This window comes from Massilia sp. BSC265 (assembly GCF_000740675.1).
GTDB lineage: Bacteria > Pseudomonadota > Gammaproteobacteria > Burkholderiales > Burkholderiaceae_D > Telluria.
Window position 1 is genome coordinate 1 of record NZ_JPXI01000038.1, and the last position, 49,156, is coordinate 49,156.

A 49,156-nucleotide genomic window follows, 5' to 3' on the forward strand; every position below is an offset into this window, starting at 1 on the left:
CGGGCCGATCAGGTCGGTCATGTCCGCCATGCGCTCCCAGGCGTAATCGCTCTGCATCGCCGTATCGCGGATCTTCGCGAGCGCGGCAGGATCGTTGCCGGGGCTGGCTGCCAGGGCTGCGCCGCTGACTAGCGAAGCAGCGAGAACGGTCAGGACAGGGAAACTGCGGATGCTGCGGTTCATGCGTCGAATCCTTCTTCAGTTCAAGGGATCCCAACGATAGCGCATCCGAGAAATTTTTGGTACGAAATGTTGGCGTCTTTACACCGCCGGAACCAGGCGCACCAGGGTGATCTCCGAGGGCGCCCCGAAGCGCTTGGGCGGGCCCCAGTAGCCGGTGCCGCGGCTGATATACACCCACATGTCGCGCACCCGGTGCAGGCCGGCAACGAAGGGCTGCTGTAGCGGCACGAACAGGTTCCATGGAAAGAACTGCCCGCCGTGGGTATGTCCGGACAGCTGCAGGTGAAAGCCGGCTTCGGCCGCTGCCGGCGCGCTGCGCGGCTGGTGTGCCAGCAGGATGCGCACGTCCGCCTGCTCGCCGGCCATGCCCGCGGCAGCGCGCGGGTCGCTCTTGTGTCCCGGATGAAAATGGTGGGCGGTATAGTCGGGCACGCCGGCAATCATGATGGTGGCGTCGTCGCGGTGTCGCAGCACGTGCTGGTTCAGCAGCACGGTCAGGCCCAGCCGGCGCACCTCGGCAATCCACTCGTCCGCTCCAGAATAGTATTCGTGGTTACCGGTGACAAAGAACACCCCGTCGCGGGCCGCCAGGCGCGCAAGCGGCTGGGTATGCAGGCCCAGGCGGTGCACGCTGCCGTCCACCAGGTCGCCGGTGATGGCGATGGCGTCGGCGCCCAGCTTGTTGACCCGGTTGACAATGGCGTTCAGGTAGGGACGCTTGATGGTCGGGCCGACGTGGATGTCCGATACCTGGGCAATGGCATAGCCGTGCAGGCTGGGGGGCAGGTTGGCGATCGGCACCTCGACCTTTTTAACCCGCGCCAGGCGGCGCGCGTTGACGAAGCCGAGTACGGTCACCGCCAGCGCCACCAGCGGCACTGCGGCCGCGCTGCCGCGGACGAATTCCGGACTCATCTGGCCGATCAGGCGCAAGACCAGCAGCACCAGGTCGCGCGCCAGGGTCGTCACCAGCAGCGAGGAAAAGAATCCCATCGACAGCAGGCCCAGCCAGGCCACCAGTTCCGACCAGCGGCGCCGGCGCAGCGAGGCCGACATCAGCCCGACCGGCACCAGCACGGTCAGCGATACCAGCAAGAGCACGCTGACCACGTTGAACGGCACGCCCATTGCCAGGTCAGGCAGCAGGCGCATGCCGATGTATACCTGCAGCAAAACCAGCAGGGACAAGGTAGTGGCGAAAGATCGGTTCACGGGCAAGCTCGGGACGTCAACGGTAACAGTGCTTAGATGGGGCGGGGCCGCCCCTCTGCAAGGGCCGCATTCCATGTGTCGACTGGATGTCCGTTTGTAATAATCTGTATTAACGCGTGGCGGCGGAGGTGCGCAAGCCTATAGTTCGTCCCACGCCCCGCGTTGTTCCGATCATCCTGATCTCCGCTGAGGCACGAGGAAAAACCATGTTGACATCTAAAATTGTTGGTGCGGTGGTCCTGGCCGCGGTTGCCGTCTCCCCAGCGGCAATGGCAGACGACCGTGGTGTGAATACTGCAATCGGCGCCGTCGTCGGCGCGGCCATCGGCCACAGCGCCGGCGGCTCGGGCGGCGCCCTGGTGGGCGGCGTGCTGGGCGCGGCGGTGGGCAACTCGATCTCGACCCGCGACGACCGCCGTCATTACGACAACCGCCATTACGGATATCACGACAATCGCGGTTACGGCTACGGCTATGTCCAGCCGCGCCCCGTGTACGTCCAGCCGCGCCCGGTCTACGTGCAGCCGCGCCCGGTGTATGTCCAGCCGCGCCCGGTGTATGTCCAGCCGCGCCCGGTCTACGTCGAGCGCCGCGACTGGGACCGCCATGACCGCCGTGACTGGGACCGCCACGATCGCCATGAGCGTCGTGACTGGGACCGCGGTGACCGCCGCGATTGGGACCGCGGCGACCGCTGGGATCGTCGCTAAACGAAACAACCGCGCATTGCGCGGTTTTTTTTCGCCCATCGGTTCTTTCATCCTTTCTCCCTCCCCCCGCTTGCGCTCCGCGAGGGCGCACGGCGCCAGTCTCGGAGGCGGGCATGGTCCAGCAAGGCACAATCGTTCATCTGGCACACGGCCAGTACCGGCTGCTCGAGCCGCTCGGCGGCTCGGCCTACGGCGTCGTGTGGCGCGCCGATGCGCCGGGCGGCAGCGTGGCCCTCAAGCTGGTCAACACGGCGCAAATGGCGCGCGCTCCCGGCGAGCTGCGCCGCCACTGGATCGAGGCCGCCCGCGCCGAAGAAGATTTCCTGTCGCGCCTGGCACCCTGGGATGGCCGCCACATCGTGCGCCTGCTCGACAGCGGCAGCATCGATGGCCTGCCGGCGATGGCGCTCGAGTTGCTCGACGGCGACCTGGCCACGCAGGTCAAGGTGCTGCGTGCCACCGCCCGCCCCCCCGGCGCCCTGCAGGCGCTCGACTGGATCGCCCAAGTCAACCAGGCGCTGGCCAAGGTGCACGCGGCGGGCTTCCGCTACCTCGACCTGAAGCCCGGCAACTTGCTCATCGACCGCCGCACCTCGACCCTGAAGCTGGCCGACTTCGGCACCTGCCGTGCGCTGGCCGGCGCGCCCGCGCATACCTACGCCGGCACCGCCAGTTGGCAGGCGCCGGAGCAGTTCTTCCCGCAGGCGCCCAACCAGTACCTCACCGACCCGCGCAGCGACTATTTTGCGCTGGGCGCCCTGCTCTACTGGCTGGTGTGCGGACGGATGCTGCGCTACGGCAGCGCCTGCGGGCAGGTCTACGCGGCGCACGGGCGCGAGGGCGCCGCAGTCCTGCGCCACGCGCACCGCGGCATTCCCCCGACGCTCTACCCCGACGAAGCAGCCGGTTTCGCACACGCCTTCGGCCCGGCCGGGCCGCGGGCGGGCGCCCTGCTGAACAGCCTGCTCGCCGTCACGCCCGCGGAGCGCCCCGCGCACGCCCTGGAGATCAGCCGCATGCTGGACAGCATCCGCGCCGGCATGGCGCAGCCGGCCATGGCGGGGGCCGCGTGAGGCCGCATTTGTCCTGCGCGGCACTCGCCCTGGCCTGCGTATGCGTCCTGCAATTCCTCGCCGTGTTGCTGGCGCCGCCGCGCCACCTGCCGGAGACGGTAACGCTGCGCCTCGCCCCCGGCGAATCGCTCACGCTCGGCTACGCGGAACTCGCCGCGCCGCGCGCCACCGCCCGCCAGTTTTCGGTACGGCGCGATGCCGACGGCCGCTGGTGGATGCGAAATAGCAACCCGGCCCAGGCCGCCGTCCTCGTGCGCGGCGAGGAACGCCTGCACACGGGCAGCCTGGCGCTCGCCGCCGGCCAGCGGCTGCAGGCCGGCGTCGCAGTCTTCGAGGTCGTCGCGGCGAGCGGGAGCCGCACGGTCCTGCGCGAGGGCCGCCATACCTGGGAATTCGACGGCGCACTCCTGCGGCGCGACGGCAAGCCCCAGGCCGTCTGTCCGGATGCGGGGATGGCGGCACGCCTCTCGGGATTCTGGAACCGGATCGCCCCGACTGCCCTCGCCTTCCGGCGTCCGCTCGCTTTCGGCGGCCACCTCTACTGTGGGAACCGGCTGGCCGTCCCCGGCCTGGACACCGGCAAGCTCTTGCTGGCCCAGGACGCCGCCGGACAACCCGTGCTGCAGGTGCGCGGAACCCAGCCGGTCCTGCTGCGGGACGGCGGCCGCTGGACGGACGTCGCCCGGCGCGAGCACGCGCTCGACGCCGTCGAGGAGATCGCGGTCGGCCGTACCCGCTTTGCCGTCGCTGTCGGCAGCGATGCCCTGCGCCTGCAGCCCGCACGCGAAGTTGCCTTGTTTGCCGAGCCGAAGGCCGAGCTTCCGGCCGGCGTGCAATGGGAGTGGGGCGAGCGCTCGCTGTGGCGCTTCCCGGCGCCATCCACGCTGGCCTGGTGGGCCGGTTTCGGCGTGTTCCTGCTGGCCGCCATCGCTGGGGTTCGCCTGGCCGGTCCCGCAAGGAGCGTGACGGATTGGACGAAGCTCCTCCTGTCCTGCGCCATCCCTGCCGTCGCCGTGCTGCTGCTCTCGATGCAGCGTCTCGGGACGCCCCCCGGCACCGGCTGGACCCTGATCCTGGCCTGGGCCGCGCTGTGGCATGCGCTGCTCTGGCCGCGGCGCCTGCCCCTGCTCGGGGCGGTCGCCGTGCTCCTGCTCGGCGCCGGCCTGCTGGTACAGCTGGAACTGGGAATCGGGGCGCGCGACAGTTCCTGGTTGCGCCATGTGGAAACCAGCAGCGTGCTGCTTGCGGCCGGCCTGCCGCTCGCGCTGCTGCTCCTGGGCGGGGTAGCCCGCGGCACGCTCTCGCGTCCGGCGACCGAATGGCTGCTGATCGCGCTCGCAATCAGCGCACTGGCCGGCCTGGTCCTGCAGGTCGCCTTCGGCGACGAGACCGGCGTGTTCGAGGTGCAGCCGGTCGAATTCGCCAAGCTGGCCCTGGCCGCGCTGAGCGCGCACTGCCTGGCGCTGGCGACCGGGAGCGCCGGCGGCCGGCGCAGCTGGCGCGACCGGCTGCGCATGCTGGCCCCCATCCTGCTGTTCGTGCTGCTCCTGGGCGTCGCGCTGGTGCAGGTGGACGACTACTCGCCGCTGATCCTGCTGCTGGTGTGGGGGGCCGCCACGTTCCTGGCCTGGTGCCTTGCCACCGGCCGGCGGCTGCAGGCGGCGCTCGCGGCCGGCCTGTGCTGCGCATTGCTGGGCGGCGCGCTGGCCCTGCAGTCGCTCGGGGCGGGCCTGTCCGGCAGCTTCTACGCCGATCGCTTCCAGGTCTGGGCCGACCCGACCGCCCATCCGCACACGGGCCAGCAGTTGCTGCTCGGCGCACGCGCCGTCGCGGGCGGCGGCTGGCTGGGCGCGGACGGCATGCTCGGACTTGCTTCACTCGGTGCCACGGCAGGCGACGCATTGAGAATCCCGGCCGTGCAGGACGACTTCGCCCCTTCCTTCCTGCTCAACCGCCACGGCCTGCTCGGCGCCCTGGCACTGTGGGCGCTGCAGGCGGTCCTGCTGGCCAGCCTGCTGCATGCCGCCGCCACGGCATGGCGAGGTGCGGCCAGTGCCGGCGACTTCCGGCGCGCCTGGCTCGGACGCTTCCAGTACTTCCTGCTGGCCGGCGGCGCGGCCTTCCTGGGCGGCCACTTCCTGCTGTCCTGGGGTACCAACCTGGCGCTGTTTCCCATTATGGGCCAGCCGATGAGTTTCCTGTCGAGCGGCGGCTCGCACCTGCTGTTTTTCATCTGCCCCCTGCTAGCGTTCGGCGTGGCGAGCATTCAATCTTTCGAGGAGAATCCATCATGCCGGTCTACGTCCAACACGAAATCCTGGCCAAAGTAGGGGATGTGTTCAATGCCGAGGCGCTGTGGCAGGCCCCTGGCCTGGCCCTGTTCTCGCGCCGCCCCTTGCTGCGCGACCTGCTGGAGCGCTCGCCGCGCGAACAGCGCGGGCGCGCCGCCACCCGCTGCTTTTCCCACGTCACCCTGATGCTGCCCCAGGACGAGGTCGACGACGACCGCCACCTGACGCGCGGCGCGCGCGTGCGCGACCTGGCCCAGTCGCTGGCGGCCCTGCACCAGAAGGATTTCGGCGACCTGCTCGGCGGCGACGAGGTGCGCTACCACGTGGTCGGGAACGACGCGGTGGCAAGCGGCGAGGTCAAGGTGAAGTTCGGCCACGCAGTCTACCTGCCCGCCCCCGGCGAACAGCTGCTGTACACGGTCGCGGCCTCGCGCGACAGCGCCATCTGGCAGCCGGTGTGCGCGGTCTATCCGAACCAGCGCCTCACCCTGGTCGGCCAGGACGAAGCCGCCGCCACGTTCGCGGTGCCGGGCTGGCCTTTCGGCGCGGACGGCGGCATCCTCCTGATCAACGACGGGGCGGACAGCGAGATGGAAGTGCAGGTGCGTCCCAAGGACAGCCTCGACTGCCGGTTCGACGCGGCCAACGGCTACTACGTCATCCGCAGCAACAGGAAGGGGAACAGCGCGAGCGGCGACAGCGCCGGCCAGCGCCTGCTCCTGAAAATCAGCCGGGCCGGCGCGCCCGCACGCGCAGTGACGGCGACAATGGCGACAATGGCGGCGAAGGCGCCGAGCGCCGTGCCGCCGCGTACCCCCTCGGTATGGAAAGCGCGCGCCGCCACCGCTGCGGAGAACGAGCTGACCGCGATGCCGCTCGCCGCCGGCCCGATGCCTGCCGCCCTGCCGCTGCCGCCGGAAAACGACGCCACCTACGCCCCGGTCGCACGCCACCGCATCACCCTGGCCGCGCTCGCGCTGCCGCGCCTGAGCCGCTACCGCGACACCGGCGCCGCCACGCTCGAGATCGGCCTGGACAGCGGCCTGGCGCCCGCCGCGCCGGGCAAGGACAGCGTGATCCGCTTTGCGGTGGACGACGCCGACGAAGTGCATGCGATCACCGCCGCCGGCCGCCAGAAGGTAGCGGTGCCGTCGCAGTTCGCCCCGCTCGACGGCGCCAGCGTGCATCTGCACGCGGTGCCGCCCCAGATGGCGGACCGCTACGCGGCGCTGCTCGCGCTGCCGCAAGGCTTGGCGCAGCCGGCGGCGGCCGGGACCCGCCTGGTGTTCGGGCGCGGCATGCCGGCACTGGCCGGCTTGCGGGTGCTCGATGCCCCCGCTTTCCTGCGCCACCTCGACGGCAGCGCGGCGGCCAGCGCCGACCGCCTCGGCCTGTCGCGCAATGCTTTCGGCTGGGAAGCCACAGGCGAAGGCCTGCGCATCGTGCGCCTGTCCGAGACCCAGGCCCTGTTCCACCTCGATGGCGCGCTGCGGCTGGTGGCGCACATCACGGATGCCACGGAGGAGCAGCCCTACCTGGTCCCGTCCGGGCACCACCTGGTCGCCGGCCACTACGTACTGCGCTTCGACGCCTGAACCCGCCATGTCGTCCGCCACCACCTTTGCCGCCCTTGCCGCCCTTGCCGCATATTGCGCCGGCCTGCTGCTGACCCTGTGCCTGGCGGCCCGGCTGACGCCGCGCACCTGGTGGCGCCAAGCGAATGCGCGCGCCCTGGCGGTGCTGGTGTGCGGGACCGCGCTGCTGGGAGGATTGCTGCACGCCGTGTTCGGGCCGGATGCGGCGCCGGGTACGGCCATGCCGGCGATGACATTGCCCGAGGAGGCGCCGGTCGCGGGCGCGCAGTACCGCGTACGCGAGCACCTGAACCTGCGCGCGCATACCGGCATCAACGCCCGCCGCCTGGCCGTGGTGCCGGCCGGGGCGCAGGTGACGGCCACCGGCCGGCGCCGCGGCGACTGGTGGCAGGTCAGTGCCGTGGTGGACGACCGCCGGATCGATGGCTGGGCCAGCAGCCTGTGGCTGCGGCGCGCCGACGAAGGCGCGCCGCCCCCAGGCTCAGCTGTCCTCTGAGCCGGCGAGGCGCATCGGATTGAAGTACAGGCCCTTGGCGCACTGGGTCGGGCCGACGCGCACGAAACCGAAGGCCTCGTACACCGGCACCGCGAAGTTCGAAGAGTTCACCGTGAAGCTGCCGTCGCCGCCCGCCCGGACCGCCGCTTCGCGCGCGGCGTCCCACAGCGCGCGCGCCACGCCGCGCCGGTGCCAGCGCTTGCCGACGAACAGGTGGAACAGGTGGCTGCGGTCGCGCACCGCGACGAAGCCGGCCACCTGGCCGTCGATGAGCGCTACGTGATAGACATGCCCGCGCGCGAGGAAGCCGCGCACGCCCATCTCGTCGTTTTCGGCGAGGAAGGTCGATGCGCCCTCGGGCGGCGATTCGTGCACGATGTACTCGCGCGCCAGTTCGCGCAGCAGGGCAGCTACGGCTGGGATGTCCGCGGCCACGAGCGGTCGGATCAACATGTCTATCGCGGCAAATGTGTTTTGGGAACGCCACAATATCACAGAACACACTTTCCATACGGCAATTTTATTGACCGTGAGCAGTGCAGCCACCTACACTGTCCGGACCATGCCAGACTCCAGCACGAGCGCCCCTTCCAGTATCGACGCCAGCATCGGCAGCAGCGCTCCGTCCGGCCCCGCGGCCCGGCGCCGCAAGGTGCCGCTGGCCCGACCGCTGCGCCATGCCCGCTTTCGCAACATCTGGCTGGCCAACATGGTGTCGAACATGGGCACCTGGATCCAGACCTTTGCCTCGGCCTGGCTGGTGGCTTCGCTCTCCGGCTCGGCCGCCATCACCTCGCTGGTCCAGACGGCGACTTATGTCCCGGTTTTCCTGTTCGCCCTGCTGGCAGGCGTGGTGGCGGACGCCGTGCACCGGCCCAAGTTCCTGTTCTACTGCAACCTGTACATGGCCTTGTGCGCCACCACCATGGCCCTGCTGGTGGGCACGGGACGGGTGGCCGCCACCCCGGTGCTGGTCCTGACCTTCTGCCTCGGCATCGGCACCGCCTTCATCTGGCCAGCCTGGCAGGCCGCCATGTCGGGACTGGTGGAAGCGGAAGAAGTGGAAGCCGCGGCCACCCTCAACAACCTCTCCTACAACCTGTCGGCCATCATCGGCCCGGCCCTGGGCGGCGTGCTGTTCGGCTGGATCGGACCTGGCGCACTGTTCCTGGCCAATGCCTTGTCCTTCGCCGGCCTGCTCGCCGTGTACTGGACGTGGTGGCGCGAACGCACGCCGCAGCCCGCCCCGCGCGAAGGCTTCCGCGAGCGCTTCGTGCTCGGCTTCAAGACAGCCTTCGGCTGCGCGCGCTACCGCCGCATCCTGCGCAACGTCTGCTCGGTGTTCTTCGCGACCATCGCCTTCGCCAGCCTGTTGCCGGTGTTCGTGCGCGACGTGCTGCGCATGCAGTCCGGCACCTACGGCACCCTGATGGGCTGCCTGGGCGGCGGCGCCGTACTGGCCGCGTTCTTCCTGCCGCAACTGCGCGCCCGGGTCGACAAGACCGGCGTGCTGGCCGGTGCCCTGGCGATCTATGGCAGCATGCTGGTGGCGATGTGCATCAGCCGTTCGCTGCTCGTGCTGGCGCCCCTGATCCTGTGCGGCGGCATGGCCTGGTCGGCCACGGTGTCGACCCTGAACGCCGCGGCCCAGCTGTCCTTCCCGGCCGAGATCCGCGCCCGCACGCTGTCGATCTACCTGTTCGTCATGTCCGGCGGCTACGCGGCGGGCAGCCTGTTCTGGGGCCAGGTGGCCGACCGCTTCGGGGTACGCTTCGCCCTGGGCGCCGCCGGAGCCTGCGTATTGGCCAATGCGCTCATGCTGGTGACGGGAAGCCGCAGGAACCTCCTCTGAGACTACCCTGATTTCCCTTGTAATTTCCCTTCTCTTCGCGCCTTCGGCGGACCTTGTTCAGGTGTAAAGTATCAGGATTGCCATGCCAATCCGTCTATGCTGCCCGAATCCGACATCCTGTGCACCTTCCATTTCGCCCCGCGCTACGAGGTGGCCGTTGCCAGCCGCCGCGGCAGCGGCCCCGTGCAGCGCCCCGAGAACCAGGACAATTTCGTCGTCATCGACTTCGCCGGCCAGGCCAGCCACCTGCTCGACCAGGAACTGCGGCGCACGCCAGTTCGCGGCTGGCCCGCGGGCCACGGCCGGGTGGCGGTGCTGGACGGGATGGGCGGACATGGCCACGGGCGCGAGGCGGCCGAGGCGGTCGCCGCCGGCCTGCTCGCGCTTCCCCCCTGCCGCACGCCGGCCGAGCTGGGGCGCCACCTCGACGTGCTGCACGCCGGGCTGCAGCGCCGTTTCGCCTCCGGGTCCGGCGCACGGCCCGGCACTACCCTGACCATGCTGGAGCTGCCGGAAGGCGGCGAGCCCCTGCTCTACCACGTGGGCGACTCGCGCCTGTACGAGATCGACCCGGCGCACGCAATGCCGCTCACCGTCGACCACGTGCCGGCCACCGTCGCGGCCCTGGCCGGCCGGATCGACGAAGCTGGATGGTGGCGCCAGGTGCACGGCGCGCATGCGCCGCAGATCGCGCAGGCATTCATCCTCGGCAATGCCTTCAGCAACCCCTTCCAGCTCTCGGCCCCGCTGTTCGAACTGACGCCGCTGAACCTGCCGTCATGGCTGTGCCCCCTGCCGGACCGCCGCGTGCTGCGCCTGCGTGAAGACGCCTGCTACCTGCTGGCGACCGATGGCTTCTGGTCCTGCGCCGCGCCCGACCGCTTCGTCGGCCAATGGCCGGGGCTGCTGGCCGGCGCCCCCGATGCCGCGGCCATGGTCGGGCGCCTGTTCGAGGCCCTCGACGCCTCGCCGCCGGATGGCCTGCATCCCGACAACCTGACCGCGCTGATGTTGCGCCCCATGTTGCGTCACATGCCGGCAGCGGCCGGCGGCCACCTGGACGAAACCGCGCTGCCGGCGGACACCCAGGATTGAAACATTCCCGACAGAAAATAATGTTGCTAATCAAGGAATGCGGCGCGCCGCTGGGCAGGAAAAGGGCGTAAGCTAGCAATGTTGTCGAACATGATCGCCGCCATCATCCCATGAACCGCTGCCGCCATCCCGAACATCCGCATTGCACCGTCTGGGTCATGCCAGGCGAGCTGGTGTGCGCGCACGGCCACGTCCAGCCGCCTTCCGCTTCGGGTATGCCGGCCGCCGTTTCCAGCGCCGGCCTGCCCTCGAGCTTCGAGGCGATCAGTGCCCTGCGCGCCCAGCGTCCCCAAGGGCTTGCGCCGGCGCCCACCCAGGCCGCCCAGGTAGCGGCGGCCGCCCAGGCCGCCAGTGGCGGCTTGGGCCGCCCGCAACTGCATATCAGCGGCTTCGATCCGCGCGCAGCCGGCGGCCGCCAGGCCATCAAGCTGGAGCTGCGCGGCATGCCGATGGATTGCGCGGCCGAGCTACGCGTGCTGGTGCGCTCCTGCCTGCGCCTGCGTGACGGTGAAAGCTATGCGTTCCAGCGCACCTCGCGCGGCGACTGGCGCCCGGTGTTCCTGGAATTCTCGTCGCGCGGCCTCGAGCACGGCCAGTACCGCATCGACATCGAACTGCACAGCCGCCATCCGCAGCAGCTGGGCGCCGCCCGCACCTGGACCTGCTCGCCGGTGATCCTGGTCCCGCGCCTCGACGCCAGCCTGGGCGAGATCCACCAAACCTTCCTTGCCACCCACAAGAATGTGCGCGTGACGGCCGACGATGCCGGCATCGCACGGGTACAGGCGCCCGGCGGCGGCAGCCTCGACATCGACGTCACTGCGCGCGACGGCTCGATCGCCCAGCTCGACATCCGCGATCCGCGCGACGGCGGCGGCAAGGTCGACCTGGGCTTTTCGACCATCGCCTGGGACGAAGACCTGATCGAGATCGACGTGCCCTTGGCGCCCGCCGGCCATCCCTGCCCGGCCAGCACGGCCTGCCTGGTCCATGCCGAGCCGGACTCGAGCCTCCAGCGCCACCTGCGCCTGTTCGCGCTCGACGAATGCGTGCTCGGGCGCTTCGAATGGAGCGATCCGGAAGCCGACCTGCTCCTGGCGCACCACGGCGAGCATGGCGAAGAGCGCGGCGGGCTGACGCGCCGCCTGTCGGGCCGCCATGCGATCATCCGCCCGGGGCGCCATGGCTTCGAGATCGAGGACGTGTCGCGCTACGGTGTCCTGCTCGACGGGGTCTGGCCGGGCAAGCACGCGCCGGTTCCGCTGCGCCTCGGCATGCGGATTTCGCTGACCGCCAGCATCCGTGGCGTGGTCGAACTGGAAGTGACGGCCCTGCTGCCGCACGGCGTGATCCTGCACCGCACCGATGCAGGCGCACAGGCGGAAGCCTTCTGCATCCTTGCCCCCGAAACCCATCCGGGGCGGTGCGAGCTCCAGGCCCGCCCGCGCGCCGCCGGCATGCCGCTGCTGTTCCACCGCGGCGGCGGTTTCTGGCACCTCGATCCGCTCACAGGCAGCGAGACGCCCCTGGCGCCGGGCCTCGCCCTGGACCGCTTGCCGGGCATGGGACTGCAGCAACGCTTCGCCGCCCGTCCTTATCCGGAGATAAGCGCTGAAGCGCACGCAACAGCGCGCGTACAAGCCGCCCGCAGCGGCGAGCGCCGGCCTGCACAGCCCGCTGCCTGGCTCGGCAACTGAGCAGCTGCGGCCGAGGCCTCAACCGCCCGGCGGGCGCAAGAGCAGGAAGACCAGCGAAGTACCGGCCAGCAGCGCGGCCTGCAGCGCGAAGACGATGACCGGGATCTTCAAGTGTTCTGGAATTTTCATGGCGCGTCCTTTCCTTGGCGTTTCAGGAAAACCCGTTCGGGAAATCCGAGTTTACGCCTGCGGCCCGAGACGCTGCGCCCTGTAGCCTGCAATCAATCCCCTCCAGCCTGCAAGCATGCGCCGCCGCTCGCGCCATCAGGCTACGCTAGAGGAAACCATTGATTCGAGAGCATACCCATGACAAGCACAAGCCTGATCCAGCTCCACGGCACGGCCATCGCCCTGCTGCTGGCCGTTACATCCCCCGGCGCCGCCGCCCAGACGGCCTCGCAGACGGACAACCCGCAAGGCGGGCGCCAGACCACCACGAAGGTCGTCCCGCAGGAACGCACCGGACCGACCACGGTACAGGAGCGCACCAACCCGACCAGCGGCCAGCCGGGCATTGCCGAGGAAGGGAGCCATGCGTCGGATGCCACCACCCACCTCAACCGCGCGATCGCCGTGCTCCACCAGATGGAGCGCAACCGCGAAGTCGCAGCGCGGCTCCATCGATCGAAAGGCGTGTTCATCGTGCCGGATTCGGTGCGCGTCGCGGTCGGCGTCGGCGCCCGCGGCGGCGCCGGCGTGCTGTTGGTCCGGCGCGCGGACGGCTGGGGGACGCCGGCCTTCTACAACATGGCCGGGGTCACCCTCGGCGCGCAACTGGGCGCCGAAGGGGGCGGGATGGCCTTCATCCTCAACGACCAGAAGGCCCTGAACGGCTTCATGCAAGATAACAAGTTTTCGCTGAATACCGAGGCCGGACTCACCGTCGTGGACTGGTCCAAGCGCGGCGAAGGGTCGCTCGGCTGGGGCGACATCACCGCCTGGTCCGATACCGAAGGCCTGTTCGGCGGCGCGAACATCGCCATCACCGACGTCCGCTTCGACGCCGCCGAGACCGCCGCCTACTACCGCAAGCCGGTGACGCCGCGCGACGTCGTGGCGGGCCGGGTCAGCAATCCGCGCGCGGTCGAACTGCGCACGGCGCTGGCCGACACCGGCACCGCCGCCGGCGCCGCCGGCCACGGCGGCAGCAGCGACAGCAAGACCCGCAGCGGCGACAGCGACATGCGTCCTACCCGGCGCTGAGAAGTAGACCGGCGCGGGCATTGTTCTGCATGTCGGCTCAGCTGTGAAGTTGCAAGAGGTTGTTGCGGCTGGTTGAGAGCCTGGACATCGGTGCTCTGCCGCCGATGGCCTGGTGTGGGCGATGCCAGTTGTAATGATGATTCCACTGGCGGAGCATATCGGTGCGCTCGTCGGAGCGCTTGTACACGAAGCCGTAAGCCCATTCTCGCAGCGCAGACTGGATAAAGCGCTCGGCTTTGCCGTTGGTCTGCGGTCGATAGGGTCGCTGGCCCGGCGCGCCGCTTCGCTGGCCCTGATGCGCGAAGCGGAAGGCTACATGGCCGAAACCGAGGTCGCCGCGGACGGCAGCGTGCTGCTGATCGAGCACCAGCTGGCAGGTGCGCGCCGCTGCGCCTACCGCCTTGAACCCTTGGGCGAATCTTCACCTGGCGCCTGCACCCGGGATCTCTCCGGGACCTAGCCGGGCGTGTCTGCCGACATGCCCGGCTGGCCGCCGGCACCCTGGGGGCGCTCCTCACGCGCTTCGCCATGCTTCCAGGCGGCCGGCCAGGCCGGCAGCGGGATGCGCTCGGCGTCGCCCGGCACGGGCACGAAGGCATCCGCTTCCCAGTCGCGCGCAGCCTGCTCGATGCGCTCGCGGCTCGAGGACACGAAATTCCAGAAGATGTAGCGGCGCCCGTCCAGCGGCTCGCCGCCGATCAGCACGAAACGTGCACCCGCGCTGGACGAGACCCGCACCGGCATGCCCGGCTCGACCATCGCCATAGTATTCGGCGGGATCGCTTCGCCGTCGACCTCGATGGCGCCGATCGGCGCGTACACGGCGCTTTCCTCCGGCAGGTCGCCGAGCTCGATGGACTCACCCGGCGCCAGCTGCACGTCCAGGTAGAGCGTGGTGCTGAAGGTGGGCACCGGCGAGATATGGCCGAAGGCGCTGCCGACCAGCACGCGTACGGTCGCGCCTTCGAACCCGACTTCGGGAATCTGGTCCGCCGGGGTGTGCGAGAAGGCGGCCGGAGCCTCCTCGTGTTCGCGCGGCAGCGCCGCCCACAACTGCAGGCCGTGGGTGCGGCGCACCCGGTCGAGCAGGTCTTCCGGGGTGCGCTCGGAATGGACGATGCCGCTGCCGGCCGTCATCCAGTTGACCGCACCCGGCTCGATGCGCTGCTCGGTGCCGAGGCTGTCGCGGTGCATGATGGCGCCCTCGAACAGGTAAGTCACCGTCGCCAGCCCGATGTGCGGGTGCGGACGGACGTCGTGGCACGCGCCGCGCTGCGCTTCCACCGGCCCCATGTGGTCGAAGAACAGGAAGGGACCGACCGACTGGCGTGCCGCCGCCGGCAGGATGCGCCGGACCGTGAAGCCGCCGCCGAGGTCCTTGTCATGCGATTTGAACAGGTGGGCAATGGGCATGACGACTCCTCCGTGGTTGACCGATGCGCTTACTGTACACCATTCGCCCTTCGATGCGGCCCGGCCGGAAGACCGGTTCACATCAGCTCGCGCACCACGCGGAAGCCCACGATGTCGTTCGACAAGACGCTGGAAAAGCCGTTGCGCAGGGCCGATCGCAGATAGCGCGGGTTGTACAGCCAGGAACCGCCGCGCAGGATGCGGCGATGCTGGTCGCCGCCCGTTTCCCAGGCGCTGCCGTCGAGCGGCGCACCTTCGTAGTTGTCGTGGACGACGTCCTGCACCCACTCCCACACGTTGCCATGCATGTCGTACAGTCCCCATGGATTGGCCGGGAACATGCCGCACGGGGTGGTGCCGTGGCGGCAGGCGCCGCGCGCACCGCCGTTGTAGGTGAAGCTGCCGTCGTAGTTGGCCTGGTCGGGGCGGATGGTGTCGCCGAAACTGAAGGCGGTGCGGGTGCCGGCACGGCAGGCATACTCCCACTCCGCCTCGCTCGGCAGGCGGTAGCGCTGGCCGGTGGCTTCCGACAGCCACTCCAGGTAGCGCTGCGCGTCGTGCCAGGTGACGCCCACCACCGGATGCGCATCGGTCTGCGGAAAGCCCGGTTCTTGCCAGTTCACCTCGCCCTGCGGCTCCCAGCCGCTGGCCTGCACGAACACGCGCCACTCGCCCACCGTGACCGGGTAGCGGCCCATCGCGAAGGGCCGCTCGATGCCGACCCAGCGCTGCGGCGTCTCGCGCTCCAGCCACCGCTTCTGCGCGCCCGCCGCCATCGCGATCTTGCGCTCGTGTTCGTGTGAGCCCATCTGGAAACGCCCGGTCGGGATCAGGACCAGCGAAGGTCCGCTGCCCGCGCCATCCGGGAACGGATCGCACAGCACGCCGTCGCCATCGGCGACCGGGCCGGCGGACGTCGGGGTCAAGCGCCGCAGCTCGCTTGCCGTGCGCGCCGCCTGCAGTTCGCGCGCGCGCTTCTGCTCCGCCAGGTAGGCCGCCGCGGCCCTGGCCTGCGCCGCCTTGCGCTGGGCTTCCTCCTGCGCCAGGCGCGCCTTGGCGACTTCTTCTTCGCGCCTGGCCAGCAGCTGCCGGCGCAGGGCCTCCTTGCGCGCCGCCCGCGCCTCTTCCTGGGCCGCGCGCTCGCGGCGCTGCTGCTCGCGGCGCTGGCCCTCTGCCAGGGCGCGGGCCGCTGCCCTGGCCTGCTCTTCGGCTTGACGCCGTAGCGCCAGCTCGCGTTCGCGGCGCTCCTGCTCGGCACGCGCGGACGCTTCCCGCGCGGCGAGTTCTTCCGGCGACGGGCCCGCCGCATTGCGCAGCTTCTCCAGCAGGGCGCGTACGGTCGCCGGCCGTTCTGAGGGCTCGGGTGCGAAGCCAGCGCGCAGCGCTTCCCACTGATGCGGCTTCAAGCCTTGCGGCGGCGGCGCCGGGTCGGGCGGCAGCGCGCCGTCCAGCATCTGGTAGATCATCATCGACACGGCGTAGACGTCCAGCGTCGGCGCAGGCTGGCCCTGCCGGCTGCCGGCTTCGGGCGCGCGGTAGCCGGGGGTGCCGGAGGTGTTCGGGACATCGAGCGCGACATTACCGCCACCGGTGCCGCTGCCGGCGCTGCCGGTGCCCCGGGCGCGCGCCGCGATGCCGAAGTCAAGCAGTTTCACCTCGCCGCGCCTGGTCACGAACACGTTCCCGGGCTTGATATCGCGGTGCACCAGGCCATGCCTGTCCCAGGCGTAGTCGAGGGCGCCTGCTACCGGCTCGAGCAGCGCCAGCACGCGTTCGAAAGGCAGCCGGCCCTCGCGCGCCAGCAGGCTGTCGAGGTCTTCGCCCTCCAGGCACTCCATGATGAGAAAGAAGCTGCCGGTGGCCGGGTCCTGCGCCCACTCGTAGACGCGCACGATGTGCTCGTGCGCCAGGCGGCGTGCGCGCGTCGCTTCCTGGATCAGGAGCCTGGACTGCAGGGTGGATTGCGTCAGCTGCGGCGGCAGGATCTTCAGCGCCACCTGGGCGCTGTGGCCCAGCTCCGCGTGGGTGGCCAGGTCGATCGCCTGCCACACCTGGCCCATGCCGCCGTGCGCGATCAGGCGCTCGAGCCGGTAACGGCGGTTCTGCGGGCCGACTTCCTGGCCGGCCATCAGGCCGATCTCGGTGCCGGGACGTGACCGTTCCGCAGGAGGTTCTTCCAGCACCGCCTGCGCGGGCAGGTAGGCCGCGTCCAGGATCGCATTCTTGCGCAGGTCGAATTCGGCATGGCTCAGCAGGCCATCCTCGTGCAGGGCACGCAATTCGCGGATCTTGTCGATGGCGGTCTGCATCGCTTCGGTCACGCCGCCCTCAACGCGGGATCGCCGCGCCGCAAGCGGCACAAAAGTGGTCGTCGTCGCGCGCCGGATGACCGTGGGCGCAGCGGCGGTTTGCCGCTGCCTGCGTCGCCAGCAATGCGACCTGGTGGCGGCGGTCGCGGTCCACCTCCAGCTCGCGCCGCGCCTGCTCGTCGCGCACCAGCTGCAGCGCTTCGCGCGAGGTCAGCTTGCCTTCGCCCGCCAGCCCCGACAATGCAGCCAGCTGGCCGGCGTCCATGCTCGCGTGGACCCGGGTCTTCATGAAGTCGCCCAACACCGCCGCGTTCGGCGCCGCGGCCAGGGCCAGCTTGGCCGTGTCGTCCATCGCGCCGAATACCTCGAGGCGGCGCAGTTCGAGCGCATGGCGGCGTTCCTCCGCGTCGAGCTGCACGTCCTGCATGGCGCGTGCCTGGCGGGCGTCGAGTTCGATGGTGCGGGCAAGCTTGTCCTGCTGCTGCCCGGTGCGGGTGGACTCGATGCGCTGGCGCGCCTGCTCGTCTTCCCATTCCTGCAGGCGCTCGGCCTCGCGCCGGCGCGCCGCGTTCGCAAGCAGCAGGCTCTGGTGGCGGGCAAGGTGCTCCTGCTCGTCGATCTCGCCGGCACGCCGTGCCGCGTCTTCCTCGCTCGCGCGCAGGCGCCTCAGTTCCGCCTGCCTGCGGGCGGCATCCTCGATCAGTGCGGCCTGTTCGATCTTGTGGCGGATCTGCTGCTGCAGCAGCTGTTGCGAAAAGCGCTGGCGCGCAATCGCCTGCGCCTGCCGGGCGTCCTGCTGGGCCACCTCGAGCTCGCTGCGCATCCGCACCTGGGCCAGGGCGCGCAGGTGCTTCCATTCCTGGGCCTCATCAAGACGGCGCGCGCCCTTCTTGGCCAGCTCGTGCTCCAGCTCTGCCAGCACGTCGCCGGCGCCGCGCTCCAGCGCCTGCTTGCGCGAGCCGGCGTCGAGGATGCGCGCATACAGTTCGATCTGGCGCGCACGCACCGCATGGGCCCGGTCGGCGCCCTGCAGCGACAGCTCGGCGCGCGCGATGGCGTCGTCCTGGCGCAGCTCACGCTCGCGCTGGCGCACGCGCGCGGCCTGTTCGGCGCGGCGCAGGCGCTGCCATTCCTCGGCGTCGTAGAGGTCGTCGAGGTGCTTCGCATGCTCGATCTGCACGTGGCGTTCGTCGGCGGCCAGCCACAGGCTGCCGACCCTGGCGCGGTGGGCGTCGTACTTGTCGTGGCGCAGCTCGACCGTGTCGACCTTGACCACCGCCAGCCCGTACTCGGCCAGCAGCAGCTTGAGCCCGGACTGCAGGCGCTCGTCGAGCTGCTCGCGCAAGTCGCGGTTGCCGGCCATCTCGCGGATCGAACGCGCACCGACGAATTCCCCGGCCAGCTGGCGCACCGGCGCCGCCAACAGCTCGCGCAGCTCGTCGCTGCCGATCGTGCCGGGCATCGTCATGAAGTGGCGCGCGAAGGCCGGCACGTTTTCGATGCGCAGGCTGACCGTCAAGCGTGCGCTGACCGCCAGTTGCTCGGAGGTGGCGACGTCGTCGAACCGGAACTCGACCGGCAGCGCGCCGGTGCGGGTGACCAGGATCTCGGCGTGCTGGTCGCGCAGCAGGTGGTTCAGGCGGGTGAAGAAACCTTCGATCTCGTACTCGCCCTGCGGCACCTCGGTGGCATGCATGCCCTGCAGGATGTAGGCACGCGCGGTGGCCGGCACGCGCAGCGTCTTGACGAACACGCCCGAGAGCTCGCGCACGCCGAAGAACACGGCCAGCTCGTCGGGGCCCGCGACCCAGCGGTTCTCGCGCAGGACCGGCACGTTGCGCGGCGCGCCCAGGATCAGGCCGCAGCCGCCGCAATACCGCGCATCGCCGCCATGCTTGCGCTCGCAGCGCGGGCAACTGGCGCCTCCCGATCCGAACATCTGGAACATATCCGACTCCGTTTCTTCCAATGCAACATCACCCGGCGATTCTAGCGCAGCCGGGCGCGATTCAAATGATCCCGATCCTGTCCACGCATGCCAGGCTCGCGCCGCGCGTCCGGAGCTGCTCGCGCCACCCCGGGGGGAGCCGCGTTTCCCAGGCGCGCGGCACCAGGATGCGGTCGCCCGGCGCCGCTTCGCGGGCCAGCAGCGCGCATTTCGGTTCGACGCCCGCGACCGTATCGACGCGCCCCGCATGCCAGGCCGAGGACTGGCCGGTGGCCAGCACCCGGCCGCGCGCCAGGAATTCGCGCCCACGCGCCATGCGGTCGGCCATCACCAGGGCCAGCTCGAACGAGCCGCCCTGGAAGCGCTCCTCGGCGAAGCGCACCGTGGTGCGCCACTGGCCCATCCCGCGGCCGTCGAAGTGGCGGGCGCCGGCCAGTACGGCACGCACCCTTGCCTGCAGGGCGGCATCGACGCCGGGCGCGGTGATGCTCGCTTCCTCCTCGCCTTCGTGGGGCGACGGCCGCACGCTGACCTCTACCCAGCACAGGCGGTCGCCGGCGCCGCCGCTATACAGCGGGAACCAGGCGCGCGCCGCCGAGACGCCCGCGGCCGGGTCGGGATGCCCGGTCAGGGCACCGAGGTGGGGCAGGCCGCCCTCCCCGCCGGCGAGCACGCCGACCGGCACCTGGCGCAGGCCGTGGCCGTCGATGCGTCCCAGCTGCCAGGCATCGGACCAGCCGTTCGCCACCACCCGGTTGTGCAACTGCAACTGCGGCTGCCATAGGCCGCGCACCATGCGGTCCGCCAGCACGCAGGCCAGCTCCCAGTCGCGACTGCCCGGCGCCGGAACCCTGTCGAGGCTCAGCACCACCTGCTCGCGGCTGTCGAAGCGCGGCTCGGTATGGCGCGCCAGGCGCACCACTTCCTGCATCCGCCCTGCGAGTTCGGGCGCGTCCGGAACGCTGCACTTGACATCGGCGCGCCCGCCGCGCGGGCGTACGCTGGCGGTCACGGTCAACAGCGAGCCATCGGGTGCGATGCTGCAGACAGTCACCGGCGCTTTCATGCTGCGTCTCCCATCGCGCTTTCCCTCCCGGGCTCGCGGCGCGCCGCGCAGTCGCATGCGAGGTTGGCCGCGATGCGGTCGGCCTCCTCCAGCAGCACCGGCAGCATCGGCGCAGCGGCGAGCTTCATCCGGGCCAGCAGCGCCCACGCCTCGTCCAGCGCAGCCACGGCGCGCATGCTGTGGCGTGCGCGGCGCCGCTGTTCGGCGGCCGCCAGCGGCTGGCCGGGCGCGGCCAGCGCCAATGCCGGCATGGTGCCCACCGACAGGCTGACCAGGTCGAGCCGGCGCAGCAGCTCCTGGTGGCGGCGGAATATGGCGCAATCGGCCGGCAGCACGGCGAGGCGCAGGCCGCACATCACGCCGGGCAGTTCCAGGAACAGCCGGCGCAGCGCCTTGGCATCTTCGCGCACCGCGTCGAAGGCGTCCTGCTGCGCCGCGGATGCGGAGGGCGAGACCGGCTGCAGGGCGGGCTGCGAGGTGGCTTGCAGGATGGGCTGTGCAGCGAGCCTGGCCGCCAGCAGCGCCGCCAGGTCGCGCGACGCGCCGAGGTCGACCGGCACGCAGTCGTCCACCATCACGCCGAAGCGCGTGTACAGCAACTGGTTGAAACCGGTACGGAAGGCATTCCACTCCTCGAAGCTGGTGCAAGGCGGCAGCTCGAGGTTGCCCTGGGCCAGTTCGCGTTGCAGCGCAGCCTGCAATGCCGCCACAAAAGCGTCCAGCGCCACCCGTTCCTCCCCTTCGCTGGCGAGGAACAAGTCGAAGCGCTGCTGCACTTCGCGCGGGTCCGGCGCGTCGATGGCAAAGCGCACCCGCAGGCCGATTTCCGGCGCCGCGGCAAAGGGTGCCAGCTCGCACCCGTAGGGCCCGGGGTGGACGCACCAGGCGGTCTCGCCGTCCAGGATGGCGACGCGCGCGCCTTCGCTCAGGCGCCGGGTATGGCCCTCCCGGTTCGCCAGCACGGCAAGATTCCCGGCCGGCACCGTGCAGCCCTTGGCCAGCGGCAGCGCGATGAAGGCTGCGCCCAGGCCGGCAAGATCGGGCGGCGGCTGGCGGAACGGACGTTTGAACAGGTTCAGCATGCTAGTGTCCTGAGGGCGCCACGCAAGGTTCCACCGTGAAGCGTGCCCCGTGCTGCTGGAAATGCCGTGCCGGCGCCTCGGCGAACGGCCAGGGACCTTCGCATTCGCCGTCGCTGTCCAGCGTGCCCTCGAGCACCGTTGCGCCCGCCCCGTCCAGCACGCGCAGCATCTGGCTGCCCCGCAGCAGCATCGCGGCCAATGGCGATTGCGGGTCAATCTGCAGGATCACGCGGCTTCCTACGAAGTGCAGGCGCCAGGCGCCGTCGTCGGTGACCAGGGGGGCGAGCGCCGCGCCGCTGTCGGCGGCGCGCAGCATGCCCACGCTGCCACGCCATTGGCGCGGCGCGCCCTGTGCCCGGCGCGCCTCGGCCAGGGTGCGCAAGCGGCGCGTCGTCAGGGGCGACGCCTGCAGTGCGCTGCGTTCGCCCACCGTCAGCGGACGGCTGCCGTCGAGCGCTGCCAGCAGCACCGCGTCGCTCAGGGCCAGCCGGTCGCCTTCGACCCGGCGCCGCGCCAGCAGCTGCGCCTGCAGCTTGCGGTCCAGTTCAGTCATGCCCATTCACCTCTCCTCTTCAAGCCCTGCATCCCGGCCTGGCGCCGCCGCGAGCCTGGCGATGGCGGCGTCGCGCCGCTTGCGCAGGGTCGGCAGCGACACCCCGTCCAGCAGCGCGAGCTGCTGCATGGTCGGCAGTTCGCCCGTGGCCGGGTCGAGCCACTCGGGCGGATAGCTGTCATCAAAAGGTCCGAGCAGCTTCAGGTAGACCGCCAGCCGCACCGGCAGCGAATCGCCCTCCATCATGCGCAGCGCCCAGCTGCCGCGCTCCTGCGCCGCCGCTGCCACTTGGAGGTAGCGGGGGGACAGTGAAACCTGCCCTGCCAGGCTATCGCTCAGTACCGGCAGCGCATCAGGCGGCGATGGGGTTTCGTCTTCGGCCTCTTGCGCGACCAGGTCGCGTTCGTCCTGGCGCGCTTCCAGGATCAGGTCCGGCCCCGGAGTGCTCGCCCCCTCGGACTCCCCGAGTACCCGCCAGTAGTCGTCCAGCCAGGCCGTGGCGTCGCTGGCATCCTGCAGCCAGTCGCGGTCCCGGTTCGACGACAGGGCTTCGTATTCGCCGATCTCGCGCAGCATCGCGCCGATCTTGTCCGGCTGGTCCTTCAGGCCGGCGAAGCGCTTGGAGCGGGTGTGCAGCGGCCCGGCCGCCCCCGTAAAGCGCTCCAGGCTTTCGCTCCAGCGCAGGATCCATTCCGGACGGCAGTCGGCCACGCTGCGCAGCCGGCGCACTTCGATGGGCTCGGCCTCGACCGTGCGCCCGAGGATGGCCCCCACCTGTTCGCGGTGCTCGCGCCACGACGCCAACAGGCGCGCCACCTCGCCGTAGGCGGTGTCCAGCATGCGGTAGGCATACATGCGATTCGGGCTGCAGGGACGTCCGCAGGCGGCCTGGTAGTTGTCGCTGTCGACCTTGTCGCGCAGGACCGCGTACAGGTCGTTGAACTTCTTGCGCAGCAGCGCGTCGCCGCCCGGCGCGGTCCAGAAGGCGCCCATGCGCGCGTGCTCGCCGGCCACCGCCGCGCGCAGTGTGCCCCAGTCGCTTGGGCGGGCCTGCAGTTCGTAGACCAGGCTCAGGGCCAGTTCCAGGATGGTGTCGCCGTAGCTGTTGCCGGGCTGGTCGCCACGGCCGCTCTTGTGCAGGGCCTGCGCGACCGCATCGACGTACTCCGCCAGCATACCGTCACCTTCGGCTTCAAGCAGGCGGACCGGATCGAGACGTGCAAGCACCTGCAGCGAGCATTGCCCTAGCAACTTGCGCACCTGCTCCCAACCGTGCTCCTGGTACCGGGTTCCCGGCAAACGCATACCTTCCTCATCCTCGATGGCATCCGCACAAGGGCGGATTGTCAACAGATGATGCCATACAAACACAAAATCTTGGCGCGCAGATGGCGGTCAATCTCCCTTCTGTTCAAGGGATTGCTCTTGCATCGAATGCAACAGGGCAGCGACGAGCGGCGCGGCATGGGCGCCGCCGGTGAGCCGCGACTCGCTGACGAAGGCCGCGAACGCGAGCCGGCGGGTCTGCCCCGGCAGGCTGCCCGGTTCCAGCCAGCCCATGAACCAGACCGTTGCCGCGCCGTCCTCGCCGGTCGGTGCGGTGCCTGTCTTGCCGAACAGACCGGCGCGCAGGCGCCCGAACTCCTTGCCCCGGAATGCCGCGGCCGCCGTGCCGCCGTCGATCACGCCCTTCATGCCCGCCCGGATGCGGTCGAGACGCACGCCCGGCTCCGCGCCCGGTTGCACCGCCGCCGCGCGTCCGTCCAGTTCGAGCAGCAGGCGCGGCGCGACCTGCCTGCCCTGCCCCACCGCGGCAGCCACCAGCGCCATCTGCAACGGGGTGGCCTGCATGCGCAGCCCGATCGCCATCTGGCGCACCTCGTGGCGGGTCCCGATCGGGTCCAGCCGGGATGCGCTGGCCTGCAGCGCATCCCAGGGATTCCAGCGGAAGTCGTCCGGCAGCAGGCCGCCGTCGAGGCGTAGCGGCGTGCCGAAACCGAGGCGGCGCGCCATGCCCGCCACCGGACGCACCGTATCCAGGGCGCCGGGCTCGATCTCGCGCACGCCCGGCAGTCCGCCGGACGGCCGGCCGCCGAGGCTGCGGTCGCCCAGCTCGGCCGTCCAGGCGAACCAGGTGTTCACGCTGTGCGTCATTGCCTGCGCCAGGCCGAGCCGGCCCTCGACGGCGCGGGTGCCGGCCAGCTGTTCGCGGAAATTGGTGATGCGGGCGCCGCCTTCCTGCGGATAGGCGGGCGCGCCGGTGCGAAAGCCATGGCCGCTGCCCCTCGCCATGGCGTCGATCTCGCGCAGCGGCATGCCGGCCAGCAGGCGGTCGAGGCGTTCGTCCCCGCGTGCCGCCGCTTCCAGGCCAAGGGCGGTCACGACCTTGAAGGTCGAGCCGGCCGCACGGCGGGCGCCGCCGTCGTGCTGGAAGGCAGGCAGGCGCAAGGGGCTGCGTGCCGGATCGGCGCGGTCGAAGTCGCGTATTTCGGGCCAGCGCCCCGGATCGAGCGCGCCCATTCCGCCGCCGGCCGCGGCCAGCACGTCGCCGTTGCCGGCGTCGAGCAGCACCATGCCGGCCTGGCGTCCGGGCGGAACGGCGCCCGCTCCCACGCAGCGCTTGCCGTCCCATGTGCCTTCGCGCAGCCCGACACAGTCGAGTACTCCCTGCGCCGCCGCCTGCAGGCGCAGGTCCAGGCTCAGGCGCGCCGAGTGGTGGCTACCCGGCAGCCGGGCCAGCATGCCCGCGACGCTCGAGGCGTGCTCCCGGTGCACGCCCAGCAGCGGCGCCAGCCCGGCCGCCTGCGCCGCGGCGCTGGCCCTGCCGTCCGACCACAGGACTTCTCCGCCGCGCCCCGTGAGCCGGACCTCTGCCGGGGCCGGCCGCATCCCGCCACGCGACGCCGGCAGCGCTTGCCATGCCAGCCGCCCCCCATCGGCGCGTACGTGGCGATAGGCGGCGTCGGCGCTGCCCGAGAGCCGGGCCAGGTCGAGCGGCTCCACTTCCAGCACGATGCGCTGGGCACCGGGCTGCGGCACCAGGAACACACGCTGGACAGCGTCGCGGTCGCGGCAAGCGCGTCCGTCGCACATCCCGCTCACTGCCGCGGTCGCGCCAAGGACGTGGCGCAAGCGGCCGGCCAGCAGCAGCTCGGCCGGCTCGGCTTGCTCCAGGGTCAGCAGGGCCGTTGCGGCCTGGCCGCCGCCGTCCCGGGCCGTGTCCCATGCACCGATGCGGCGCCAAGGCGCCCAGCCTTCCGGCAGGCGCGCGAACAGGCGCATCGCGGCGACCGGCAGCCCGTCGTCCTGCGCCACCGCCGCGCCGCCCACGCTTGCCTGCCACAGCTGAAGGCTGTCGGAGCGGACCCGCCAGGCCAGCAGGCGCCGCTCGCTGTTGAAGACCCGCAGCTGCTCGCGCACATAGGCGCCGTCGGCGCGGTAGTACAGGCGTTCGAGCAGCTTGCGGCCCTCCCCGTCGAGGCGCAGGTGTTCCCAGCCCGGCAGCGGCGCGCGGGCGTCCGGCGCCGCCGCGCTCCATCCGGCCAGGTCGCGCGGCGCCACCTCGGCCAGGCCGTTGCGGCCAAGGCGGATGAGTCCACGCGCCTGCAGTTGCTCGAACAACAAGGCGTCTTCCAGCCCGCGCGGCGCAGCCGCAGGCACCCGGTATTCGCCCGGTGCGAGCTGCAGCGCCGGCAGCGCACCACCTGCGCCGAAGGCCTGGACCAATCCGGTGCCGGACTGCTGGACGGTGGCGTGCTGCACCAGCAGTTCGCCGGCCTGCGGGCAGCTGCTGCTGGCCAGCCGCGTCAGCCTGAGCGCGCCCGCCTTCCAGACCAGCCAGCCGGACTTCCCGAGCGCGCCTTCGCCATGCGTGCCCCGGACCACGGCGCCATTGCCCGCATCGCCGACCCACGCCGCCGTGGCGGCGCCCACCTTGCTCCCCGCATTGCTGGCCGCCTCCCAGCGCAGGCGCAACTCGCCGCGGGCGTCGCCGCGCAGTTCCACGCGCGGCATGCGGGAGCCCGGCGCAGCCAGCAGGACTTGGCGGGCGGACGCCAGCGCCGCCGCCTCGATGAAGGGATAGCCGATCCGCAGCGGCAGCAATACCGGCCGCGCCGGATCGCGCACCTGCGTGCACAGGTCGATCCGTACCGGCGGCTCCAGGCGCACGCTGGATGCCACCACCAGCGCACCGGCGCCGTGCCGGACCACCTCGATGCCGGGCTCCCGCGGCACCCGCAAGGTGACACCGCCGAGCAGCGGCTGAAGCACCGAAAGCGCCGTCGCGTCTTCGCTTACCGTGTCCCCGGCATTCGAGGCCAGCGAACGCGCCGCCTGCGCCAGCACCACGGCGCCGAGCACGACCACGCCGCAGGCCAGCAGCAGCCACGGCATGACGGCCGGGCGGCGCCGCACCGCCGGCGGCGGACCGAGCCGCAGGTTGCGCGCGCGCCGCCGCGCGGTCCGGCCGGCGGCGAAAGCATCCATCAGTGAGGTGAAGGTGGCTGGCATCGTAGGTGGCGACAGGTGCGGCCGGTCGCGGCCGCCTCGCGGACACCTAGCAGGGGGCAAGTGAAACCCATCCGTTGCCAGGGCCCACACGCACGCTGGCGCGGTCTTTTCGACAGCTCATTCCGCATTTTCCGCGTCCCGTCGCAACCTGCTCGCGGCGCCGGTTCGCCTGGCCTACAGTGCACACATCGACAACCCACCCGCAAGGAGAAACACCATGAACATCATGAAGCATATGGAAGCCGTGTTCGTCGTCGCGATGAGCCTGGCCATCCCGGGCAGCTACCTGCTGGACGCGATCCCCGAAGCCCACGCCCGCAGCTACAGCGCCGACGCAGCCATGGTCGCCAGCGGCGACAAGATGGCGGTCGTGACGGTCAGCGCCAAGCGCCTTTCCAGCGAAGAAAAGGGAGTGACAGGGGGCCGCGGATGAGTGCCGCAGGCCTGCCCGTTGTCGCCAGGGTGCGACAGCGGGCGGCCCCTTGCGCGACCATATGTTTCAGGCTACTGCGGAGCTCGGCTCCCCATCTGTTTCAGTTGTAAGTATCTGCTTCAACGCTCACCCGCGCCGGCCTCCGGCGATATAGTGGGTCATCCGCTCTTGGATCTGGAGACCCGACATGAAATCCACCCTCACCTTCGCTGCCCTGATCGCCCTTGGCGCCGCCTTTGCGCCGGTGCCCTCGATGGCGCAGACCGATTTCCAAATCTACATCGGCTCGGCGCCGCCCGCGCCCGTGTACGAACGCGCCCCCGGCCCGCGCCACGGCTATGTCTGGGCTCCGGGCTACTGGGAGTGGCGCGGCCACCGCCATGCCTGGGTGCCGGGCTACTGGGTCGCCGCCCGCCCGGGCTACGTCTACCACGCGCCGCGCTGGCACCAGCGCCACGGCGGCTGGTACATGGAACCGGCGCGCTGGGACCGCGACCGCAACGGCATCCCGGATCGCTACGAGCGCCGCGGCTATGCCCCGGTGTATGCCGGCGGCTACCGCGATGGACGCGGGTACTACCGTGACGACCGCGATTACTACCGCGGTGGCCGCGACTACTACCGCGATCGCGACCGCTACGAGCGCCACGGCTACCGCGACACCGACCGCGACGGCGTGCCGAACTACCGCGACCGCGACCTCGACAACGACGGTATCCGCAACCGTCGTGACCGCGACATGGACGGCGACGGCGTGCCGAACCGCTACGACCACCGGCCGGAAAACCCCTACCGCCGCTGATCCGGCTGGCAGCACCTTCCCAAGAACGGAAAAAGGCAGCTTCGGCTGCCTTTTTGCTATCCTTGCGCCATGTCTTCTCCGCCCTCTTGCCCACCGGCCGACCACGCCGCCCTGCTTGCCGCCGCCTTCAAGGGAGAACTCGCCACCAGCCGCAAGCTCGCCGCCCGCACCGGGATGCCGGAAGCCGATGCCCTGCGCGCCACCTTGAGCCTGCGCGCGGGCGCGGCCGGCCTGGATTGGTTGTTGGCCGCACGCGCCGCCGAGCGCCTGCGCAGCGAACACGGCGCCGCCGCCCGGCGCGCCCATGCCGAGGCGGCGCTGTCCCGCCGCACCGGGGTCCCCGCTCCCGTGCACGCCTGGCGCGCCTGGTTCGACGGCTCCGCCCGCCCCAACCCGGGGCGCTGCGGTATCGGCGCCGTGCTGGAGGGTCCGGACGGGGTGCGCCTCGAACTGTCGCGCGACGCCGGCCACGGCAACAGCAGCGAAGCCGAGTACCTGGCCCTGATCGCCGTGCTCGAAGCGGCCGTCGAGCGTGGCGTGCCGGCAGTCGCCATCCATGGCGACAGCCAGGTCGTGGTCGATGACGTCCACGCGCCCGACAGCGCCAGCGCGCCGGCGCTGCGCGCCTACCGCGCGCGGGTGCGCGCCCTGCTCGCCCGGCTCCCGGGCAGCACCCTGCGCTGGATTCCGCGCCACAAGAATCTCCAGGCGGACGCGCTGTCGCAGCGCGCCGTACCGCTCCCACCCCTTGATGACCCGTATGAAGCTGACCAACGACGAACCGAAGACTGACCTCGCCACCTGGCGTCCCCGACTGGCCGCTATGGCCGAAGGCGCTAGCGGGGGCGACGGCGCACACGACAGCGCCCACCTGGAACGCGTCTGGCGCAATGCCCAGGCCCTGCTGGCCCGGCATCCGGAAGCCGACGCCCTGGTCGTCATGGCGGCCTGCTACCTGCACGACCTGGTCAACCTGCCCAAGAACGACCCCGAGCGCAACCAGGCGTCCAGGCGCTCGGCAAAGCTTGCGCGCCACCAGCTGTCCTGGATGAATTTCCCCCCGGAGCGCCTCGACGCGGTGGCGCATGCCATCGAGGCCCACAGCTTTTCGGCCGACATCCCGGCCGAGTCGCTGGAAGCGAAGATCGTGCAGGATGCGGACCGTCTCGACGGCCTGGGCGCGGTGGGCCTGGCGCGCATGTTCTATATTGCCGGGCGCATGGGCAGCGGCCTGGCGCACCCCGGCGACCCGCTGGGCGTCGCGCGCGAGTTCGACGACCGCAGCTATGCCCTGGACCACATCATGGTCAAGCTGGCCAAGCTGCCGGGCATGATGCAGACGGCAGCCGGCCGGGCACTGGCCGAGGAGCGGCTGGCCAGATTGCTGGCCTTCCGTGAGGAATTCGCTGCAGAGAGCGGCATGCCGCCGGCGTAAAAAACCCGGTCCCGCGCGTTCGGCTAAAGGTTTCCCAGTGTTAAGATAACTGCATGTCATCCCGTCCGAGGCATCCATGAGCAGCCCGTCCGCGCCGCAGTCCGATCCGGCGACATCCAGCACCGGCAAGCTGAACTTCGTCCTGGTCTGCATCTTCATCGACATGCTCGGCATCGGCTTGATCGTGCCCGTGATGCCCCTGCTGGTCGGGCAGTACGTCCCGGCGAGGGACGACCAGGCCCTGTGGTTCGGCGTGCTGGCCGCGACCTTCGGGGTGCTGCAGTTCCTCTTCATGCCGGCCCTCGGCGCGCTGAGCGACCGCGTCGGGCGCCGTCCCGTGCTGCTGTATTCGATGGGCGGCATGTGCGTCAACTTCCTCGTCACCGCCTGGGCGCCGAGCCTGTTCTGGCTGTTCGTGGGCCGCGTCATCGGCGGCATGTCCTCGGCCAGCATGTCGGTGGCCTCGGCCTACGCCTCGGACATCTCGACCAAGGAAAACCGCGCCAAGAGCTTCGGCAAGATCGGCGCCGCCTTCGGCCTCGGCTTCATCTGCGGCCCCATGCTCGGTGGCCTGCTGGGCAACAACGACCTGCGCCTGCCCTTCTACGTGGCGGCGCTGCTCGGCGCCGCCAACCTGGTCTACGGTTACTTCATGGTGCCGGAATCGCTCCCTGACGGCCAGCGCCCGCCTTTCGCCTGGGGACGCCTGAATCCCCTGGCCGCCCTGCTGCGGCTGGTGCGGCGCAAGGACATCAGCGGACTCATCATCGTCATCACCCTGGTGACCTTTTGCCAGATGATGCTGCAATCGACCTGGGTGCTGTACACCACTTTCCGCTTCGACTGGACACCGCGCGACAACGGCATCGCCATGTTCTGTGTCGGACTGGTGTCCGCCTCGGTGCAGGCCGGGCTGCTGGCCATGCTGATCCGGCGTTTCGGCGAGGTGCGCCTGTCGCTGATGGGGATTGCCTCGGGCGCCCTGGCCTTGCTCGGCTACGGCCTGGCCACGCAGGGCTGGATGATGTATGCCTTCATCCTCTGCAATGTGCTGGGCTTCGCCGCCACCCCGGCCCTGCAGGCCATCGTGTCCAAGGCCACGCCCGCCAACGAGCAGGGTGAGCTCATGGGCTCGCTCCAATCGATCGGCAGCCTCGGCGTGATCGTCACGCCGCTCATCGGCACCGCCATCCTCGCCAGCGTCAGCCACCTGCCGCCCGGCGACTGGCGCATCGGCAGCCATTTCCTGCTGTCTGCCGCCACCCAGGCGGTCGCGATCCTGGTGGCCTGGCATTACTTCCGCACCCACCGCGTGCACGACAGCCACGGCGAAAGCCGGGACAAGGAAGAGATGCGGGCCTGATGCGTCAGAACTTCGTCTCCAGCGTCGTGCGCAGCTTGGCACCGTTGGGGTAGTTCCAGCGGCGCTTCTCCAGGCCGCCCACCGGATCGAAATAGCTCGGCTCGAACGAGTTTTCCTCCGCGAGCAGGTTGGAGAGCGCGACCCGGAGTACGGTTTTCGGGTTGAAGGTCCAGGCCGCATAGGCGTCGAGGTCGGTGCGGCCGATCCGGTAGAAGCCGCGGTTCGCCGCGACCTGCACATAGCCGCCGCGCCGGTGCGCCGCGCTGGCGCCCGCTGCCAGCGCACCGGACTTGTAGTCGAGTCCGAGGTTGGCCGTGAGCGGCGTCTGCTGCTCCATCCGGTTGTGCGGCCCCGGCACCGACGCGACCCGCGACCAGTTGCGGCTGACGCTGGCGCGCAGGTCGATCGCCGGTGCGTTCGCGAACAGCGACTTGAGCGGGAACTTGGCTTCGACCTCGAGACTGCGCATCACGGCACGGTCGTCGTTGACAGGCGTAAATATCCAGCGTAGGCCATCGAAGTAGATGCGGTTGCTGATGTAGTCGTCGATCCGGCGCACGGCGCCGCTGACCGACAGCATCGCGCCCGCGGCCCAGTAATGCTCCCAGGAGGCATCGATGCCCCAGGCCAGCTCGGGCTTCAGGTTCGGGTTGCCCTGGAAGTCGGCTTCGGTGGCGCTGTTGTTTTCCCATGCCGAGCGGCGCGGCACGATGCTGTCCAGTTCGGGCGCCTTGTAGGTGCGGCTGAGCGCGAAGCGGAGCTGGTCTGCCCCCTTGCCCTCCTTGGCGGGGAATTTGTACAAGGTCTGCAGGATCGGGCTGAGGACGCTCGATTGCACCCGCGTCGCTTCGACGGCATTGCCCGATACGCGCGTACGCACGCCTTCCCAGCGGGTGCCCAGGTAGACCGACCAGCGTGGGTTGACGGTCCATTCGTCCTGCACGTAGAAGGCGGCACGGCCGACGTTGGCGCGGAAGTCCTCGTCCAGCAGCTGGCCGGGCGGGAAGACACGGACGGCATCCCTTTCGACACGGATGTCGGTGCTCTCGTTGGCGCGCAGGTCCCAGCCCAGCGCCAGCACATGGCCGCCCTCCATGGTCCGTGTGGCCTTGCCGGTGGAGTTCAGGCCCCGCGAATGGGTATCGGAAAGCGTGCTCCCCTCGGTCTCGGGCCTGCCGAAAGCGTCCAGGCCGCTGCGACGCACGAACATCTTGCGCGACGACCATTCGGCGCCGAGCTTCGCGTCCAGCTTCAGGCCGGACGCCGTGTTGCGGGTCCAGCTCAGGTCCGACTTCAGCATCCGGTCGTCGAATTCGCCGAAGGTCTGCAGGTCCGGGGTCTGGGGCGGCCGTCCCACCAGCGTGATGACGATCGGATGTGCCCAGTTGCGAAAGCTGCTGCTGTTGGCGATGGTTTCCCACGCCAGGGTATCGCCGTTGTCGAGGGTCCAGTTCAGGCGCGGGCTCAGGTTCAGGCGGTTCATGTGGCCCTTCTCCGGCGCATGCACCGTGCGAACCATGTCGACCACGCCGTCGGGCCGGGTGTTTTCCTCGAAGCCGCCCCACTCGCGCTCGAAGCTATCGTGGTTGCCGCTGGCCGAGAGCGCCCAGGACGACTTGTCGCCGCGGTCTCCCACCTGCGTGCTGAAGGTCGGGCCGCGGAAGTCGCTGGACAGCAGGTAGCCCAGCTTGGCCTCGCGCTGGCGCTGGTTGGACTTCTTGCGCAGCACGATATTGATGGTGCCGGCCACCGACTCCGCGGAAAACTCGGCGGTGGCGACGCGCAGCACCTCGATGCGCTCGATCATGTCGGGTGACAGGGTGTCGAGCGCGAAGCCGGCCGGAGTGCGCTCGCCGTTCACCAGGATCTGGGTATAGCCGCCGCCCAGGCCGCGCATCCGGATCTGGGTGCTGCGTCCCGCGCCGGTCGTCACGGTCACGCCCGGAATGCGTTTCAGGACGTCGGCGACGTTGCTGTCCCCGTAGCGGACCACTTCGTCGCGCTTGACGACGATGCGGGCGGCGGTGTCGTCGCGGCGGGCGTTGTAGCCCGTGCCCTTCACCTCCACCTGCTGCACGGGCCCGCCGCTTGCGGATTCTTGAGCACTTGCCTGGGCACATAGCCCGGCGACGAGGACGGCCAGGTAACGGGGGCGCAGCAGTCTCATTCCACTCTCCGGAAATAGTTGTTCAATTAGTGTGAAGAACTATATTCCAGTTAATGGTAATAAGTAAACCATGTGCGGAATATTTTATTGCTAGTACATAGCAATAGACGATTCCACGAAAAAGAAAAGCCCGGCACATCGGCCGGGCTCGGATCGGGCGGAACGACTTTCAGAACTTCAGTTCATAGGTCAGGCGATAGCGCACCCCCTGCGGAAACACGAAGCGGCGGGTCTGCGAACCGAAGCGTGCGTCCTCGTAGGTGTTCTCGTTGACGAAGTCCTGGCTCGTCATGTTGCTGACCGCGAGACGCAGCTGGCGCTGCGCGTCGAACTTCCACAGCGCGTACATGTCCAGCTCGCGGCGCGGGATCACATGGGCACGCTGGTTCACCGACACCCGCACCGGGCCGCCCCGGCGGTAGGCGAAGCTGCCGCCCGTGGTCAGCGCGCCCACCTTGTAGTCGGCGCCGAGGTTGACCGTCAGCGGGGTTTGCTGGTCGAGGCGGTTGTTCGGGCCCGGCACCGATTCGACGCGCGACCAGTTGCGGTTGACGCTGGCGCGCAGGTCGACCGCCGGCGCGTCCTTCATGACGGCCTTGAGCGGGAACTTGGTCTCGATTTCCAGCGAGCGCGTGGTGGCGCTGTCCTGGTTGCTCGGAGTCTGGATCCAGCGCTCGCCGTCGAAATAGGTCAGGTTGCGGGTGAAGTCGCTGATGCGGCGCTGCGACACGCTCACCGACAGCAGCGCGCCCTCAGCCCAGTAGTGCTCCCAGGCCGCGTCGATGCCGGTCGCCAGTTCCGGCTTCAGGTTCGGGTTGCCGCGGTAATCCGGTTCGGTCGAGCTGTTGTTCTCGCTGACCTGGCGGCGCGGGGTCAGGCTGCCCACGCCGGGCGCCTTGTAGGTGCGGGTCAGCGCCAGGCGCAACTGGTCGCCCTTCCTGCCCGGGATCTTGTACAAGGTCTGCATGATCGGGCTCCAGACATTCGAGCTGGATTCGCCACGTTCGAAGGTATTGCCCGTGACGCGGGTGCGAATGCCTTCCCAGCGCGCGCCCAGGTACATCGACCAGGCCGGGGTGATGTTCCATTCGTCCTGCGCGAATACCGCCAGGCGCTTGACGCGCGCTTCCGACACTTCGTACAGCGGCACGTTGCCGCTTACGCGCACGCGGTTGGTGTCGTTGCGCTCGTCGTCGCGGGTGTCGATGCCGCCGTCCCAGCCGAAAGCGAAGGTGTGGCCTTTCTCGATCGTGCGGCTGTACTTGCCGGTGGAATTCACGCCGCGGTCCCGGCCTTCGAGCTCGCTGGTGGTATCCAGCAGCGGGACGCCGGCCGTCGTGGCGGCGGTGCGGTGCGAGCTGCTGTCATTGCGCAGCGCCTGGGCGCCCACCTTCAGGTCCAGCTTGGCACCGGATTCGAACTTGCGCGCCCAGCTCAGGTCGGAGCGCAGGAACTGGTTCCTGGCCTCGAAGGCATTCGCCAGGTCCGGGAACGGCGGCGGCGGGCCGATGAGGGTGGTGGTCGGCTGGCGGAAGCGGTTCTTGAAACGGTGCGAGTTGACGAAGGTCTGCGAGGTCAGCGTATTGTCCTGGCCGAGCGTCCAGTTCAGGCGCGGGCTCAGATTAATGACGCTCATTTCGCCCTTTTGCGGCAACACCATCGTGCGCAGCATGGTGGTGTTGCCGTTCGGCGCCACGCCGCGTTCCTCGCCGCTGGACTCGAACTCGAAGCGGTCCTGCATCGCGTTGGCCGAGATCGAATACGAGAAGCCGCCGTCGCGGTCGGACATCTGCAGGTTGGCGTTCGGGCCGTAGCCGTTGCTCGAGCCCTGGGCCGCGAGCTTCAGTTCGCGCAGGCGGTTCCTCACCGCGCGCTTCAGGATGATGTTGATGGTGCCGGCCACGGATTGCGTCGAGAACTCGGCGCTGGCCGCGCGCAGCACCTCGATGCGCTCGATCGAGTCCGGCGCCAGCGAATCCATCGAGAAGCCCGCCGGGGCGCGCTCGCCGTTCACCAGGATCTGGGTGTAGCCCGCTCCGAGGCCGCGCATGCGGATCTCGCCGCCGCGGCCGTTCGAGGAATTGACGGTGATGCCCGGCACGCGCTTGAGGACGTCCAGCACATTGGTGTCCCCATACTTGGTGATCTCTTCGCTGCTGACCACCACCTTGGTCGCGGTGTCGTCGCGGCGCGGGTCATAGGTGTCGGCCGTGCCCTTCACCTCCACCTGGGTGATGTTCTTGCCCCCATCGGAACCGGATGCCTGCGCCTTGGAGGCCTCGGCCTTGGTCGCGGTGGCTGGCGGAGTCTTGGCCTGCTGCGCGGACGCGCTCAAGGCCGGAAGGCACAGGCTGATCGCAGCGGCCAGTGCGGTCATACGGAACGGGCGGAAAACGGGGGACATTGAATACTTCGAAAGTAAGAGGAATGGCAATTGTCCCAGAAGCAATTCGCCCTGTCTGCAAGAATCGAGTATGCATGTTGCAACTATTTTTCTCGCATACGCTTCTTCATCCGGACACTGGGGTACACTGCCGTGGCAAGCGATACACATGCATTCCCGTTTGTGACGCCTTATAATGCGCGATCGTTTTGAAACCTAGAGGCCTGTCAAAGTGTCCCGGATAAAAGTCCTGCCCCAGTATGTGATGCCGAAAACGGCGCTGACCAATTTCGCCGGCCGCGTCGCCGGAGCGAAGGGAGGCGCGATGACCACGCGCCTGATCCGCTGGTTCGTGGCCAAGTACGGCGTCAACATGGACGAGGCGGCGAACCCGGACATCGCGAGCTACAGCAGCTTCAACGAATTCTTTACCCGCCCGCTGCGCAGCGACGCGCGCCCGCTGGCCCAGGCCGATTTCGTGTGCCCGGTGGACGGCGCGATCAGCCAGTTCGGCGACATCGACGACCACCACATCTTCCAGGCCAAGGGCCACAAGTTCACATCAAGCGAACTGGTGGGCGGCGACGCCGACCTGGCCGCGCATTTCCAGCACGGCCACTTCGCCAACCTCTACCTGAGCCCCAAGGACTACCACCGCATCCACATGCCCTGCGACGGCCGCCTGACGCGCATGATCTATGTGCCGGGCAAGCTGTTCTCGGTGAACCCGACGACGGCGCGCGGCGTCCCCGGCCTGTTCGCCCGCAATGAACGCGTCGTCTGCGTGTTCGAGTCGGAAGAGCACGGCCCCTTCGTGATGACCCTGGTGGGCGCGACCATCGTCGGCAGCATGGCCACCAGCTGGCACGGCGTGGTGAACCCGCCGCGCATGCCGCGCATCTGCGAATGGACTTACGACTCGCACCCGGTGGTGCTGAAGAAGGGCGAAGAGATGGGCCGCTTCCTGCTCGGCTCCACCGTCGTCATGCTGTTCAAGAAGGGCACGATCGCCTTCAACGGGGAGTGGGCGCCGGAACGGCCGGTGCGCCTGGGCGAGACGATGGGGACCCGTCCGCGCTGATCGCGGCTTGCGGCCGGTGGCCGTACTCCGTGCATTTCTCTTCCATGAGGTCCAGGAAGGCCCGGGTCTTTGCCGGCATCAGGCGCCGGCCCGGAAAGACCGCCCATCCCTGGGTGGTCGGCGGTTCCCATTCCGGCAGCACCCGCACCAGTTCCCCCGTCTGCAGGTAAGGACCGGCGAAGGTCAGCGAGCTGGCGGCGATGCCCGCGCCGCGCGACGCGAGCCGCGCCAGCAGCTCGGGCGAATTGGCGGTGAGGCGCGCAGGCACTTGCCGTTCCCAGCGCAGCTTGCCGCGGGTGAGCACCCAGGGCGTCGCGCCGCCGTAGCGGCTCAGCATGCACAGCAGGTCGTGCTGCAGCAGGTCGTCGGGATGCTCGGGCAAGCCATGCCGGGCCAGGTAGGCGGGCGAGGCATACAGTCCCCAGTGTTCGAGGTTGATCGGGCGCGCATTCAGCGAAGCGTCGTCCGGCAGCTCGCCCATGCGGATCGCGATGTCGTATCCTTCGGCGATCAGGTCGACCCGGCGCGGCGACAGGTCCATTTCCAGCGACACCTCGGGATAACGCGCGATGAAACGCGCGATCACCTCTTGCAGACCGATATTGGCGAAGTCGCCGGGAAGGGACATGCGCAGCTTGCCGCTCGGTTTCCCCTGGCGGTGCTGGGCCAGTGCGCCGGCCGCCTCGACTTCTTCGGCCACCTTGCGCGCATGTTCCAGCAGGCTGGCACCAAACTCCGTCACCACCAGCTTGCGCGTGGTCCGCTGCAGCAGGCGCTCGCCCAGCTTCTGCTCGAGCAGCGCGATGCGGCGCGAGACGGTCGATTTCGGCAGTTGCACGCGTTCGGCGGCGCGGCTGAAACTCCCCGCCTCCACGATCCGGGCAAACAGCAGCAGGTCATTCGGTTCGACTTCCATGATTGTTCCATCAGCAGGATAATGTTATCCATTCTAATGGCTTCCGCCGTGATTTTGGAACCGTTACAGTGTGTCCATCAACAAACTTTCTTGGAACGAAGGGACACAAAACATGAACATCTTGCAAATCACCTCCAGCGTCCGTGGCAAGGATTCGGAATCGACCCGCGTCGCCAACCTCATCGTCGACAAGCTGGTCTCGAGCAACCCGGGTGCCAAGGTCGTGCGCCACGATTTCGGCGCGCAGCCGCATCCGCTGCTGGACGGCGCCGCGGTCGGTGCCCTGTTCACCCCGGCGGAACAACGCTCGAGCGAGCAAGCTGCCCGCGTGGCGCTGGATGACGCCCTGATTGCTGAAGCGCAGGCCGCGGACGTGATCGTGATCGGCGCCCCGATGTACAACTTCGGCATGCCGGTGCAATTGAAGAACTGGTTCGACGCCATCGCCCGCGCCGGCGTCACCTTCCGCTATACCGAGACCGGCCCGGAGGGGCTGCTGAAGAACAAGAAGGTGTACGTCGCCACTGCGCGCGGCGGCATCTACCCGGCAGACGCCGACCCGCAAGTCCCGAACCTGCGCATGCTGCTGAACTTCCTGGGCATGACGGACCACACCTTCATCTACTCGTCGGGCATGAGCATGGGACCGGAAGCGGCGGCCAAAGGCCAGCAGGCAGCCAACGACGCGGTGGAAGCCGCACTGGCGTAACATCCCGCCGCCCGGAGGCGGCAACCGATCGACACACGAGGAGAGCACTATGACCGAGCCAACCACCACCGCAACGATCCAGAAGTCGCGCGGCGTCGAACGCCTGATCCAGGGCCAGTTCGTGATGGACGGGGCCGGCGTGAAGATCAACCGCGTGCTGACCGGTTCCCTCCAGCGCCGCCTCGACCCCTTCCTGATGCTGGACGCCTTCGGCAGCGACAAGGCCGGCGACTACATCGCCGGTTTCCCGGAGCACCCGCACCGCGGCTTCGAGACCGTCACCTACATGCTCAACGGCCGCATGCGCCACCGCGACAGCGCCGGCAACGAAGGCCTGGTCACCAGCGGCGGCGTGCAGTGGATGACGGCCGGTCGCGGCGTGATCCATTCCGAGATGCCGGAGCAGAGCGAGGGCCTGATGGAAGGCTTCCAGCTGTGGCTCAACCTGCCGGCCAGGGACAAGATGAGGGACCCGTGGTACCGCGACATCCCGTCCGAGGAAGTGCCACGCTTTACCGGCGCCGATGGCGTGGTCGTGCAGGTGATCGCGGGCCAGGCCCACGGCGTGGCCGGCGCGGTGCAGCGCGAGCATACCCAGCCGCTCTACCTGGACCTCGAGATCCCGGCCGGCGTGACGTTCGAGCAGCCCATCCCGCAGGGCCATAACGCCTTCCTGTATGTGTACCGGGGCGAAGCCGTGGTCGAGGGCAAGGGTGTCGGCAAGACGCGCATGGCGGTGCTGGACAATGCCGCGGGCGCCGACGGCGTGCGCATCAGGTCGCTCGAGCCGACCCGTCTGATCCTGCTGGCGGGGCGCCCGCTGAACGAGCCGATCGCGCAGCACGGCCCGTTCGTGATGAACACGACCGAAGAGCTGTACCAGGCCTTCGACGACTTCCGGGCCGGGCGGTTCGCGGCCTGACGCTTTGCAACCCGCTATTGCGGCCTGATACACTGACGGGATGACGAAAGTTCATCCCGTTTTTTTATGCCCCTGATCGATACCGCGCTTGCGCTGCTGGCGCGCGCCAGCCGCGCGCTCGGCTTCGACACCGCCGACTCCTTCCCGCCCGGCCACGCCTACGCACGCACGCGCTGGAACAAGGCCTACTTCGACATCCCCTCAGACCTCAAGCCCGAGGCCATCGAGCAGCGCATGTGCGAAGCCATCGCCAACACCCCTTCGCTGTTCGGCGAGATCGTGAACCCGACGCCGCGCATGCAGCGCACCCTGCTGGGCATCGTCGAGGGGCGCCTGCGCCGTGGGCAGGGTGCGCCGGTCGACCTGGCGGCGCTGCTGGTGGCGGCCTACCGCAGCCCGCATACCATCGAGATCGTGCCGGGACTGCGCCAGGCGATCCGCGATACCTCGGGCTACGAGCCGCAGGTGCAGGCGAATGCGATCCTTGCCTACCTGGCAGATGCGCCGGCAGCCTTCGGGGTCATCGAGGCACGGGGCTGAGGGAGGCCGGCCGCGCCGCATTGCTGGGCACATAGCGCTCGCGCAGCAGCATGAAGGGCGTTTCCACCAGCTTATAAAGTAGCCAGCCGGTCAGCACCGACAGGACCAGCAGTGCCGTGACCGTCAGCGGATGCTCGGCACCGAAACCCTGCGCCTTCAACCACGTTGCCGCCATCACACACACCGGCTTGTGCAGCAGGTAGATCGCATACGACCACAGCGCCAACGGTCCGGCGCCCGGCACCCGCAGCGTACGCAGCACCGAGCCTTCCGCCACCGCCGCGACAATCAGCAGCGAAAAACCCAGCGCCATCAGCGGGAAGCCGAACACGGTAATTCCGAAGCCGTAGCGGTCGTCGAGGAAGAACCAGAATGCCACGCCGCAGGCCAGCAGGCCGAGGCCGCCCATCAAGTTACCGTGCCGGGTCAGCCGCGCCCAGGCCAGCGGATGGTGGTTGCGCAGCAAGGCCAGCGCCACGCCGGCCAGCAGCTCGTCGACCCTGCATAAGCTTGAGTAATAAATGTACTTGAAGTAGAAGTAAAGCTTATAGTTCTGCCCCGCCATCTCCTGCCACAGGTCGGCGCGGACCAGCATGCCGGCGATGAAGCTTAGCGCGATGCCCGTCCAGGCCAGGCGCAGCGAGCCCCCGAGCAGCGCCCCGAGCAGGGCCACCGCCGGCAGCAGCAGGTAGAACTGCTCCTCGATCGCCAGCGACCAGGAGTGGGAAAAGGCGCTGCCCGGCTCCAGCGCGAAGTTCTGGATGAAGCTCGCATACTTCCACAGCGGCAGCAGCGGCGCGTCGCCACGGAAGGCCGGCCACAGGAAATACAGGGCCAGCACCACCCAGTAGTTCGGCAGCGTGCGCAGCAGGCGACGGGCGTAGAAATGCTTTAGCGAGAAGCCGCCCGCGCTTTTCAAGGCCGCGAAGATCTGGTTGCCGATCAAATAGCCCGACAGCGCGAAGAACAGGTCGACGCCCACCCAGCCGACCTCCCCTACCCAGCCGAAGGTCGGCGCGTCGCTCACGAACAGCACGTAGTGGTGCAGCACCACCAGCGTGACGGCGAGCGCGCGCAGGGTATCGAGGCCATGGACGCGGACAGTGGAAGTGGACATGCTGTTCATTCGGTATCGGGAAGTTGCGGATCATGCCATGCGGCCCGGCGGGCCGCCAACCTGCTTGCGCGAAATGTCCGATAAAATGTCGGCACCCATTTTCCAGAACCGGATCACCACCGAATGACCTCCCCGAGCAAATACCAGTTCAAGTCCGTCAACTACACCGGCATCCAGCCGGGCCCACGCGTCATCATCATGGGCGCCACCCATGGCAACGAAGTCTGCGGCACCATCGCCATCCGCCGTGTGATGGAAGAACTCGACAGTGGCAAGCTGCACATCGCGGCCGGCAGCGTGACCTTCGTGCCGGTGGTGAACCCGAAGGCCTACGAACAGAACACCCGCAACGGCGACCGCAACCTGAACCGCAACCTGTTCCCCAAGGACGATCCGCAGGACTTCGAGGACCAGATCGCCAACTGGCTGTGCCCCTTGTTGGCCCAGCACGACGTACTGCTCGACCTGCATTCCTTCAATGCGGTGGGCGGCCAGCCTTTCGTGATGGTCGGCCCGCCGAACAATAGCGGCCAGCTGCAGCCCTTCCAGCATGCCGAGAAGGAGCGTGCATGGGCGCGCCGGCTGGGCGTGAAGCGTTTCGTGGACGGCTGGCTGGCCGCCTACGGCGACGGCGTCAAGCGCCGCAGCCGCAGCGCCGACGAGCTGGAAACCGTGCTGCGCTACGGCGTCGGCACCACCGAGTACATGCGCACGGTCGGCGGCTACGCGCTCACGCTCGAATGCGGCCAGCACGTGGACCCGACCGCGCCGGAAGTCGCCTATCGCGCCATCATGAACACCCTGGCGCACCTGAAGCTGATCGAGGCGCCCGATCCGGAGCCGGTGCCGTTCGAGGAAATGGAAGCGCTGTCGATGGTCGTGGTGCACGACAAGCTGCACGCCGACGACGCGTTCACCCGCCAGTGGGCCAGCTTCGACCCGGTGGGCGAAGGTGACGAGATCGGCGTGCGCGCCGACGGCAGCAAGGTCGTGGCCGAGTTCAGCGGCCGTATCCTGTTCCCGGACGCGAAGGCCAACGCCAACTCGGAGTGGTACTACCTGACCCGTCCGAACCCGTCCTTCGGACGTGAATGAGGCCTAGGCCGGCGACAGGAACTTGAGCGCGATGATACCGGCGGCGATCATCGCGATCGCACCCAGGCGCATGGCGCCCGCCGGCTCGTTCAGCAGCACCATGCCGGCAATCGCCGTGCCGACCGTACCGATCCCGGTCCAGACGGCATACGCGGTGCCGAGCGGCAGGTGGCGCAGCGCCAGGCCCAGCATGCCGACGCTGCCGAGCATCGCCAGCAAGGTCCACAGCGACGGCATCAGCTTCGTGAAGCCGTTCGTGTACTTGAGGCCGACCGCCCATGCCACCTCCAGCAATCCTGCAATGAATAGATATAGCCAGCTCATCATTACTCCCCGTCCTACGCAAAGGCGTCGAGTATACCGGTCACCAGCAGGGATTTCCGATATATCGTAAGATGACGATATTCGGATCGAAAGAACCCGATAAATGTAGTAAATGAGGGAAGAGATCATGGACATCGACGCGATCCACAAGGCCCTGGCCAACCCGGTGCGGCGCCAGATCCTGCACTGGCTGAAGGATCCGCACCAGCACTTCGCCGAGCAGGAACATCCGCTCGACATGGGCGTGTGCTGCAAGCTGATCGACCAGCGCACCGGACTGTCGCAATCGACGGTCTCCGCCCACCTGGCGACCCTGCACAAGGCCGGGCTGGTGAGCACGCGGCGCGTCGGGCAGTTCATCTTCTTCCAGCGTAACGAGGAGCTCATCCAGGCCTTCCTCGCCCAACTGAATGACGGACTTTAGGAGTACCCATATGACGACAATGTTTGACCCGATCCGGGTAGGCGCACTCGAACTGCCGAACCGCATCATCATGGCGCCGCTGACCCGCTCGCGCGCCGTCGGGGCGGGGCGCGTGCCGAACGCGATGATGGCCGAATACTACGTGCAGCGCGCATCGAGCGGCCTGATCCTGTCGGAAGCCACCGCCGTGACCCCGATGGGCGTGGGCTACGCCGACACCCCGGGCATCTGGTCGGACGAACAGGTGGAGGGCTGGAAGATCGTCACCGATGCCGTGCACAAGGCGGGCGGCCGCATCGTGCTGCAGCTGTGGCACGTGGGCCGCATCTCGGACCCGCACTTCCTCGACGGGCAACTGCCGGTGGCGCCGTCCGCGATCCAACCGAAGGGTCACGTGAGCCTGCTGCGCCCGATGCGCGACTACGCCACCCCGCGTGCACTGGAAACGCATGAGATCCCGGCCATCGTCGCCGCCTACCGCAAGGGTGCCGAGAACGCGAAGAAGGCCGGCTTCGACGGCGTGGAGATCCACGGCGCCAACGGCTACCTGCTCGACCAGTTCCTGCAGGATTCCACCAACCAGCGTACCGACCAGTATGGCGGCTCGATCGAGAACCGCGCCCGCCTGATGCTGGAAGTGACCGACGCCTGCATCGAGGTGTGGGGCGCCGACCGCGTCGGCATGCACCTGGCGCCGCGCCGCGATTCGCACGACATGGGCGACTCCAACCCGGTCGATACCTTCGGCTACGTCGCCCGCGAACTCGGCAAGCGCGGCATCGCCTTCATCTGCGCCCGCGAAGCCATCGGCGACGACAGCCTGCGCGCCCACCTGAGAAAGGAATTCGGCGGCGTGTACATCGCCAACGAAAAGCTGACCAAGGAAAGCGCGGAGCAGCTGATCCGGTCGGGCGAAGCCGATGCGGTCGCCTTCGGCGTATGGTTCATCGCGAATCCGGACCTGCCGAAGCGCCTGAAGGAGGATGCGCCGCTGAACCAACCGCGGCCGGAGCTGTTCTATGCGCCGGGCGCCGAAGGCTACATCGATTACCCGACGCTGAATTAAGCCGGCGCCGGCTTTCGAAATGGGGAACAATGTCGCCGGCATCGTTCCCCATTGCGTTGCACACTACCTATCCTCCTTTCGCCCGTACGTACGTTCTACATTCGTATATGTATGTGGTGTAAATGACACCCCGCTCATGCTATTCTTGCGCGATTATTTTTATCCGCGCACCGAGCCTGCGCTGTCCAGGAGACCACGTGAAACACTTCGCCCCCCGCGCCATGGCGTTCGCCATCGCTTCCGCCTTCGTCTTCAACACCGCGAGCGCCGCGCCGGCAGTTGCCGGCCCGGCCCGTGCCGAGAACGCCTACCTCTCGGAAGCCGACGCCATGGCGCGTTCGGCGCGCGTGTCGAACGTGGACTACGTGCTCGACTTCACGCTCACCGGCAAGGAAAGCTTCGCCGGCACCACCACCGTCACCTTCGACCTCAAGGATACCGACTCGGCCCTGACCATCGACCTCGACAAGGCGACCGTCAAGTCGGTCAGCATCAACGGCAGGCAGGTGCCGGCCCGCTACAACAACTGGTTCGTCACCCTGGCGCCGGAGCACCTGGCCAAGGGGCGCAACACCGTCACCATCAGCTACGAGCGCCTGCACAGCACCAACGGCGAAGGCCTGCACCGCATGGTCGACCCGGTCGACGGCCGCGTCTATACCTACTCGCACTTCGAACCGGCCGCCGCGCACCAGATGTTCGCCGTGTTCGACCAGCCGGACCTGAAGGCCACCTACACCGTCACCGTGAATGCCCCGGCCGACTGGCACGTGATCACGACCACCCGTGAGTCCCATATCGCGGATGCGGCCGGCGGCAAGCGCTGGACCTTCCCGAAGACCAAGAAGCTCAGCCCCTACAACTTCTCGCTGCACGTCGGACCGTACCAGGTCTGGGAAGACAAGAGCGGCAAGTACCCGATGCGCCTGTTCGCGCGCCAGTCGGTCGCCAAGCAGGTGACGCCAAGCGACTGGTTCCGCTACACCAAGGCCGGCCTGGAATTCTTCGACAACTACTACGGCATCCCTTACCAGTTCGAGAAGTACGACCAGCTCCTGGTGCCCGACTTCCTGTACGGCGCCATGGAAAACGCGGCGGCGATCACCTTTGCCGAAGCCGGCTTCTTGTACAAGGCCGAGATGACCCCGGCGCAGAAGATGCGCCTGGCCGAGGTCATCATGCACGAGATGGCGCACCAGTGGTTCGGCGACCTGGTCACCATGAAGTGGTGGAACGGCCTGTGGCTGAACGAAAGCTTCGCCTCGTTCATGGCGACCCTGGCCACCGCCGAAGCCACCGAGTTCAAGGATGCATGGCAAGCCTTCTACCAGCAGGACAAGCAGGGCGCCTACACCATGGACCAGAAGGTCTCGACCCACCCGATCGAGGTGCCGGTGCCCTCCTCGGCCAATGCTTTCGACAACATCGACGCCATCACCTACTCGAAGGGCGCCTCGACCCTGAAGCAGCTGCGCCACATGCTGGGCGAGGAAACCTTCCGCAAGGGCGTCCACAACTACCTGGTCAAGTACGCCTGGCAGAACGCGACGCTCGATGACTTCATCCGCAGCCTGGGCGACGCCGCCGGCCGCGACCTCTCCAAGTGGTCAAGGGACTGGCTGTACCAGGCCGGCGTGAACACCATCACCGCCAACTACAGCTGCTCCAACGGCAAGATCGCCAATTTTGCGCTGGCGCAGACGGCGCCGAGCAAGGAGCTGCCGACCCTGCGTGAACAGCGCGTGCAGGTGGCCGCCTTCAAGCGCGAGAACGGCAAGCTGGTGCTGGCCAAGAACGTGCCGGTCACCTACGCGGGTGCCAGGACCAATGTCGCCGCCATGGTGGGCGCCGCCTGCCCGGACCTGGTGTATCCGAACTACCAGGACTGGGGCTTCGTGAAGGTCAATCTCGACAAGCGCTCGTTTGAAACCGCCCGCAGCACCCTGGGCGGCGTGGAAGACCCGCTGCTGCGCGCCATGCTGTGGCAGGCGCTGTGGGACGGCGTGCGCGATGCCAAACTGCCGCTGAACGAGTTCATCCAGGTCGCGCTGGCGAACGCGCCCCAGGAAAAGGATTACACCCTGCTCGGCGACGTGCTGGGCAAGGTCACGTCGTCCAAGTACTACCTCGACGCCATGGGCCTCGACAATGCGTATGCGAAGCAGACCGGCAAGAAGCTGGAAGACCTGGCCTGGCAAGGCGTCGTCGCCAACAAGGGCAACGACAGCTTCCAGCGCCGCTGGTTCGGCACCTACATGAGCCTGGCGAGCAGCCAGGAGGCACTGGCGCGCCTGGCCGGCATGCTCGAGGGTAAAGGAACCGAAGGCCTGAACATCAGCCAGGATCAGCGCTGGGGCATCATCAACCGCCTGAACCGCTATGACTACCAGGGCGCGGCCGCGCTGGTCGAAGCCGAGCAGGCACGCGACAAGTCCGATACCGGCCAGGGCGCGGCGATCGCCGCCACCGTGGTGCGCCCGGATCCGAAGGTCAAGAGCGAGTGGCTGAGCACCGTCGAGGACCTGAAGACCAAGCTGCCGTTCTCGCGCATCCGGACCGCGATGGGCAGCATGTACCCGGTCGAGCAGCACAAGCTGGCCGAGCAGACGGCAAGCGACCGCCTGGCCAAGCTGCCGGCGATCGACAAGGCGGCCGGCCCGGTCTTCATGCGCACCTACGCCAACACCATGATTCCGGCCGGCTGCACGCCGCAGAGCGTCCAGCGCCTGCAGGGCGCCGCCGACACCATGAAGGACCTGTCGGCCGGCACCCGCCGCTCGCTGCTCGACACCCTGCAGGAAGACCAGCGCTGCGTGGCGATCAAGAAAGCGATGACGGCGCCGAAGTCGTAATCGCACGTGCCGGCGGCATACCCGTGGCGCACGCCCGGCTGGCCACTGCTGGCCGCGCTGGGCGTCCACCTGCTGCTGGCCTCGAGCTGGCGGATCGCGCATCGGTGGCGCCGTCGGCGGCGGGGCCACGCTATTCGACACCGGGGGCGCTGGAGGCTCTGCTGGCCTGGTCCGCTGCCCCAGCCACGGGGACTGGAAGCGCGACTGAAACGCCGGCCACCGCGCCGCCTTCGCCGCCGTCTGTCGACAGCCTGCACCATCGATCCGGCATTCTGCCGACAGCCGGCATCCGCACATTCCGCACATTCCGCACCGGGCCGGCATGCGTCGCGTACCGATCACGTAACAATCACGCAACAACAACGCAAGATGCCCTGACACGCCCGATCGCTGCCGTACTTGCCTGACCGGCTAGGGCATCGACGCGCAATGAAGTGCCTGGCCTGGGCCTCCTCCAGCCCTGAAAGACCCGGACGGTCGCATGGTGCCGTCCGGCGTTCGCCTCAGCGCATCCCGCCATTGCCGCCCGCCGGTGTGCACAGTTCCACCACCCGGCGCCATGCCCCGGTACCCTCGCACACGACCGGCGGCCGCCCCTGCAGCAGCTTGCCAAGGTCGACCGGCTTGCCCTCGTTGACGATGACACCCCGGTTGATCGGGATGCACATCGCGTCGTGCCAGGCGGCCGCATAACCCTGCGGCGTCGGCAAGGGTCCGCGTGCCCGCACGGCTGCCGCCTCGCATGCCTTCTTCGTCTTGTAGGTTCCACGCAGGCTGGTGCTCTCCAGCATGACATCGCGGTGCTGCTGCAGGTAAAGCAGCAAGATCATCGTGAACATCCACTCTCCTTATCCGCGCCGGGTGCCTTTTCCCGCACGCCTGACCTTGTTCAAACGACGGGCCCCGCCCGGCGGTTAGCCTGTGGGTCCACAGAAAGGACCACCATGTTCAAGCTCGTTACCTGGAATATCCAGTCCGGCCGCAGCCCGGACGGCAAGACCGATCTCGACCGTATCATCGCATGCCTCGACCGTTTTTGCAGTTTTGACATGCTTTGTGTACAAGAAGTTTCAAGCGGCTACACGGCCGGCGGCGAAGACCAGTTCGCCATGCTGCGCGAGCGCCTGCCCGGCTATACTGGTTTCGAGGCAATTGCCTGCGATACCATTTCGGACCGCGCCGATCCCGGCGCCGGCGATGCTCCCCGCCGCCGCTTCGGCGTGATGGTGTTCTCGCGCCACCCGGTGCTGCAAGCCTTGCGCCACTCCCTGCCCTGGCCATCCGAGCCCGAGGTGATGAGCATGCCGCGCACCGCGCTCGAACTGACGGTGGCCGCGCCCGGCGGCCTCCTGCGCGTCACGACCGTCCATCTCGAATACTTCTCGCAGCGCCAGCGCATGGCCCAGGTGGAACGCCTGCGCGACCTGCACCGCGAAGCCAGCCTGCATGCACTCTGTCCACCGGCGCCGGGCCGCGGGCCCTTCGCGGTGCCGCCACGCGCCATGCCGGCCCTGCTCGCCGGCGACTTCAACATGCTGCCCGGCTCGCCGGAACACCAGCGCCTGCTGGCGCCATTCGGGGACGGCGTCCAGCCCTGGCGCGACTGCTGGCAACTGGTCCAGCCCGGGCGGCGCCATGCGCCCACCGTCGGCCTGCACGATCCCAATCCCAATGGGTCCGCGCCCTTCACCTTCGACTATGTCTTTGCCAGCGCCGACCTGGCGGAACGCGTGCGGCGGGTGCGGGTCGACGCCAGCGAACAGGGGTCGGATCACCAGGCGCTTCTGGTTGAGCTGGACCTGGCCACCTAGCCGGCGGCTGAGCCATCAAGACACCCGGGCCAGCGGCCGGCCGTACAATGGCGGTGTCGCGGCTGCACGCCGCCCGAACCGCTATCCGCTTCACGAGGCCACACTTGGATTGGGACTACCCGCAACCCTTCACCTTCCCCGTCACGCCGGAAGCCGGCGACATCGACGGCCTGAACCATACCAACAATGCCGTCTATGTGCGATGGTGCGAGCAGGCCGGCTGGGCCCACTCGGAACAGCTCGGCCTGTCGCTGGACGATTACCGCCGCCTCGACCGCGCGATGGCGATCCGGCGCGGCGAATACGACTACCTGCTGCCGACGCTGCTGGGCGAATCCCTCACCCTGGCCACCTGGCTGGTCGCGGGCGACGGCAAGCTCGCCATGGAACGCCGCTTCCAACTGGTGCGCGACAGCGACGGCGCCACCGTGCTGCGCGGACGCTGGGACCTGGTCTGCATCGAGATCAGCAGCGGCCGCCCGCGCCGCATGCCAGCCGAGTTCGTCGATACCTACATGCCGGCGGTGACGCAGACCGTGTAGGGCATGCGCTCACAGGCAGTCAATCTGTCCGGCCTGCCGGCATTTATTGAGGCAGAGCATCTTTCCTCTTGATCGCCCAAGAGGTGATGCCACGTATTGAGTGCGCTCAAAGTAGACATTGAGACAACCGGCCTCGTTCCCGCTTGTGCTGGGTCAAACTGGCTCCGTTACGTCCGCTGCCTCGAGGGGAAGATGCGCCAATACCCGTTCACCGCTGTCCGGCCCGCCAAACGCACGCTGTTTGCCGCCCTGCTCTGCACCTTGCTCGGCGCCATGCTGCTGTCCGGCTGCCGCCTGCGCGAGCCCGGCCAGGAAGACCTCGTCATTCCCGAACTGGTGCGCACGCACCTGTACGTGTCCCCGTCCGGCTCGGACAGCAACCCCGGTACGCGCGACGAACCCTTCCGCACGCTCATGCGCGCAGCCCAGGCCGTCACGCCCGGCACCACGGTACACGTGGCGCCCGGCACCTATTTCGGCGGCGTGCGCACCAGCACCCACGGCACGGCGGAGGCCCGCATCGTCTTCGAATCCACCGAGCGCGGCGCCGCGCGCCTGGTGCCGCCGCTCGATTCGCGCCAGCCCGCGGCCTGGGACAACCGCGCCAACTACCTCGACATCGTCGGCTTCGAGATCGACGGCAGCCAGTACCAGAGCGGCATGAAGTGGCTGAGCGGCATCTACAACGGCGGCTCGCACAACGGCATCCACCACAACCGCATCCACCACATCGGCAACGACGTGCCCTGCGAGGCCAAGGGCGGCGCCGGCATCGGCATCGACAGCTATTACAAGGGCAACCAGGCCGAAGGCAACGGCAACCGCGTGCACGACCTCGGCCCGCGCGGCTGCCGCTACCTGCACGGCATCTACATCAGCACCAC

General features: G+C 68.8%; 41 protein-coding genes and 2 pseudogenes. 25 read left to right on the forward strand and 18 right to left on the reverse strand.

Annotated elements, in window-relative coordinates:
- Together MA09_RS18705 and MA09_RS18710 are read right to left on the reverse strand one after the other, a co-directional pair.
- Window positions 1–183 (reverse strand): annotated as a pseudogene (locus MA09_RS18705) (peptidase M28); the annotation flags it as partial.
- 78 nt (window positions 184–261) lie between these two features.
- On the reverse strand, window positions 262–1,401 hold the full coding sequence (locus MA09_RS18710) for a metallophosphoesterase (RefSeq protein ID WP_373887856.1): 1,140 nt from the start codon (window positions 1,399–1,401) through the stop codon (window positions 262–264).
- A gap of 200 nt (window positions 1,402–1,601) precedes the next feature.
- Between MA09_RS18710 and MA09_RS23825 the strand changes: the two genes are divergently transcribed.
- From MA09_RS23825 to MA09_RS18740, 5 genes are all read left to right on the forward strand, one after another.
- Complete coding sequence (locus MA09_RS23825; RefSeq protein WP_051933590.1) at window positions 1,602–2,105, forward strand: glycine zipper domain-containing protein; 504 nt, start codon at window positions 1,602–1,604, stop codon at window positions 2,103–2,105.
- A gap of 113 nt (window positions 2,106–2,218) precedes the next feature.
- Window positions 2,219–3,178 (forward strand): serine/threonine-protein kinase, encoded by a 960-nt coding sequence (locus MA09_RS18725; protein ID WP_036251914.1) that lies wholly within the window; start codon window positions 2,219–2,221, stop codon window positions 3,176–3,178.
- The gene (locus MA09_RS18730) at window positions 3,175–5,508 is read left to right on the forward strand and encodes an FtsW/RodA/SpoVE family cell cycle protein (protein WP_036251916.1); all 2,334 of its coding nucleotides are present in this window, start codon (window positions 3,175–3,177) and stop codon (window positions 5,506–5,508) included. Before MA09_RS18725 ends, MA09_RS18730 begins: the two co-directional genes overlap by 4 nt.
- Window positions 5,469–7,064: a hypothetical protein gene (locus MA09_RS18735; protein ID WP_036251918.1), complete on the forward strand. Its 1,596-nt coding sequence runs from the start codon at window positions 5,469–5,471 to the stop codon at window positions 7,062–7,064. The genes MA09_RS18730 and MA09_RS18735 overlap by 40 nt, the downstream gene beginning before the upstream one ends.
- Before the next feature lie 7 nt (window positions 7,065–7,071).
- The gene (locus MA09_RS18740) at window positions 7,072–7,560 is read left to right on the forward strand and encodes an SH3 domain-containing protein (protein WP_036251921.1); all 489 of its coding nucleotides are present in this window, start codon (window positions 7,072–7,074) and stop codon (window positions 7,558–7,560) included.
- Here the strand turns inward: MA09_RS18740 and MA09_RS18745 are convergent.
- Window positions 7,546–8,013, reverse strand: a complete 468-nt coding sequence (locus tag MA09_RS18745; protein WP_036251922.1) for a GNAT family N-acetyltransferase — start codon at window positions 8,011–8,013, stop codon at window positions 7,546–7,548. The genes MA09_RS18740 and MA09_RS18745 overlap by 15 nt on opposite strands.
- Window positions 8,014–8,122: 109 nt before the next feature.
- Between MA09_RS18745 and MA09_RS18750 the strand changes: the two genes are divergently transcribed.
- The 4 genes from MA09_RS18750 (at window position 8,123) to MA09_RS18765 (ending at window position 13,407) form a co-directional block, all read left to right on the forward strand.
- Entirely contained in the window at window positions 8,123–9,412 is a 1,290-nt protein-coding gene (locus MA09_RS18750; protein ID WP_229440780.1) for an MFS transporter, read from the forward strand.
- Between the two features lie 96 nt (window positions 9,413–9,508).
- On the forward strand, window positions 9,509–10,507 hold the full coding sequence (locus tag MA09_RS18755) for a PP2C family serine/threonine-protein phosphatase (protein ID WP_051933591.1): 999 nt from the start codon (window positions 9,509–9,511) through the stop codon (window positions 10,505–10,507).
- Between the two features lie 110 nt (window positions 10,508–10,617).
- Window positions 10,618–12,204, forward strand: a complete 1,587-nt coding sequence (locus MA09_RS18760; RefSeq protein WP_152594710.1) for an FHA domain-containing protein — start codon at window positions 10,618–10,620, stop codon at window positions 12,202–12,204.
- 306 nt (window positions 12,205–12,510) lie between these two features.
- Window positions 12,511–13,407, forward strand: coding sequence for a lipid-binding SYLF domain-containing protein (locus MA09_RS18765; protein WP_036251924.1), 897 nt, complete (start codon window positions 12,511–12,513; stop codon window positions 13,405–13,407).
- A 37-nt stretch (window positions 13,408–13,444) separates the two neighbouring features.
- On the opposite strand, the pseudogene MA09_RS24250 reads toward MA09_RS18765, so the two are convergent.
- The 9 genes and pseudogenes from MA09_RS24250 to MA09_RS18810 all read right to left on the reverse strand — a co-directional run.
- Window positions 13,445–13,672: pseudogene (locus MA09_RS24250) on the reverse strand (integrase core domain-containing protein); the annotation flags it as partial.
- 191 nt (window positions 13,673–13,863) lie between these two features.
- On the reverse strand, window positions 13,864–14,820 hold the full coding sequence (locus MA09_RS18775; protein ID WP_081897683.1) for a pirin family protein: 957 nt from the start codon (window positions 14,818–14,820) through the stop codon (window positions 13,864–13,866).
- Window positions 14,821–14,897: 77 nt separating this feature from the next.
- On the reverse strand, window positions 14,898–17,129 hold the full coding sequence (locus MA09_RS18780; RefSeq protein WP_036251987.1) for a bifunctional serine/threonine-protein kinase/formylglycine-generating enzyme family protein: 2,232 nt from the start codon (window positions 17,127–17,129) through the stop codon (window positions 14,898–14,900).
- A gap of 19 nt (window positions 17,130–17,148) precedes the next feature.
- Window positions 17,149–19,077, reverse strand: coding sequence for a hypothetical protein (locus MA09_RS18785; protein ID WP_036251929.1), 1,929 nt, complete (start codon window positions 19,075–19,077; stop codon window positions 17,149–17,151).
- A 61-nt stretch (window positions 19,078–19,138) separates the two neighbouring features.
- Window positions 19,139–20,143: a hypothetical protein gene (locus MA09_RS18790; RefSeq protein ID WP_036251932.1), complete on the reverse strand. Its 1,005-nt coding sequence runs from the start codon at window positions 20,141–20,143 to the stop codon at window positions 19,139–19,141.
- Window positions 20,140–21,225, reverse strand: a complete 1,086-nt coding sequence (locus MA09_RS18795) for a hypothetical protein (RefSeq protein WP_036251934.1) — start codon at window positions 21,223–21,225, stop codon at window positions 20,140–20,142. Before MA09_RS18795 ends, MA09_RS18790 begins: the two co-directional genes overlap by 4 nt.
- 1 nt (window position 21,226) lies before the next feature.
- Complete coding sequence (locus MA09_RS18800) at window positions 21,227–21,784, reverse strand: hypothetical protein (protein WP_036251936.1); 558 nt, start codon at window positions 21,782–21,784, stop codon at window positions 21,227–21,229.
- A complete protein-coding gene (locus MA09_RS18805) occupies window positions 21,785–23,083 on the reverse strand; it encodes a hypothetical protein (RefSeq protein ID WP_036251940.1) in 1,299 nt (432 codons plus the stop codon).
- A 90-nt stretch (window positions 23,084–23,173) separates the two neighbouring features.
- Window positions 23,174–26,290, reverse strand: coding sequence for a penicillin-binding transpeptidase domain-containing protein (locus MA09_RS18810; RefSeq protein ID WP_036251942.1), 3,117 nt, complete (start codon window positions 26,288–26,290; stop codon window positions 23,174–23,176).
- Window positions 26,291–26,507: 217 nt separating this feature from the next.
- Here MA09_RS18810 and MA09_RS18815 point away from each other — a divergent pair, with 217 nt between their 5' ends.
- From MA09_RS18815 to MA09_RS18835, 5 genes are all read left to right on the forward strand, one after another.
- On the forward strand, window positions 26,508–26,723 hold the full coding sequence (locus MA09_RS18815) for a hypothetical protein (protein WP_036251944.1): 216 nt from the start codon (window positions 26,508–26,510) through the stop codon (window positions 26,721–26,723).
- Window positions 26,724–26,910: 187 nt separating this feature from the next.
- Entirely contained in the window at window positions 26,911–27,525 is a 615-nt protein-coding gene (locus MA09_RS18820) for a YXWGXW repeat-containing protein (protein WP_036251946.1), read from the forward strand.
- 69 nt (window positions 27,526–27,594) lie between these two features.
- Window positions 27,595–28,317, forward strand: coding sequence for a ribonuclease HI family protein (locus MA09_RS18825; protein ID WP_051933592.1), 723 nt, complete (start codon window positions 27,595–27,597; stop codon window positions 28,315–28,317).
- Entirely contained in the window at window positions 28,286–28,960 is a 675-nt protein-coding gene (locus MA09_RS18830; RefSeq protein ID WP_036251948.1) for an HD domain-containing protein, read from the forward strand. The genes MA09_RS18825 and MA09_RS18830 overlap by 32 nt, the downstream gene beginning before the upstream one ends.
- A 76-nt stretch (window positions 28,961–29,036) precedes the next feature.
- Entirely contained in the window at window positions 29,037–30,323 is a 1,287-nt protein-coding gene (locus MA09_RS18835; protein ID WP_051933593.1) for a TCR/Tet family MFS transporter, read from the forward strand.
- Between the two features lie 4 nt (window positions 30,324–30,327).
- On the opposite strand, the gene MA09_RS18840 is transcribed toward MA09_RS18835, so the two are convergent.
- Together MA09_RS18840 and MA09_RS18845 are read right to left on the reverse strand one after the other, a co-directional pair.
- A complete protein-coding gene (locus tag MA09_RS18840; protein WP_081897684.1) occupies window positions 30,328–32,490 on the reverse strand; it encodes a TonB-dependent siderophore receptor in 2,163 nt (720 codons plus the stop codon).
- Window positions 32,491–32,659: 169 nt separating this feature from the next.
- Window positions 32,660–34,894 carry a TonB-dependent siderophore receptor gene (locus tag MA09_RS18845; RefSeq protein WP_081897685.1) on the reverse strand — a complete coding sequence of 745 codons (2,235 nt, stop codon included), beginning with the start codon at window positions 34,892–34,894 and terminating at the stop codon, window positions 32,660–32,662.
- Between the two features lie 244 nt (window positions 34,895–35,138).
- Here MA09_RS18845 and asd point away from each other — a divergent pair, with 244 nt between their 5' ends.
- On the forward strand, window positions 35,139–35,954 hold the full coding sequence (gene asd / locus MA09_RS18850) for an archaetidylserine decarboxylase (RefSeq protein WP_051933595.1): 816 nt from the start codon (window positions 35,139–35,141) through the stop codon (window positions 35,952–35,954).
- Here asd and MA09_RS18855 read toward each other — a convergent pair.
- On the reverse strand, window positions 35,887–36,870 hold the full coding sequence (locus MA09_RS18855; protein WP_051933596.1) for a LysR family transcriptional regulator: 984 nt from the start codon (window positions 36,868–36,870) through the stop codon (window positions 35,887–35,889). The genes asd and MA09_RS18855 overlap by 68 nt on opposite strands.
- 112 nt (window positions 36,871–36,982) lie before the next feature.
- Between MA09_RS18855 and MA09_RS18860 the strand changes: the two genes are divergently transcribed.
- From MA09_RS18860 to MA09_RS18870, 3 genes are all read left to right on the forward strand, one after another.
- Window positions 36,983–37,579 carry an FMN-dependent NADH-azoreductase gene (locus tag MA09_RS18860; protein ID WP_036251954.1) on the forward strand — a complete coding sequence of 199 codons (597 nt, stop codon included), beginning with the start codon at window positions 36,983–36,985 and terminating at the stop codon, window positions 37,577–37,579.
- 49 nt (window positions 37,580–37,628) lie between these two features.
- Complete coding sequence (locus MA09_RS18865; protein WP_036251956.1) at window positions 37,629–38,501, forward strand: pirin family protein; 873 nt, start codon at window positions 37,629–37,631, stop codon at window positions 38,499–38,501.
- A 66-nt stretch (window positions 38,502–38,567) separates the two neighbouring features.
- Complete coding sequence (locus MA09_RS18870) at window positions 38,568–39,041, forward strand: hypothetical protein (RefSeq protein WP_152594711.1); 474 nt, start codon at window positions 38,568–38,570, stop codon at window positions 39,039–39,041.
- On the opposite strand, the gene MA09_RS18875 is transcribed toward MA09_RS18870, so the two are convergent.
- Window positions 39,022–40,158, reverse strand: a complete 1,137-nt coding sequence (locus MA09_RS18875) for an acyltransferase (RefSeq protein ID WP_152594712.1) — start codon at window positions 40,156–40,158, stop codon at window positions 39,022–39,024. The two genes, MA09_RS18870 and MA09_RS18875, sit on opposite strands and share 20 nt — an antisense overlap.
- Before the next feature lie 123 nt (window positions 40,159–40,281).
- Between MA09_RS18875 and MA09_RS18880 the strand changes: the two genes are divergently transcribed.
- Window positions 40,282–41,253 (forward strand): succinylglutamate desuccinylase/aspartoacylase family protein, encoded by a 972-nt coding sequence (locus MA09_RS18880; RefSeq protein WP_036251961.1) that lies wholly within the window; start codon window positions 40,282–40,284, stop codon window positions 41,251–41,253.
- A 3-nt stretch (window positions 41,254–41,256) separates the two neighbouring features.
- On the opposite strand, the gene sugE is transcribed toward MA09_RS18880, so the two are convergent.
- Window positions 41,257–41,577: a quaternary ammonium compound efflux SMR transporter SugE gene (gene sugE, locus MA09_RS18885; RefSeq protein ID WP_036252003.1), complete on the reverse strand. Its 321-nt coding sequence runs from the start codon at window positions 41,575–41,577 to the stop codon at window positions 41,257–41,259.
- A gap of 127 nt (window positions 41,578–41,704) precedes the next feature.
- On the opposite strand from sugE, the gene MA09_RS18890 reads away from it, so the two are divergent.
- The 3 genes from MA09_RS18890 to pepN all read left to right on the forward strand — a co-directional run bounded on the left by MA09_RS18890 (window position 41,705) and on the right by pepN (window position 45,919).
- Complete coding sequence (locus MA09_RS18890; RefSeq protein ID WP_036252006.1) at window positions 41,705–42,001, forward strand: helix-turn-helix transcriptional regulator; 297 nt, start codon at window positions 41,705–41,707, stop codon at window positions 41,999–42,001.
- Between the two features lie 10 nt (window positions 42,002–42,011).
- Window positions 42,012–43,067: an alkene reductase gene (locus MA09_RS18895; protein WP_036251964.1), complete on the forward strand. Its 1,056-nt coding sequence runs from the start codon at window positions 42,012–42,014 to the stop codon at window positions 43,065–43,067.
- Window positions 43,068–43,264: 197 nt separating this feature from the next.
- Window positions 43,265–45,919 (forward strand): aminopeptidase N, encoded by a 2,655-nt coding sequence (pepN, locus tag MA09_RS18900; protein ID WP_229440781.1) that lies wholly within the window; start codon window positions 43,265–43,267, stop codon window positions 45,917–45,919.
- 503 nt (window positions 45,920–46,422) lie between these two features.
- Here pepN and MA09_RS18905 read toward each other — a convergent pair.
- Window positions 46,423–46,758, reverse strand: coding sequence for a hypothetical protein (locus MA09_RS18905; RefSeq protein WP_036251967.1), 336 nt, complete (start codon window positions 46,756–46,758; stop codon window positions 46,423–46,425).
- 105 nt (window positions 46,759–46,863) lie between these two features.
- Here MA09_RS18905 and MA09_RS18910 point away from each other — a divergent pair, with 105 nt between their 5' ends.
- The 3 genes from MA09_RS18910 to MA09_RS18920 form a co-directional block, all read left to right on the forward strand.
- Window positions 46,864–47,730, forward strand: a complete 867-nt coding sequence (locus MA09_RS18910; protein ID WP_036251970.1) for an endonuclease/exonuclease/phosphatase family protein — start codon at window positions 46,864–46,866, stop codon at window positions 47,728–47,730.
- A 104-nt stretch (window positions 47,731–47,834) separates the two neighbouring features.
- Complete coding sequence (locus MA09_RS18915; RefSeq protein WP_200883096.1) at window positions 47,835–48,272, forward strand: thioesterase family protein; 438 nt, start codon at window positions 47,835–47,837, stop codon at window positions 48,270–48,272.
- A gap of 192 nt (window positions 48,273–48,464) precedes the next feature.
- Window positions 48,465–49,156: DUF1565 domain-containing protein (locus MA09_RS18920; RefSeq protein WP_152594713.1), on the forward strand; the 692-nt coding region annotated here is incomplete at its 3' end.

Excerpts from the sequence above, each read along its gene's own strand:
- MA09_RS18810 (WP_036251942.1), bottom strand. The coding sequence starts at position 26,290 with ATGCCAGCCACCTTCACCTCACTGATGGATGCTTTCGCCGCCGGCCGG.
- MA09_RS18895 (WP_036251964.1), top strand. The coding sequence starts at position 42,012 with ATGACGACAATGTTTGACCCGATCCGGGTAGGCGCACTCGAACTGCCG.
- MA09_RS18880 (WP_036251961.1), top strand. The coding sequence starts at position 40,282 with ATGACCTCCCCGAGCAAATACCAGTTCAAGTCCGTCAACTACACCGGC.
- MA09_RS18760 (WP_152594710.1), top strand. The coding sequence starts at position 10,618 with ATGAACCGCTGCCGCCATCCCGAACATCCGCATTGCACCGTCTGGGTC.
- MA09_RS18785 (WP_036251929.1), bottom strand. The coding sequence starts at position 19,077 with ATGTTCCAGATGTTCGGATCGGGAGGCGCCAGTTGCCCGCGCTGCGAG.
- MA09_RS18855 (WP_051933596.1), bottom strand. The coding sequence starts at position 36,870 with ATGGAAGTCGAACCGAATGACCTGCTGCTGTTTGCCCGGATCGTGGAG.
- MA09_RS18860 (WP_036251954.1), top strand. The coding sequence starts at position 36,983 with ATGAACATCTTGCAAATCACCTCCAGCGTCCGTGGCAAGGATTCGGAA.
- MA09_RS18835 (WP_051933593.1), top strand. The coding sequence starts at position 29,037 with ATGAGCAGCCCGTCCGCGCCGCAGTCCGATCCGGCGACATCCAGCACC.
- MA09_RS18725 (WP_036251914.1), top strand. The coding sequence starts at position 2,219 with ATGGTCCAGCAAGGCACAATCGTTCATCTGGCACACGGCCAGTACCGG.
- MA09_RS18780 (WP_036251987.1), bottom strand. The coding sequence starts at position 17,129 with ATGCAGACCGCCATCGACAAGATCCGCGAATTGCGTGCCCTGCACGAG.
- MA09_RS18905 (WP_036251967.1), bottom strand. The coding sequence starts at position 46,758 with ATGTTCACGATGATCTTGCTGCTTTACCTGCAGCAGCACCGCGATGTC.
- MA09_RS18750 (WP_229440780.1), top strand. The coding sequence starts at position 8,123 with ATGCCAGACTCCAGCACGAGCGCCCCTTCCAGTATCGACGCCAGCATC.
- MA09_RS18790 (WP_036251932.1), bottom strand. The coding sequence starts at position 20,143 with ATGAAAGCGCCGGTGACTGTCTGCAGCATCGCACCCGATGGCTCGCTG.
- MA09_RS18890 (WP_036252006.1), top strand. The coding sequence starts at position 41,705 with ATGGACATCGACGCGATCCACAAGGCCCTGGCCAACCCGGTGCGGCGC.
- MA09_RS18795 (WP_036251934.1), bottom strand. The coding sequence starts at position 21,225 with ATGCTGAACCTGTTCAAACGTCCGTTCCGCCAGCCGCCGCCCGATCTT.
- MA09_RS18830 (WP_036251948.1), top strand. The coding sequence starts at position 28,286 with ATGAAGCTGACCAACGACGAACCGAAGACTGACCTCGCCACCTGGCGT.
- asd (WP_051933595.1), top strand. The coding sequence starts at position 35,139 with ATGCCGAAAACGGCGCTGACCAATTTCGCCGGCCGCGTCGCCGGAGCG.
- MA09_RS18865 (WP_036251956.1), top strand. The coding sequence starts at position 37,629 with ATGACCGAGCCAACCACCACCGCAACGATCCAGAAGTCGCGCGGCGTC.
- MA09_RS18845 (WP_081897685.1), bottom strand. The coding sequence starts at position 34,894 with ATGTCCCCCGTTTTCCGCCCGTTCCGTATGACCGCACTGGCCGCTGCG.
- sugE (WP_036252003.1), bottom strand. The coding sequence starts at position 41,577 with ATGAGCTGGCTATATCTATTCATTGCAGGATTGCTGGAGGTGGCATGG.
- MA09_RS18910 (WP_036251970.1), top strand. The coding sequence starts at position 46,864 with ATGTTCAAGCTCGTTACCTGGAATATCCAGTCCGGCCGCAGCCCGGAC.
- MA09_RS18745 (WP_036251922.1), bottom strand. The coding sequence starts at position 8,013 with ATGTTGATCCGACCGCTCGTGGCCGCGGACATCCCAGCCGTAGCTGCC.
- MA09_RS18825 (WP_051933592.1), top strand. The coding sequence starts at position 27,595 with ATGTCTTCTCCGCCCTCTTGCCCACCGGCCGACCACGCCGCCCTGCTT.
- MA09_RS18820 (WP_036251946.1), top strand. The coding sequence starts at position 26,911 with ATGAAATCCACCCTCACCTTCGCTGCCCTGATCGCCCTTGGCGCCGCC.
- MA09_RS23825 (WP_051933590.1), top strand. The coding sequence starts at position 1,602 with ATGTTGACATCTAAAATTGTTGGTGCGGTGGTCCTGGCCGCGGTTGCC.
- MA09_RS18870 (WP_152594711.1), top strand. The coding sequence starts at position 38,568 with ATGCCCCTGATCGATACCGCGCTTGCGCTGCTGGCGCGCGCCAGCCGC.
- MA09_RS18800 (WP_036251936.1), bottom strand. The coding sequence starts at position 21,784 with ATGGGCATGACTGAACTGGACCGCAAGCTGCAGGCGCAGCTGCTGGCG.
- MA09_RS18755 (WP_051933591.1), top strand. The coding sequence starts at position 9,509 with ATGCTGCCCGAATCCGACATCCTGTGCACCTTCCATTTCGCCCCGCGC.
- MA09_RS18805 (WP_036251940.1), bottom strand. The coding sequence starts at position 23,083 with ATGCGTTTGCCGGGAACCCGGTACCAGGAGCACGGTTGGGAGCAGGTG.
- MA09_RS18815 (WP_036251944.1), top strand. The coding sequence starts at position 26,508 with ATGAACATCATGAAGCATATGGAAGCCGTGTTCGTCGTCGCGATGAGC.
- MA09_RS18740 (WP_036251921.1), top strand. The coding sequence starts at position 7,072 with ATGTCGTCCGCCACCACCTTTGCCGCCCTTGCCGCCCTTGCCGCATAT.
- MA09_RS18775 (WP_081897683.1), bottom strand. The coding sequence starts at position 14,820 with ATGCCCATTGCCCACCTGTTCAAATCGCATGACAAGGACCTCGGCGGC.
- MA09_RS18765 (WP_036251924.1), top strand. The coding sequence starts at position 12,511 with ATGACAAGCACAAGCCTGATCCAGCTCCACGGCACGGCCATCGCCCTG.
- MA09_RS18735 (WP_036251918.1), top strand. The coding sequence starts at position 5,469 with ATGCCGGTCTACGTCCAACACGAAATCCTGGCCAAAGTAGGGGATGTG.
- MA09_RS18840 (WP_081897684.1), bottom strand. The coding sequence starts at position 32,490 with ATGAGACTGCTGCGCCCCCGTTACCTGGCCGTCCTCGTCGCCGGGCTA.
- MA09_RS18875 (WP_152594712.1), bottom strand. The coding sequence starts at position 40,158 with ATGTCCACTTCCACTGTCCGCGTCCATGGCCTCGATACCCTGCGCGCG.